Source organism: Methylophilus sp. (genome assembly GCF_035460085.1).
Lineage (GTDB): Bacteria > Pseudomonadota > Gammaproteobacteria > Burkholderiales > Methylophilaceae > Methylophilus.
Map to the genome: position 1 here is coordinate 1 of NZ_DATHWZ010000010.1, position 57,671 is coordinate 57,671.

At 49.4% G+C, this 57,671-nt stretch carries 56 protein-coding genes and 2 riboswitches (1 of these 58 running past the window's edge); of the genes, 39 read left to right on the forward strand and 17 right to left on the reverse strand.

Annotated elements, in window-relative coordinates:
• Positions 1–48: 48 nt before the first annotated feature.
• Positions 49–259, reverse strand: a riboswitch (cobalamin riboswitch).
• Positions 260–417: 158 nt separating this feature from the next.
• Together VK958_RS01035 and VK958_RS01040 are read left to right on the forward strand one after the other, a co-directional pair.
• The gene (locus tag VK958_RS01035; RefSeq protein WP_325238399.1) at positions 418–585 is read left to right on the forward strand and encodes a hypothetical protein; all 168 of its coding nucleotides are present in this window, start codon (positions 418–420) and stop codon (positions 583–585) included.
• Positions 586–588: 3 nt separating this feature from the next.
• A complete protein-coding gene (locus VK958_RS01040) occupies positions 589–891 on the forward strand; it encodes a cell division protein ZapA (RefSeq protein ID WP_325238400.1) in 303 nt (100 codons plus the stop codon).
• 333 nt (positions 892–1,224) lie between these two features.
• Here VK958_RS01040 and VK958_RS01045 read toward each other — a convergent pair whose 3' ends face one another.
• A complete protein-coding gene (locus VK958_RS01045; RefSeq protein WP_325238401.1) occupies positions 1,225–1,584 on the reverse strand; it encodes a DUF2237 family protein in 360 nt (119 codons plus the stop codon).
• A 102-nt stretch (positions 1,585–1,686) separates the two neighbouring features.
• On the opposite strand from VK958_RS01045, the gene VK958_RS01050 reads away from it, so the two are divergent.
• The 3 genes from VK958_RS01050 (at position 1,687) to VK958_RS01060 (ending at position 4,778) form a co-directional block, all read left to right on the forward strand.
• Entirely contained in the window at positions 1,687–2,151 is a 465-nt protein-coding gene (locus tag VK958_RS01050; RefSeq protein ID WP_325238402.1) for an EVE domain-containing protein, read from the forward strand.
• Between the two features lie 49 nt (positions 2,152–2,200).
• Complete coding sequence (locus tag VK958_RS01055; RefSeq protein ID WP_325238403.1) at positions 2,201–3,373, forward strand: diguanylate cyclase; 1,173 nt, start codon at positions 2,201–2,203, stop codon at positions 3,371–3,373.
• Positions 3,374–3,770: 397 nt separating this feature from the next.
• Complete coding sequence (locus VK958_RS01060; RefSeq protein WP_325238404.1) at positions 3,771–4,778, forward strand: trypsin-like peptidase domain-containing protein; 1,008 nt, start codon at positions 3,771–3,773, stop codon at positions 4,776–4,778.
• An 85-nt stretch (positions 4,779–4,863) separates the two neighbouring features.
• Here VK958_RS01060 and VK958_RS01065 read toward each other — a convergent pair whose 3' ends face one another.
• Positions 4,864–5,013, reverse strand: coding sequence for a hypothetical protein (locus tag VK958_RS01065; RefSeq protein ID WP_156376475.1), 150 nt, complete (start codon positions 5,011–5,013; stop codon positions 4,864–4,866).
• Positions 5,014–5,251: 238 nt separating this feature from the next.
• Positions 5,252–5,333, forward strand: a riboswitch (S-adenosyl-L-homocysteine riboswitch).
• A gap of 92 nt (positions 5,334–5,425) precedes the next feature.
• On the opposite strand from VK958_RS01065, the gene ahcY reads away from it, so the two are divergent.
• The 3 genes from ahcY to metF all read left to right on the forward strand — a co-directional run bounded on the left by ahcY (position 5,426) and on the right by metF (position 8,153).
• Positions 5,426–6,835, forward strand: coding sequence for an adenosylhomocysteinase (ahcY, locus tag VK958_RS01070; protein WP_325238405.1), 1,410 nt, complete (start codon positions 5,426–5,428; stop codon positions 6,833–6,835).
• Positions 6,836–6,935: 100 nt separating this feature from the next.
• On the forward strand, positions 6,936–7,286 hold the full coding sequence (locus VK958_RS01075) for a phage holin family protein (protein ID WP_325238406.1): 351 nt from the start codon (positions 6,936–6,938) through the stop codon (positions 7,284–7,286).
• Between the two features lie 39 nt (positions 7,287–7,325).
• On the forward strand, positions 7,326–8,153 hold the full coding sequence (gene metF, locus VK958_RS01080) for a methylenetetrahydrofolate reductase [NAD(P)H] (RefSeq protein WP_325238407.1): 828 nt from the start codon (positions 7,326–7,328) through the stop codon (positions 8,151–8,153).
• A gap of 76 nt (positions 8,154–8,229) precedes the next feature.
• Here the strand turns inward: metF and VK958_RS01085 are convergent, their stop codons facing one another.
• Genes VK958_RS01085 through VK958_RS01095 form a run of 3 tightly spaced genes read right to left on the reverse strand, consistent with a single transcriptional unit; the run spans position 8,230 to position 10,952 of the window.
• The gene (locus VK958_RS01085) at positions 8,230–8,697 is read right to left on the reverse strand and encodes a Smg family protein (protein WP_325238408.1); all 468 of its coding nucleotides are present in this window, start codon (positions 8,695–8,697) and stop codon (positions 8,230–8,232) included.
• Positions 8,698–8,747: 50 nt separating this feature from the next.
• Positions 8,748–9,908 (reverse strand): DNA-processing protein DprA, encoded by a 1,161-nt coding sequence (dprA, locus tag VK958_RS01090; RefSeq protein ID WP_325238409.1) that lies wholly within the window; start codon positions 9,906–9,908, stop codon positions 8,748–8,750.
• A 9-nt stretch (positions 9,909–9,917) separates the two neighbouring features.
• Positions 9,918–10,952: a LysM peptidoglycan-binding domain-containing protein gene (locus VK958_RS01095; protein WP_325238410.1), complete on the reverse strand. Its 1,035-nt coding sequence runs from the start codon at positions 10,950–10,952 to the stop codon at positions 9,918–9,920.
• A 323-nt stretch (positions 10,953–11,275) separates the two neighbouring features.
• Between VK958_RS01095 and def the strand changes: the two genes are divergently transcribed.
• The 7 genes from def (at position 11,276) to VK958_RS01130 (ending at position 19,179) form a co-directional block, all read left to right on the forward strand.
• Complete coding sequence (def, locus tag VK958_RS01100; RefSeq protein ID WP_325238411.1) at positions 11,276–11,791, forward strand: peptide deformylase; 516 nt, start codon at positions 11,276–11,278, stop codon at positions 11,789–11,791.
• Positions 11,792–11,805: 14 nt separating this feature from the next.
• Positions 11,806–12,744: a methionyl-tRNA formyltransferase gene (gene fmt / locus VK958_RS01105; protein WP_325238412.1), complete on the forward strand. Its 939-nt coding sequence runs from the start codon at positions 11,806–11,808 to the stop codon at positions 12,742–12,744.
• 134 nt (positions 12,745–12,878) lie between these two features.
• A complete protein-coding gene (htpX, locus tag VK958_RS01110; RefSeq protein WP_325238413.1) occupies positions 12,879–13,751 on the forward strand; it encodes a zinc metalloprotease HtpX in 873 nt (290 codons plus the stop codon).
• A gap of 147 nt (positions 13,752–13,898) precedes the next feature.
• Positions 13,899–15,188, forward strand: a complete 1,290-nt coding sequence (gene rsmB / locus VK958_RS01115) for a 16S rRNA (cytosine(967)-C(5))-methyltransferase RsmB (protein WP_325238414.1) — start codon at positions 13,899–13,901, stop codon at positions 15,186–15,188.
• Positions 15,166–15,738, forward strand: a complete 573-nt coding sequence (locus tag VK958_RS01120; RefSeq protein WP_325238415.1) for a DUF4390 domain-containing protein — start codon at positions 15,166–15,168, stop codon at positions 15,736–15,738. The genes rsmB and VK958_RS01120 overlap by 23 nt, the downstream gene beginning before the upstream one ends.
• A gap of 3 nt (positions 15,739–15,741) precedes the next feature.
• Complete coding sequence (locus VK958_RS01125) at positions 15,742–17,904, forward strand: sensor histidine kinase (protein ID WP_325238416.1); 2,163 nt, start codon at positions 15,742–15,744, stop codon at positions 17,902–17,904.
• A gap of 12 nt (positions 17,905–17,916) precedes the next feature.
• Positions 17,917–19,179, forward strand: a complete 1,263-nt coding sequence (locus VK958_RS01130) for a sigma-54-dependent transcriptional regulator (RefSeq protein ID WP_325238417.1) — start codon at positions 17,917–17,919, stop codon at positions 19,177–19,179.
• Positions 19,180–19,239: 60 nt separating this feature from the next.
• Here the strand turns inward: VK958_RS01130 and VK958_RS01135 are convergent, their stop codons facing one another.
• Positions 19,240–19,620 (reverse strand): DoxX family membrane protein, encoded by a 381-nt coding sequence (locus VK958_RS01135; RefSeq protein ID WP_325238418.1) that lies wholly within the window; start codon positions 19,618–19,620, stop codon positions 19,240–19,242.
• Positions 19,621–19,704: 84 nt separating this feature from the next.
• Between VK958_RS01135 and VK958_RS01140 the strand changes: the two genes are divergently transcribed.
• The 3 genes from VK958_RS01140 (at position 19,705) to VK958_RS01150 (ending at position 21,229) form a co-directional block, all read left to right on the forward strand.
• A complete protein-coding gene (locus tag VK958_RS01140; RefSeq protein ID WP_325238419.1) occupies positions 19,705–20,145 on the forward strand; it encodes a GNAT family N-acetyltransferase in 441 nt (146 codons plus the stop codon).
• 46 nt (positions 20,146–20,191) lie between these two features.
• A complete protein-coding gene (gene fae / locus VK958_RS01145; RefSeq protein WP_055830150.1) occupies positions 20,192–20,734 on the forward strand; it encodes a formaldehyde-activating enzyme in 543 nt (180 codons plus the stop codon).
• Positions 20,735–20,824: 90 nt separating this feature from the next.
• Positions 20,825–21,229, forward strand: coding sequence for an RDD family protein (locus VK958_RS01150; RefSeq protein WP_325238420.1), 405 nt, complete (start codon positions 20,825–20,827; stop codon positions 21,227–21,229).
• Positions 21,230–21,234: 5 nt separating this feature from the next.
• Here VK958_RS01150 and lptG read toward each other — a convergent pair whose 3' ends face one another.
• Positions 21,235–22,329, reverse strand: a complete 1,095-nt coding sequence (gene lptG / locus VK958_RS01155) for an LPS export ABC transporter permease LptG (protein WP_325238421.1) — start codon at positions 22,327–22,329, stop codon at positions 21,235–21,237.
• Between the two features lie 2 nt (positions 22,330–22,331).
• Positions 22,332–23,435 carry an LPS export ABC transporter permease LptF gene (gene lptF, locus VK958_RS01160; protein ID WP_325238422.1) on the reverse strand — a complete coding sequence of 368 codons (1,104 nt, stop codon included), beginning with the start codon at positions 23,433–23,435 and terminating at the stop codon, positions 22,332–22,334.
• An 89-nt stretch (positions 23,436–23,524) separates the two neighbouring features.
• Between lptF and VK958_RS01165 the strand changes: the two genes are divergently transcribed.
• From VK958_RS01165 to VK958_RS01175, 3 genes are read left to right on the forward strand one after another with little or no spacing between them, the layout of a single operon-like run.
• Positions 23,525–25,012 carry a leucyl aminopeptidase gene (locus VK958_RS01165; RefSeq protein ID WP_325238423.1) on the forward strand — a complete coding sequence of 496 codons (1,488 nt, stop codon included), beginning with the start codon at positions 23,525–23,527 and terminating at the stop codon, positions 25,010–25,012.
• 22 nt (positions 25,013–25,034) lie between these two features.
• Positions 25,035–25,451, forward strand: a complete 417-nt coding sequence (locus VK958_RS01170; protein ID WP_325238424.1) for a DNA polymerase III subunit chi — start codon at positions 25,035–25,037, stop codon at positions 25,449–25,451.
• 22 nt (positions 25,452–25,473) lie between these two features.
• Positions 25,474–26,301, forward strand: a complete 828-nt coding sequence (locus tag VK958_RS01175) for a hypothetical protein (protein ID WP_325238425.1) — start codon at positions 25,474–25,476, stop codon at positions 26,299–26,301.
• A 35-nt stretch (positions 26,302–26,336) separates the two neighbouring features.
• On the opposite strand, the gene xth is transcribed toward VK958_RS01175, so the two are convergent.
• Positions 26,337–27,107, reverse strand: coding sequence for an exodeoxyribonuclease III (gene xth, locus VK958_RS01180; RefSeq protein ID WP_325238426.1), 771 nt, complete (start codon positions 27,105–27,107; stop codon positions 26,337–26,339).
• A gap of 216 nt (positions 27,108–27,323) precedes the next feature.
• Between xth and VK958_RS01185 the strand changes: the two genes are divergently transcribed.
• Together VK958_RS01185 and VK958_RS01190 are read left to right on the forward strand one after the other, a co-directional pair.
• The gene (locus VK958_RS01185; protein ID WP_325238427.1) at positions 27,324–28,514 is read left to right on the forward strand and encodes an MFS transporter; all 1,191 of its coding nucleotides are present in this window, start codon (positions 27,324–27,326) and stop codon (positions 28,512–28,514) included.
• A gap of 205 nt (positions 28,515–28,719) precedes the next feature.
• The gene (locus tag VK958_RS01190) at positions 28,720–32,436 is read left to right on the forward strand and encodes an EAL domain-containing protein (RefSeq protein WP_325238428.1); all 3,717 of its coding nucleotides are present in this window, start codon (positions 28,720–28,722) and stop codon (positions 32,434–32,436) included.
• Positions 32,437–32,831: 395 nt separating this feature from the next.
• Here the strand turns inward: VK958_RS01190 and VK958_RS01195 are convergent, their stop codons facing one another.
• From VK958_RS01195 to dapF, 4 genes are all read right to left on the reverse strand, one after another.
• Positions 32,832–33,416 carry a superoxide dismutase gene (locus VK958_RS01195; protein WP_325238429.1) on the reverse strand — a complete coding sequence of 195 codons (585 nt, stop codon included), beginning with the start codon at positions 33,414–33,416 and terminating at the stop codon, positions 32,832–32,834.
• 195 nt (positions 33,417–33,611) lie between these two features.
• Positions 33,612–34,493, reverse strand: a complete 882-nt coding sequence (xerC, locus tag VK958_RS01200) for a tyrosine recombinase XerC (RefSeq protein ID WP_325238430.1) — start codon at positions 34,491–34,493, stop codon at positions 33,612–33,614.
• Positions 34,494–34,577: 84 nt separating this feature from the next.
• Positions 34,578–35,234, reverse strand: coding sequence for a DUF484 family protein (locus VK958_RS01205; protein WP_325238431.1), 657 nt, complete (start codon positions 35,232–35,234; stop codon positions 34,578–34,580).
• A gap of 14 nt (positions 35,235–35,248) precedes the next feature.
• Positions 35,249–36,079 (reverse strand): diaminopimelate epimerase, encoded by an 831-nt coding sequence (gene dapF / locus VK958_RS01210; RefSeq protein ID WP_325238432.1) that lies wholly within the window; start codon positions 36,077–36,079, stop codon positions 35,249–35,251.
• 162 nt (positions 36,080–36,241) lie between these two features.
• On the opposite strand from dapF, the gene metK reads away from it, so the two are divergent.
• The 3 genes from metK to VK958_RS01225 all read left to right on the forward strand — a co-directional run bounded on the left by metK (position 36,242) and on the right by VK958_RS01225 (position 40,326).
• Entirely contained in the window at positions 36,242–37,405 is a 1,164-nt protein-coding gene (gene metK / locus VK958_RS01215; protein ID WP_325238433.1) for a methionine adenosyltransferase, read from the forward strand.
• A 122-nt stretch (positions 37,406–37,527) separates the two neighbouring features.
• Positions 37,528–38,745 carry an HD-GYP domain-containing protein gene (locus VK958_RS01220; protein ID WP_325238434.1) on the forward strand — a complete coding sequence of 406 codons (1,218 nt, stop codon included), beginning with the start codon at positions 37,528–37,530 and terminating at the stop codon, positions 38,743–38,745.
• A gap of 366 nt (positions 38,746–39,111) precedes the next feature.
• Positions 39,112–40,326, forward strand: coding sequence for a cyclic di-GMP phosphodiesterase (locus tag VK958_RS01225; RefSeq protein WP_325238435.1), 1,215 nt, complete (start codon positions 39,112–39,114; stop codon positions 40,324–40,326).
• 64 nt (positions 40,327–40,390) lie between these two features.
• Here VK958_RS01225 and topA read toward each other — a convergent pair whose 3' ends face one another.
• The 3 genes from topA to VK958_RS01240 form a co-directional block, all read right to left on the reverse strand.
• Entirely contained in the window at positions 40,391–42,985 is a 2,595-nt protein-coding gene (gene topA, locus VK958_RS01230) for a type I DNA topoisomerase (RefSeq protein ID WP_325238436.1), read from the reverse strand.
• Positions 42,986–43,096: 111 nt separating this feature from the next.
• Positions 43,097–44,053 (reverse strand): tRNA 2-thiocytidine(32) synthetase TtcA, encoded by a 957-nt coding sequence (gene ttcA / locus VK958_RS01235; protein ID WP_325238437.1) that lies wholly within the window; start codon positions 44,051–44,053, stop codon positions 43,097–43,099.
• Positions 44,054–44,212: 159 nt separating this feature from the next.
• Positions 44,213–44,977, reverse strand: coding sequence for a pteridine reductase (locus VK958_RS01240; protein WP_325238438.1), 765 nt, complete (start codon positions 44,975–44,977; stop codon positions 44,213–44,215).
• Positions 44,978–45,019: 42 nt separating this feature from the next.
• Here VK958_RS01240 and VK958_RS01245 point away from each other — a divergent pair, with 42 nt between their 5' ends.
• Positions 45,020–46,189, forward strand: a complete 1,170-nt coding sequence (locus tag VK958_RS01245) for a class I SAM-dependent methyltransferase (RefSeq protein ID WP_325238439.1) — start codon at positions 45,020–45,022, stop codon at positions 46,187–46,189.
• Positions 46,190–46,486: 297 nt separating this feature from the next.
• The gene (gene trmB, locus VK958_RS01250; protein ID WP_325238440.1) at positions 46,487–47,200 is read left to right on the forward strand and encodes a tRNA (guanosine(46)-N7)-methyltransferase TrmB; all 714 of its coding nucleotides are present in this window, start codon (positions 46,487–46,489) and stop codon (positions 47,198–47,200) included.
• 31 nt (positions 47,201–47,231) lie between these two features.
• Here trmB and yihA read toward each other — a convergent pair whose 3' ends face one another.
• On the reverse strand, positions 47,232–47,867 hold the full coding sequence (gene yihA / locus VK958_RS01255) for a ribosome biogenesis GTP-binding protein YihA/YsxC (RefSeq protein WP_325238441.1): 636 nt from the start codon (positions 47,865–47,867) through the stop codon (positions 47,232–47,234).
• A 110-nt stretch (positions 47,868–47,977) separates the two neighbouring features.
• On the opposite strand from yihA, the gene VK958_RS01260 reads away from it, so the two are divergent.
• From VK958_RS01260 to VK958_RS01310, 11 genes are all read left to right on the forward strand, one after another.
• Entirely contained in the window at positions 47,978–48,619 is a 642-nt protein-coding gene (locus tag VK958_RS01260) for a c-type cytochrome (RefSeq protein WP_325238442.1), read from the forward strand.
• A gap of 236 nt (positions 48,620–48,855) precedes the next feature.
• Positions 48,856–50,778 (forward strand): cytochrome c biogenesis protein ResB, encoded by a 1,923-nt coding sequence (locus VK958_RS01265; protein WP_325238473.1) that lies wholly within the window; start codon positions 48,856–48,858, stop codon positions 50,776–50,778.
• A gap of 29 nt (positions 50,779–50,807) precedes the next feature.
• A complete protein-coding gene (gene ccsB, locus VK958_RS01270) occupies positions 50,808–51,953 on the forward strand; it encodes a c-type cytochrome biogenesis protein CcsB (protein ID WP_325238443.1) in 1,146 nt (381 codons plus the stop codon).
• 237 nt (positions 51,954–52,190) lie between these two features.
• Positions 52,191–52,832, forward strand: coding sequence for a type II secretion system protein (locus tag VK958_RS01275; protein WP_325238444.1), 642 nt, complete (start codon positions 52,191–52,193; stop codon positions 52,830–52,832).
• Positions 52,833–52,962: 130 nt separating this feature from the next.
• Positions 52,963–53,766 carry an ABC transporter ATP-binding protein gene (locus VK958_RS01280; protein ID WP_055830106.1) on the forward strand — a complete coding sequence of 268 codons (804 nt, stop codon included), beginning with the start codon at positions 52,963–52,965 and terminating at the stop codon, positions 53,764–53,766.
• Complete coding sequence (gene mlaE, locus VK958_RS01285) at positions 53,766–54,551, forward strand: lipid asymmetry maintenance ABC transporter permease subunit MlaE (RefSeq protein WP_325238445.1); 786 nt, start codon at positions 53,766–53,768, stop codon at positions 54,549–54,551. Before VK958_RS01280 ends, mlaE begins: the two co-directional genes overlap by 1 nt.
• 39 nt (positions 54,552–54,590) lie before the next feature.
• Positions 54,591–55,136: an outer membrane lipid asymmetry maintenance protein MlaD gene (mlaD, locus tag VK958_RS01290; protein ID WP_325238446.1), complete on the forward strand. Its 546-nt coding sequence runs from the start codon at positions 54,591–54,593 to the stop codon at positions 55,134–55,136.
• A gap of 26 nt (positions 55,137–55,162) precedes the next feature.
• A complete protein-coding gene (locus VK958_RS01295) occupies positions 55,163–55,765 on the forward strand; it encodes an MlaC/ttg2D family ABC transporter substrate-binding protein (protein ID WP_325238447.1) in 603 nt (200 codons plus the stop codon).
• Between the two features lie 20 nt (positions 55,766–55,785).
• Positions 55,786–56,079 carry an STAS domain-containing protein gene (locus tag VK958_RS01300; protein ID WP_325238448.1) on the forward strand — a complete coding sequence of 98 codons (294 nt, stop codon included), beginning with the start codon at positions 55,786–55,788 and terminating at the stop codon, positions 56,077–56,079.
• A gap of 63 nt (positions 56,080–56,142) precedes the next feature.
• Positions 56,143–57,072 carry an ABC transporter ATP-binding protein gene (locus VK958_RS01305; protein WP_414683821.1) on the forward strand — a complete coding sequence of 310 codons (930 nt, stop codon included), beginning with the start codon at positions 56,143–56,145 and terminating at the stop codon, positions 57,070–57,072.
• A protein-coding gene (locus tag VK958_RS01310; protein WP_325238449.1) for an ABC transporter permease crosses the window boundary here: on the forward strand, positions 57,069–57,671 show its 5' portion. Its footprint extends 216 nt past the window's final position; only the first 603 of its 819 coding nucleotides appear in the window; its start codon is at positions 57,069–57,071; the stop codon falls past the right edge of the window. The genes VK958_RS01305 and VK958_RS01310 overlap by 4 nt, the downstream gene beginning before the upstream one ends.

The following is a 57,671-nucleotide window of genomic DNA, read 5'->3' on the forward strand; positions in this document are numbered from 1 at the left end:
TTAGCAAAAGAGAAATACACTATCAGACACCGTCACCCCGCGGTATTGCAAATGGTTGGTTGTGAGGCCGGTCTCCGGGCTTGCAAGTTTTGATCTATCGCCTTCCCGGGTTTGACCCAGTGGCATGTTGATAGACCCGCACTTGCTTACCGTTGCGGGGGCAGCACAGGCATTGCGAATGTGAATTCGCGCACCTGTTTCCCAGTTTCACTCCGGCTGTAAGAACACAGCGCGCAGCACCTGACAACTGGCGTCATTTTAGTTGAAAGCATGTGTTTTTGCGAGTAAACATTCAATGAGCCATCAAGTTGAAATCTTTAATTTACTTTGAAAAACTTCGCTTACCTATTGACCACAATCATTTTTTTCATTGATAATGGCTTGATGGATGCGGATCTTAAAAGTTTGGAAGAGCGTGTGGCGAAGTTAATTGCGCTATGTCATCACTTGCGTGAAGATAATGGTCAGTTGCGCCAGGAGGTGTCGAAATTGAATCAGGAGTCGCAATCTCTCAAACTCAATATGACGCAAGCCAGCGTGCAGCTCGAAAAACTACTGTCTGCACTCCCAGAGGAAGGTCAATAAACGATGGCTAAGCAACCAATCGATATTGAGATCATGGGCCGCGCGTTCAGTGTGACCTGCACTGATGAAGAGCGCGATGTGCTCTTGCAGGCGGTCGGCTACCTGGATGGTAAAATGCGCGAAATCCGTGATGCAGGCAAAATGGTCAGCGTTGAGCGGATAGCCATCATGGCGGCATTGAATATCACGCATGAATTACTGAATACCCGCAGTGATGGTGTTGATGTGGGCGATGTGAAAAAACGCATCACGACCATGCAGCAACAAATGGATGAAGTATTGTCCAGCCAGCATAAATTATTGTAATCCCCTGAACTTCATAAAATATTCACCGTCATTGATGGTAAATGGCGTATCATTTTTTAACGATGTAGTTTTACGGTGTGCTTTAAATATGGGTGCACTTTCAATCTAGCTTGAATCTGGTGTGTTAAGGCGTTGCCTGAGTCTAAAATTCCTTGAACTAGTCTTTGTTATAGGTTTCGGCTCATCAGGTGCTGTGAGATCGCACTAAGTTGGGAGGTCTTTTAAGACTCCCTTGGCGTGTGAACCTAATGTACCTTAGGCTGTTACCACCTGAACTTTTTGGTTCAGGATTAAGGCTCAGGTAACCCCTTAGCACATCCCTTTCCAGCAATGCTATCGCAAAGCGTGGTATATCAGGTCAGCCAGACTGACCACTTCCAGGCAACTTTCAGCACAGGACTCCAATATCACCGGCGGTGCATAACCCGCTTCACTTGCCTGCAGCCAGCGGCCTGCGCACAGGCACCAGCGGTCACCAGCTTTCAAGCCGGGAAAATCATATTCAGGCACTGGTGTCGATAAATCATTGCCCTGCGCTTGGGAATACGCGAGGAACTCATCGGTCATTTCTGCGCATACCGTATGCCTGCCAGTATCTTCCGGGTGAAACCCGCAACAGCCATCGCGCATAAAGCCGGTGACTGGGTTTGTGCTACAGGGAATAAGTAAGGTGCCGAGTACGTTTTTAGCCATGATCTCTATCAATGATGTCACTTTGGGTTTGTGATGATTACGGTTTATGATGCTGGAGTTTATGATACTGGCATTTTACTGATTGGAAGAAGGTTTTAAGAGATGGCACGTTACTGGCTGATGAAATCCGAACCCTCGGATGTCTCGATTGATGATTTGGCGGGTTTCCCCAACCAGAGCGTAGACTGGTATGGCGTACGCAATTACCAGGCACGTAATTTCATGCGTGACCAGATGAAAGTCGGCGATGGGGTGTTGTTTTACCATTCTAATTGCGAGGTGCCAGGTATTGTGGGTATTTGTGAAGTGAGTACACTGGCTTACCCGGACAAGTTCCAGTTTGTGAAAGGCCACAAATATTTTGACGCTAAGTCCACCCCGGAAAACCCGCGCTGGATGAATGTGGATGTGAAACTGGTGCGGAAAACACGATTGCTGAGCCTGAAGGAGTTACGCGAAATCCCAGAGCTATCCAATATGCGGATATTGCAAAAAGGGAACCGATTGTCGATAACGCCAGTCGATCCCAGAGAATGGACATTGATCACCAAGCTGTTGAGCGCATGAAGCCTTGCCTGGAGGCGTTACGTATGTTTGTATTCCTATTGCCCAGATCATGAAACGACAGCGCAAAAAAGCGGTGTTGTATATCCTGGTTTCTGGGTTCCTCATCGCTTTTATCGGCGCCTTGTTATTCCTGTGGATTTATTTTTCCAGCATGCGCGAGATGCATCAGACCACGCGCAACCTATACGAGAAACCGTTTGCGGTTTCAAATGCAGCGCTTGAGCTCAAAGCCGCTTTGTACCAGATACGCAGTAGCTTGTTATACGCAACGCTGATCGAGGCGGATGCGAGTCATATGGGTGCAGCAATCACCTTTATCGAAGCGCATGAGCGGCTAGCGGAAGAGAAAATTGCCGTCATGCAGCACAGCTATTCCGGCGACCCGCAACAGGTCATCAATCTTCAGCAAAAATGGCAGGCACTCAATCAGGTACGCGACAAGATTCTGCAAAAACTGGAAGATGCAAAATTTCTTGAGGCCAACCGGCTGATAGAAACCGACTGGACCAGCCGTTTTGCGGAGGTGGCCCGGTTGAATGAGTCTATCCTTGCTTATGCCAATCAGCGCGCTACTCAATATGTGGATGAAAGTAATCAAAGGCTGCAACGGCATACCAAGGCAGGTTTGATTTATGCGTCATTGCTATTGTCACTATTTTTAATGGTGAGTGTGTTTGTGGTATCGCGTATTTATCGCTTGCACATTGAAGCAGACAAGTTTGCATTTACTGACTTTTTAACCGGCATCGCCAACCGTCGGCATTTTATGCACGAGCTTGAATCCGAGATCAGGCGTAGCCAGCGTTATGAAGCGCCATTTTCATTCGCAATGGTGGATATTGATCATTTCAAAAAGATCAATGACCAGCATGGCCATCATGCCGGAGACCTGATCTTGCAGAATTTTTGCCTGAGGTGCGTGAATGCCCTTCGCACCAGCGATATGGTGGGCAGGTTGGGCGGGGAAGAGTTCGGGATCCTGATGCCAATGACCGATTTAAACGAAGCCGCGCGCGTCATTGAACGCTTGCGCTCAGAAATCGACCATAGCGTGGTCATTGAGAGTGGCGAGAAGATTCACTACACCGCTTCGTTCGGCCTGGTTTCTACCTCTCAGCTGAGTGACCAGCAAGGATTGTCGCATATGATGCGCATGGCTGATGCAGCCCTTTATTCTGCCAAGCAGCAAGGCCGTAATCGCGTGTTTATTGCAAATCATTGATCACAATGAATCTATCTGCGCTAAGACGCATTTCCACTAGCACTTCAACTGCCTAAAGCCAGGCAACTGCTGTTTCTTTTTTATTCAATTCGTATCCCTTGATCACGCTTGGGCAATATGTGTGCACGCACCTATTTAGTGCACATTAATGGTGCGCAAACAAGATCAGGTTGCAGGGATATAGTGTGATTTTCTGGATAAATCCGTGATATGAATTCGCAGACCCTAAAAATAATGATTGAATTAACTATATGATTATTAATTGTTTTATTGAATAATCCTGCTGATTAAGTAGTGCTCGATTTGTGTGCGCGTTGGGTTGGAATGCATTTTGCTGAAATGCAATTAAAGGCTTTCCAACGATACACCAACTTGCGGTAACAGATTGGAGCACTACATGACAAAGTTTTTGATTGGTTTACTGGTAGGGTGCTTAACAGCGCCGTTAATGGCAGAACCCTCTGACGCGTTAATGCAGTCACTAAACAGTCGCGTATTGCGTATTCAGGTCGGGTTAACCAACGGCCAGTTTGGCTTGGGTTCTGGTGTTGTGGTTGCCGACAATCAAGTAGTGACAAACTGTCATGTAGTGGCCAATGCCAGTAGCATCAGCGTGTTAAGTGGCGGCGCGGTTTACCATGCAGTCGGCGTTAAGCCTGACTGGGAACATGACGTATGCATGCTGCAAATGGATGACCTGCCGCTGGCTCCGGTCGAAATGAAATCCAGCCGCGAATTGAAATACGAGCAACCGGTATTCACCATCGGCTATCCAAGTTTTGTGCCGGCGCCTGTCACGACCAAAGGTGTGGTTAAAGGCTTGTTCAGCATGGATGACTCAGTCATCGTGCGTGCTACCAGCACTTTTAAACAAGGTGCGAGCGGCGGTGCTTTGTTTGATGACTCCGGTACATTGGTCGGCTTAATCACGCTGAAAAGCCCAGGCAAAGATGCATATTACTATTATATGTCGACTGACTGGGTACAGGCGTTGCTCAACAAACCTGCCGGGCCAGTGCTAGTGAAAAGCGAATTGCCATTCTGGGGTAAGCCGGCTGCACAATGGCCACACTTCATGAAAGTGGTGTTTCCTTACCTGCATAAAGACTGGAATAGCTTGAAAACGGTGGCAGCACAATGGGTGAAACAAGAGCCTGCCAATACTGAAGCCTGGTTTTACCTGGCGGCGGCAGAATATGAAACACGTGACCTGACGATGGCTGAGCAGCATTTGCACCGCGTAGTGAGCATGAATGACCAGCATAGCCAGGCTTTCTATTACCTGGGCCTGATTGCTGAAGCCAATGGCAAACATAATGAGGCATTGGCAAATGTCGATGCGCTGAACCAGCTGGATGCGGAGAAAGCAGCTGAACTGACAGTAGCGATGAAAACATTGCCATAACCGAAGGCTGTTATAGGCAAAGATCAGTTAAATACAATCAAATAAAAAGCGCCTCATGGGCGCTTTTTTGTTGCCAGCTGTTTATTTAAACGACTTGCAAATCCAGTTCTTCTACATGGTAATAATGCTCATCATCCCAGACAGTGAAGTCTTGTGCGGTCACGACGGCTTCCTGGAAGTGATAAAAGGTCGCAATGCAATGATTCTCTTCGTCCATGACCTGGTACATTGACATAATTTCCCGCCTTTCCGTATGATTAAGTGACAATAAATACTGCAGTTGACACATCATGCCATGGAGACAGGTAAATGATTTTATTAAGAAAAGCGGTCTATTGGCCTCAGTTTGAAATCATGTTTATCACTAGCACCCATATCTGCTGAAATCAGTATTTAGCAGGTGATTGCACATTTATTTCGATGATGAATAAAGGTGGTCTTTTGTAAAATATAGCGGTTGGCGTATAATCACGCCTTCTGAGGAACGCTGCGAGAGTTTCACACTCCCAGGCTCAGAGTGATAGCTGCAAAGCTTCTCAACTGCGTTCACTTTTCACTGTGCGAGCACGGAAAAAAGGTGAACAAAACGTTTCCACCGGTTCTAAGAACCTTCCCTGCTCAGTTTTCATTTTTTTAGGACATCAAACATGAATACTGTAGCTGATATCAAAGATTACATTGTCGCTGACATGAACCTGGCTGGCTGGGGCCGCAAGGAAATCGCCATTGCCGAAACGGAAATGCCTGGCTTGATGGCGATTCGTGAAGAATACGCCGCTGTGCAACCGCTGCGTGGCGCACGCATTACCGGTTCTTTGCATATGACCATCCAGACCGCTGTGTTGATTGAAACACTTAAAGACCTGGGCGCTGAAGTGCGTTGGGCGTCTTGCAATATTTTCTCCACCCAAGATCACGCAGCAGCTGCCATTGCAGCCACAGGGACTGCCGTGTTTGCCGTCAAAGGCGAAACGCTGGAAGAGTACTGGGATTATACCCACCGTATTTTTGAGTGGGCAGACGGTGGTTACTCCAACATGATCCTGGATGACGGTGGCGATGCGACTTTGCTGCTGCACCTGGGTGCACGTGCAGAAAAAGATTTATCCGTGGTTGGTAACCCGACTTCTGAAGAAGAAATCTGTTTGTTCAATGCGATTAAAGCCAAATTGAAAACCGACCCCACCTGGTATTCCGTGCGCCTGAAAGAAATCAAGGGCGTGACTGAAGAAACCACCACGGGTGTGCATCGTTTATACCAGATGCATAAAGACGGCAAACTGGCTTTCCCGGCGATCAACGTCAATGACTCCGTGACCAAGTCCAAATTCGATAACCTGTACGGTTGCCGCGAATCGCTGGTAGATGGTATCAAACGCGCGACTGATGTGATGATTGCAGGCAAGATCGCTATCGTCGCTGGTTATGGTGATGTAGGTAAAGGTTCTGCACAGGCCTTGCGTGCTTTGTCAGCACAGGTTTGGGTGACTGAAATTGACCCTATCTGCGCATTGCAGGCAGCGATGGAAGGCTACCGTGTAGTGACCATGGATTATGCCGCTGAGCACGGCGATATCTTCGTGACTGCCACGGGTAACTACCATGTGATTACGCACGACCATATGGCAAAAATGAAAGACCAGGCGATTGTCTGCAACATTGGCCACTTCGATAACGAAATCGATGTTGCCGGTATTGAAAAATACCAATGGGACGAAATCAAGCCGCAAGTGGACCATGTGATTTTCCCGGACGGTAAACGCATCATCCTGCTGGCTAAAGGCCGCCTGGTGAACCTGGGTTGCGGTACTGGCCACCCAAGTTATGTGATGAGCTCCAGTTTTGCCAACCAGACCATTGCGCAAATCGAGTTGTTCACACAAACCGGCAATTATCCAGTGGGTGTGTATACCTTGCCTAAACACCTGGATGAGAAGGTTGCTGTTTTGCAGTTGAGAAAACTCAACGCACAGCTGACAGTGCTGACCGATACGCAAGCGGCCTATATTGGCGTGAGCAAAAACGGCCCGTACAAGCCAGACCATTACAGATACTAAATACAGCGCCTTACCAATAACCCCGAAACTTCCGCCAGGTGTCCTGGCTGAAGTTTCGGTGTAAACTCTTCCTCAATCTAATCACTCAAGGGAGGGTGTAATGTTTAAATTACTGGTTGTTTGGGTATTGAACGCATTGGCGTTAATGGCGGTGGCTTACCTGGTGCCTGGCATTCATGTAGCCAATTTTACGGCTGCGCTCATAGCCGCTTTGGTCATTGGCCTGGTCAATATATTGATTAAACCTTTGCTGGTGCTGCTTACCTTACCGATTACCCTGTTAACGCTGGGCTTGTTTATCCTGGTGATTAACGGGCTGTTATTCTGGGCCGTCGGCAATTATCTGCAAGGCTTTTCAGTCAGTTCAATTGTGGTTGGTGTGATTGGTGCGTTAGTCTATAGCGTTATTTCCGGGGTGCTCAGCGCTATTGTCCCCGATGGCAAAGACTGACTGGCTTAAAACAGTCTGCAATAGATAAAGATTAAAAAAGTGAATAATAAAACCTCTTTCAGTTTTGAGTTCTTTCCGCCAAAAACTGCGGAAGGCATTGCCAACTTGCGGCAGGCGCGCACCGAATTAGCTAAATTTTCCCCTGAGTTTTTCTCGGTCACATTTGGTGCCGGCGGCTCTACCCGCGACCGCACCATGGATACTGTGCTGGAAATCCAGAATGAGGGCTTCAATGCGGCACCGCATATCTCCTGCATCTCTTCAAGCAGGCAGGAAATCAGTGATCTTTTGCAAGCGTATCAGGCAAAAGGCATCAAGCGCCTGGTGACCTTGCGCGGGGATATCCCTTCCGGTGAAGTCAGTGTCGGCGATTTTAAATACGCCAATGAGCTGGTTGATTATATCCGTGCCGAAACCGGTGACTGGTTCCACCTGGAGGTAGCCGCCTACCCGGAATTTCACCCGGAAGCAGGATCGGCACAGAAGGACCTGGATAATTTCAAACGCAAAATCGACGCCGGGGCAGATTCTGCGATTACGCAGTATTTTTACAATGTGGATGCTTATTTCCGCTTTGTTGAGTTGGCGCAAAAACAGGGCATCACCGCACCTATCATTCCAGGAGTGATGCCTATCTATAATTACACACAGTTGGCGCGTTTTTCCAATGTGTGTGGCGCTGAGATTCCACGCTGGCTGCGTTTGCGTCTGGAGGCGTACGGCGATGACCTTGCTTCATTACGCGCGTTCGGCGTCGATGTTGTCGCTGATATCTGCGCTAAACTTTCACAGGCTGGTGTGGATAAAATGCATTTTTACACTTTGAACCAGGCGGGCATTATTGGGCAGATTATCCGTCAGCTATAAAATTGTATACAGGCAGTAAAATAAAAAAGCGCGGTATCAATCGCGCTTTTTTTGTGGCTAGTATTTCACCAATACGTTACTGCAATGACAAGCCTTTAGGATTGAATAAAGCATCTTCGACAAACAGGTAATCCTGTTTACGGTTTTCGTCCCACAGCACCATCATGGTGATCCAGCGGATATCTTCCATGCTCAGGGTTTCCTGTGGCAATACCATGACGCGGTCGATGATCAGGTCGCGTTCGTAAGCAGTGATGATGTCACTTTTCTCCAGCAGGCAGAGGAAGTTGAGACTCTCATCATTGATTTTATCGCGTTCCATCTCGCAGAAAATGCGCATGGCAGAAGGGTCCTGCAAATATTGCGGATGCTCAACAGAGCGGCGCAGGTCTTTCACCCAGTCAACCGCATGCAGGATGTCCTGGTGGTTAAATCCGGCCTGGGCCAATTCATAAGCCATGATGGCTTCGTCGGTTTCTTTCAACGCAAACGCATCATGTTTGTCCCAATAGTTTTGATAAATAAATATCAATACTTCCAACATGCACATCTCCTCAAACATGCTACTTCATTACGTAGTGCTACCGTGTGAGGTTAAGCCAGTCTCTGGAATTGCCCATTCGCGAGATGACTGACTACACCTTCCAATTCAAGTAGTGTAAGCATGGTGGAAACTTCTCCGGGCGTCAAGCCTGAGCGGGCGGCAATCTGGTCGGCAAAGATCGGGTCGAACCCCATGCAAGCCAATACAGGGCTGGCTTCAGAGGGTAAATTAGTCCAATCGGGTATTAGCCCATTTGGGCTATTAGCCAGGCTGGTGTTTGGCAGGCGTATATGGCGCAATTCACTGAGGATATCGTCTGTTGATTCCACCAGTTTTGCGCCTTGTTTAATCAAGGCATGGCAACCCTTAGACACCGGTGAATGGATAGAACCAGGAATCGCGAACACGTCGCGGCCCTGTTCGATCGCCAGTTTTGCGGTAATCAGTGAGCCGCTATCGACATTTGCTTCCACCACCAGGCAACCTTCAGATAAGCCACTGATGATGCGATTGCGTCTGGGGAAGTTGTAATTAATGGAAGGTGTGCCTAATGCATATTCCGACAGCAATAGGCCGTGCTGTGCTATCTGGTGCGCAAGGGCTTTGTGCTTAGCAGGGTAAACAATATCCAGGCCGGTGCCGACTACCGCAATGGTTGCTCCATCTGCTTTCAGGGCGCCGCGATGAGCCGCACCATCAATCCCCAGTGCCAGTCCGCTGACGACGGCTAGTCCCGCGCGGCATAAGCTCTCGGCAAAGTTCTCGGCAGTAGTTTCTCCCTGTGCGGTGGCATGCCGGCTACCCACAATCGCCATGGCTGGTCTTTTTAGGATCTGCAGGTTACCCTTGGCATACAGTAGTGGTGGTGGCTGGTCGGTTTCCAGTAACCGTTTTGGGTAATGCAGGTCTGCAAGCGTGATCAGGTGATTATCGGGCTGCTCGAGCCAATCCAGTGCTTTAGCAATATCCGCATGCTCCATGGCGCGCAGGATACCTTCGGCAACCTCTTTACTAACGGTATCCCGTAATGAAGCGTATGACGCTGACAGAATGGCTTCCGGCGATTTGAACAGCAGTAATAGCTGGCACAAAGTGGTATTGCCCAACCCATCTACCAGGCTAAGTGCTATCCACGGTGCATACTGTTCACGAGGAGTGCTGGTCAAGCTGGCGTCGGGCAAGCTTGCGTTTTCGATGTAAGCGTTTTCCATCACGCAATCTTACGGTGTTTGAACGATATCTTCCACATGCACAGGTTGTGAAGCTTGCATCACTAATGCGTAAGACAATTCAGGAAAGGTTTTGAACACCATCAACAATCCCACTGCTTCATTGGGTAATTGTAATGTCACCGGATGTTCAGGGTCTGACTCAGGGTCTATCATACTCGCGCCTTTGCGCAGGATAGACAGCACATGTCCACGCTCCAGGCCGTCGTTCGCGCCACGGTTTAGCACTACCACACGGCCTGAACCTGTTTCGTTGATGCCATCGCTGATGCGGGCAATCTGACCCTGCATCTGGCTTTCCGGTGCGTGTGGTATATAAGTTTGCTTTAACTCATCTTCAACGGCGATCAGCTTGTCTTTAACGGCAATTTCTTTTTTTACCTGGCTGATATTCAGCGTGGCCGGTTGACCTAAGCGTAGCAGTCTGGCTTCACCGAGATAATGCGCTTCTATACCTAGGACTTCTCCATTTTCAGGATCTTTCACCGGTTCGCCTTCACGGTAGATAGCCCAGACTGGCTGCGGGTTTTGTGGTAATCCCTGTACATAAATATGCGTACCCGGACTCAAGATTTCACGCTCTTCCTGTGCGGCGATGATTCTTGGCGCATTTTTGAGTTCATCGACAGATACCAGCATAGGCTTGGTCAAGAACGGCAGTATGGCATTAGGCTGGATGGTAGGGATGGCGTCGGCCTTGATCGGTGTCACTATCACGCCGGGTTCCAGCGAGACAGACTCCCTGATCAATCTCAATACCGGTTTACCGCTGCTGGTATCCAGTACAATCACATCACCCGGGTATATCCAGTGCGGGTTCTTGATATGGTCACGGTTAATTTGCCATATCTGTGGCCACTGCCAGGGATTCTTGAGGAATGTGGCAGAAATATCCCATAATGTATCGCCTTTGACCACCACATGGCGGTCAGGATGCTGCGAACGTAAAGTAATTTCCTCTGCAAAAACGTACAAGCTGCTACAAGCCAGTACAAGCGAGGTTATAATTTGAACAATTTTGGTCATGTGACGTCTCTGTAATATGCAGTAATAACGTAATGGCGGCAAGTATGGCGCAGGTTTACACGTAATATCGACCAATCTAGCATGGGTTTAAAGTTCTTATCAAGATGAAAAAACAGGCGTTTTGCCTTGTATTCATTTAAGGAACACGAATACCTGATTGCGCAAGATGAAGTGCAAGGCCACTGAACACAGCAGCCGGGCTAGGCGTTATGCAGCCAAGTGATGGAAGTGTATTTACAAAAGCCCACGCAACGCCGCGATTTACTTGCGCAGACATTGAATGCTTGTTCCGTAAACACTTTGGATTGAAAGATTTATACAGCATGGCACTCCTTCCGATTTTGCAATATCCGGACCCTCGCTTGCACACAGTGGCCAAGCCGGTGAAGGACTTCGACCAAGCACTGCAACAGCTGGTCGCGGATATGGCTGAAACAATGTATGACGCGCCAGGGATCGGCTTGGCTGCCACACAGGTTGACCAGCATATCCAGTTAATCGTAATTGACCTGAGCAAGGAGAAAAATGCTTTGCTGGTGCTGGTGAACCCCAAGATCATTGCTGAATCCGGCCATCAGGATTATGAAGAAGGTTGTTTGTCCGTGCCGGGTATTTATGAGAGTGTGACCCGCGCAGAATTTATTACGGTTGAAGCGCAGGATGCCACCGGCAAAACGTTCAGGCTGGATGCCGATGGTTTGCTCAGCGTGTGCATCCAGCATGAGATGGACCACCTCAAAGGCAAGGTATTTGTTGAATATCTCTCGCCACTCAAGCGCAACCGTATCCGCAGCAAAATGGTCAAGCACGCGCGCGAAATTGAGCGCAATAGTTACTAAGTCACGGGTTAATCATGCGAATCATTTATGCCGGGACACCGGAATTTGCCGTGCCTGCGTTACAAGGGCTGATTGATGCCGGTCACGAGATTGTGATGGTCCTCACGCAACCAGATCGACCCTCTGGTCGCGGCATGCAACTCAAGGCCAGCCCGGTCAAACAACTGGCCTTGCAACATGGATTGCAGGTATTCCAGCCGGAAAGTTTGAAACCATCAGAAGTTCAGGATGAGATCGCCGCGACCAATGCAGATGTGCTGATTGTCGCTGCTTATGGCCTGATAATTCCAACCACTGTGCTGAATATCCCCAAAATCGGTTGTTATAACATTCACGGTTCATTGCTACCGCGGTGGCGTGGGGCGGCGCCGATTCATCGCGCTATTCTGGCCGGTGATCATGAAACCGGTGTCACTATCATGGAAGTCGTGCCCAAGCTCGATGCCGGCAATATGATCAGCAAATGGGCTGTGCCGATCACTGGGGAAGACACTACCCAGACTTTACATGATGCGATTAGCCGTGAGGGCGCGCGCCTGATGATAGCCGCCATGCATACTCTGCAAACCACCGGCCAATTACCTTCTGAAGTACAGGATGAATCGCAGGTCACTTATGCGCACAAACTGGAAAAATCAGAAGCGGCGATCGACTGGACACAATCTGCCATACAACTCTCGCGGCAGGTGCGGGCATTCAATCCCTTCCCGGTAGCCACGGCCAAATTTAAAGAGCAAGTATGCAAACTCTGGTTTGCGCAAGTTGCCCAACATTCCGCTGGACTTGATTTAGCCCAACCAGCTGGAACCATCATCCAGATTCAACCTCTGGTTGTTGTCTGTGGTGATGGCGCATTGGAGATACATGAACTGCAAATGCCAGGAGGCAAGCGACAGGCTGCGCAGCAGTTTGTGCAAGGGCAACATGTGCATATCGGGGACAGGTTTTTATAAACATCGCTATCAATTTACTCTCTAAAATGTATGGATACCAGAGTGAGTCCAAAGCACATGAAGCTATTGAAAAAATCTTCAGCGACCCCATGTTGATGAAGAATAAGAATAAGAATGGAATGAAGGAACTTTGAATGTTAGGTAATTGGACAAAAACTTTTGTGCTGATGGCCGCGATTACAGCCCTGTTTGTCGCTGTGGGTGGTGCCTTTGGTGGCCAAAGCGGCATGTTGATGGCTTTATTGCTGGCAGGCGGAATGAACTTCTACGCTTACTGGTTCAGTGACCAGGCTGTGCTCAAGATGTATGGTGCGGTAGAAGTCAACGCTGATAATAACTACGGTAATAATCAGTTCCGAAACTACTACACTATGGTCAAAGAGCTGGCTGAGCGTGCAGAATTGCCGATGCCGCGCGTATTTGTGATCAACGAAAGCCAGCCGAATGCGTTTGCTACCGGGCGGAACCCTGAAAACGCGGCCGTGGCTGCGACGACCGGGATCATGCAGATATTGAGTGAGCGCGAATTGCGCGGCGTCATGGCACACGAACTGGCGCACGTTAAAAATCGCGATACCCTGATTTCTACCATGTCGGCAACTGTTGCCGGTGCGATTTCTGCAATAGCGCAATTTGGTATGTTGTTTGGTGGCGGCAATAGAGATGGCGAAAATAGGCCTAACCCTATGCTGGGTATTTTGATGATCATCATGGCGCCGTTGGCCGCCAGCCTGATCCAGATGGCGATTTCCCGCTCGCGAGAGTATGAAGCTGACCGGATGGGGGCAGACATCAGCCGTGATCCGAAAGCGTTGGCAAGCGCATTGGAGAAAATCCATAATTATGCCCACCAGATTCCTAACCTGACAGCCGAACAGCACCCGGAGACAGGCCAGATGATGATTATCAATCCTTTATCTGGTGCAGATTTCTCCGGCTTGTTCAGCACACATCCCAAGACTGAAGAACGTGTCCGTCGTTTATTGTCACTGGCAAATCAGTACTGACAGTGACTTCTTTATATAAATAAAGGCTTTCTCAGGGAAGCCTTTTTTATTGCGCTGGTTTTCTTTGTGTAAGCTAATGACGGTGTTTTAGCCGTGAAATCAGCATCATCAAGTAAAATAGCTTTTTTTAGCTAGAGTTCCCCCACAGTGCAAGTTGCCCAGTTAATTGCCGCATACGCCGTCGCCGAGGTCCTGGTCGGCCATAACCTGACGGTTTCAATGCCTAAAGCATTACGCAAAGTCAAGTTGGCCACCCCACAACAACAGGCGGCGGCACAGGATTACAGCTACCTGACTTTGCGTTTTTACGCGGAATCGGCTGCTTATCTGGCCGCACTAACGCCAAAGCCGGTGAGCGATACCCGGGTTGAGGCCTTGTTATTGGTGGCGCTTTCGCAGTTATTGCATGGTCAGGATGATGATTTTACCGTCGTGAACCAGGCGGTAGAGGCAGCGGGCAAAACCGGGCAGCGGTGGGCCAAAGGCTTGGTCAATGCAGTGTTGCGTAACTTCCTGCGGCAGCGTGAAGCATTGCAAACGGTGGTCACCCAAAGTGAGGAAGTCACCTGGAATTATCCGCAATGGTGGATAGCGCTGCTTAAGCAACAATACCCTGATCACTGGCAAGCCATGCTCGCTGTCGGGAATGCACATCCACCGATGACCTTGCGCGTCAATATACGCAAGACCAGTGTGGAAGCTTATTTACAGGCTTTGCAGGAAGCACAGATAGCCGTCACGCATTTGGGCACCACGGCCATTCAGCTGCATCAGCCGTTGCCAGTGCACAAACTGCCAGGGTTTGACCAGGGTTGGGTCAGCGTGCAGGACGCAGGCGCGCAATGGGCAGCGCCTTTGCTGGATGTGGCCCCAGGCATGCGTGTGCTGGATGCTTGCAGTGCCCCGGGCGGGAAAACCTGCCATATTATCGAATCTTGCGATGTGGAGTTGGTATCGCTGGATGTTGAAGCGGAGCGCTTGAAGCGTGTGAATGACAATCTGCAGCGGCTGGATTTGCAGGCCAAGGTGATTACCGGTAATGCAACAAGCACTGACTGGTTTGACGGGCAACCGTTTGACCGCATCCTTGCAGATGTCCCGTGCAGTGCTTCCGGCATTGTGCGCCGGCATGTGGACATGAAATGGTTGCGCAGACCTGAGGATTTGGCGACTTTTGCGCACACCCAGCAGCAAATTTTATCTAATCTGTGGCAAATGCTGGCAAAAGGCGGTAAATTGCTTTATGTAACGTGTTCGGTATTCCAACAAGAAAACGAAATGCAAATTCAGCGATTTTTAACTTCCCACCATGATGCGACCCGACTGACAGTGCAGTTTGATGCCGCTATTTTGCCGTGCGAGCATACAGCGCCTGGGCAATTACTGCCCGTTGCCGCCCATGACGGATTATTTTATGCGTTGTTGCAAAAGCATTAAATCCTGGCTATTGCTTGGTTTCATGCTGCTTACCGCATGGTCAGTGCTGGCCGGCGGGAATCATGCACACATTAAAGTGGCTGAACTGGTATTGCGCGATGATTTATGGACACTGGATGCCGAAATTGATATCCAGTTGGGGCGTGCGCTTGAAGAGGCGCTGAGCAAAGGGGTCACATTAACCTTTTTGTACGAATTCCAGATAGTAAAACCGCTCAAATACTGGTTTGATGATGAAGTCGTCACCGAACGCCGCCAGGTCACTTTGAATTACCACGCACTCACCAAGCAATACATCCTTAATTATCCACAACAACAAAAAGTATTTGATACGCTCGGTGATGCCAAACAAGAGTTGTCAGTCATTCACGACTGGCGTCTGGCGCCGCATGCCACGCTCGAAAAAAACCAGTCCTATCACGCGGCATTGAAAATGCATCTGGATACCAGCAAACTGCCGAAAGCCTTACAAGTGGACGCGATTGGCGAGAGCGACTGGGAACTGGTCACGCCTACGTTTAGCTGGTGGGTGAAGGAGACCGTGCGCTAAGTTATGCGTTATGTCCTGATTCTGACAATCACGCTGGCCGCAGGTCTGCTCTACCTGCTTTCCCTCGCCAGTGCCAACACGGCTATCAGTGGTGACTACTACATCATCTTGTTATACATCAATGCGGGCCTGGCGTTATTGTTACTGGGTGTGATTGGTTACCAGTTACGCCACCTGTACCGCACCACCAAAACCAAACAAGTCGGCAGTAAACTCAATTTCAGGTTGTTAGTGACTTTTGCGCTGATGGCCCTGATTCCCGGCATGATTGTGTACCTGGTTTCGGTCAATTTCCTTAGTCGTTCGATTGAGTCCTGGTTCAATGTCAAGGTCGAATCTGCGCTGGATGGCGGCTTGAACCTCGGTCAGCGTGCACTGGATATCATGTTGTCTGAGCTGAAAGATAAAGCGCAGGGCATGACCGTTTCATTGTCACTGCAGACAGCCAAATCCAACTATGCGCAATTGAATGATTTGCGCGAAAAAGCGGGCATTCAGGATGCTGCACTCCTCACACCACAAGGCGCCATTCTGGCGGTCAGTAGTGCCGACCCGAGCAGTTTCCTGCCGGAACTGCCTTCAGTTCCGCAATTGCGCCAGGCCCGGAGCGGCGTCTATGGCAAGATCGAACCTATCCAGGGTAAAGGTTTGTATATGCGGGTGCTAGTGCCGGTAGAGCCATTAGGTATCATCGGAGAGATGCGGATTCTGCAATTGATGCAGCCGGTACCCAAATCGCTATCGGACACTGCAGAAGCGGTGCAGGATGTTTACCGCGAATACCAGACACTTTCTTATAGCCGTCAGTCGCTGAAAGATATTTTCATGCTGACGCTGACTATGATTCTCTTGCTCTCAATGCTCGGGGCACTGATCATCGCATTTGCACTGAGCCGACGCATGGCGCAACCGCTGACAGTACTGGCGGAAGGCACACGGCTGATCGCCAGCGGCGATTATTCGCAGCAACTGCCTTCATTCGGCAAAGATGAACTCAGTGTGCTAGTGAAATCGTTCAACAGCATGACGCGCCAGTTACAGGAAGCGAAGATCGCTTCCGAGCAAAGCCGTCAGCATGTGGAGTCTGCGCGTGCATATCTTGAAGCGATCCTGTCACATCTGAGCTCAGGCGTAATGACGATTAATGAACGCGCTGAATTACGTGTTTATAATCTGGCGGCTACCAGTATCCTGGGTATTTCATTAGTCGGTTTCAAAAATAAGGTATTTACCGAGATCGCCAGCGAGAATGTCTATTTAAGCCCATTTGTAGAAATCGTCATGCGCCATTATGATGAGACCTTACAGCTGGATCACCATGAGCGGCACATGACCAGTCAGATCGATATCGAGCATGTGCATGGCAAACAGATTTTGATGTTGCGCGTGACACGCTTGCCGGAAGGCGCGGGACATGGCTTGGTTGTCGTATTTGACGATGTAACGGTCATGGCGCAGGCGCAGCGCGACGCGGCTTGGGCAGAGGTGGCAAGACGGCTGGCGCATGAGATCAAGAATCCGTTGACGCCGATACAGCTTTCTGCGGAGCGCTTGCAGTTGAAACTGCATGATAAGCTGGATAGTAAAGATGCCGAGATGCTGTTGAAATCGACCGATACCATCGTCAATCAGGTCCAGGCCATGAAAAACATGGTCAATGAATTTAGTGAATATGCCAGGACACCGGCAGCATTGTTGGTTAAACTGGATTTAAATGCTTTGATCCGGGATGTCAGCCGCTTGTACAATGGGTCGACAGTTAAATTGGAATTGGTATTGCACCAGCAATTACCTGAAGTACTGGCCGATGCCACCATGATGCGGCAGATACTGCATAATCTGCTGCAAAATGCACAGGATGCGATGAGCCAGGTCGAGCAGCCGCAAGTGGTCATCCTGACGGATTGCGACGGAGAGCGTGTAAAATTATCGCTGACAGACAATGGCGGTGGTTTCTCGACCGATGTGATGGCAAGGGTGTTTGAACCCTATGTCACCACTAAATCGCACGGCACCGGCCTGGGTTTGGCAATTGTGAAGAAGATGATAGAAGAACAACGTGGACAGATACGCATAGATAATCTGCCACAAGGGGGCGCCAGCGTGACCATACACCTGCCCGTAGATAAACAACAACAGCGTCGGCGCGTAGAGCGCATCGTGTAAGGAAGTACGGACATGGCATCACGGAATATATTAGTTGTTGATGACGAAGTCGGCATTCGCGAGTTGTTGAGCGACATCTTGCGCGATGAAGGTCATCAAGTCCGCCTCGCAGAAAATGCCCAATTGGCACGCGAAGAAAGACTTAAACAGCGACCGGACCTGGTATTACTGGATATCTGGATGCCGGATTGCGATGGCATCAGCCTGCTGAAAGAGTGGGCGAATGCGGGGTTGTTGACCATGCCTGTCATCATGATGTCCGGCCACGGCACCATTGATACGGCGATTGAAGCCACCCGATTGGGCGCGTTTGACTTCCTGGAAAAGCCGATTGCGCTGCAAAAGCTGCTTAAAACAGTGGGCGCTGCCATCAAGCACACCGAGCACCTTGCGCATACAGAAATCAATCTTTCCAGCTTTGGCAAAAGCGCAGTGATCCAGGAGCTCAAGCAACGCCTGGAACAACTGGCCCGCCACAAGAACGCTTTATTCCTGATTGGTAAAAAAGGCGGCAGCGTGGCGCTATGTGCCAAATTCCTGCGTCCGCAAAACACTCCGTGGATTTCATTGACTGAATATGACAAGCTGGTGTCGGCGCCTATGGAAATCCTGGAGCAGGCCCGGGAAGGCGTGGTGTTTGTCGATGAAGTCACCAGGCTGGGCAAGACCGAGCAAAAAGGCCTGGGTTTGCTGATCGCCAAGTCAGAAAAGTATGGCGTTCGGGTCATTTGTGGCAGTGAATTCGGCCTGCCGCAACTGATCGAAAAAGCCATGCTGGAGCAATCCCTGTTGCAGACACTGGCTGGTGCCGCAGTAAAAGTGCCTTGCCTGGATGAGCATAAAGAAGATATCCCGGATCTCGCCACGGCCATGGCGACCTTGATGGTCGAAGCCAGCAAGATCGATTACAAGTCGTTTGATGTGGCGGCTTTAAATGCACTCCGCAACGCAGATTGGCCCGGGGATCTGGATGAGCTGGAATCGGTAGTGCAGAATCTGCTTATGACCAGCCTGGGCGACAGTATCACGCAAGAGGACGTGCAGCGGGTATTGAAGGATTTTCAAGGCCAGATTGCTGAATCAGCTGAACAGCATATGCCCTTGAATCTCGACCAGCCATTGCGTGAAGCAAGAGATGAGTTTGAGCGTTTTTACTTTCAGTACCATATGCGGCTGGTTAAAAACAACATGAGTCGGCTCTCGGATATTTCGGGCCTGGAACGCACACATTTATACCGTAAACTCAAGCAACTGGGTATCAGGATAAAAGGTTAAGACCAGCATCCCAAAAAATAAAAAAGCCGGGGAAACCCGGCTTTTTATGATCACAAAGCACTATTTCTGACGGTTATCGAGACTGAACCCGGTTTGTGGATAAAGACTAAGCAACCACATGCCGCCGGCAATCCCCATGTAGGCAAAAAATGCATCCAGCGATGCCTGGCTAAGCACCACAGCCATGAATGCAGCCAAAACAGCCAGTACACGTGCCGACAATTTTGTTTTGTAACCAACTAACAAAGACAGACCAAACACAAGCTGGATAAGGATCAGCAACGGCGCAAAAAGGGCAGGCAATCCCAATTGACCTAGCATGAATTGATATTGCAAATAGCCATCAGGGGCAGAGGTGATAGCGATCAACTTCAAAATCACAATCCCGAAAAACACCAGCGCCAGTAAAATTCTGGCCGCGGCAGTTTGAAAACGACACATAACTTTCCTCAAATCCTGTTTTTATAAAGCGCCTATAATGCCTGTGGCTTATCACAATTGCAAACTTTCATCGGGAGCGGAAATTTGTCGATACAACGCACTCAATTAATCATTCATCGATTTGATACACAACATGCCTTATGGCCCGAATGCCGCCTGATCCGTAAGCGTGTGTTTATTGAAGAACAGCACGTGTCGGTCGCGTTGGAATGGGATGCGTCAGACGGTGCAGCGATGCATTTTTTAGCAATGGTCGGGGGGCAATCAGTCGCCTGTGCCAGAGTATTGGACGATGGGCATATCGGACGAATGGCAGTCTTGCCCGAATGGAGAGGGCAAGGTATAGGTGAAGCATTGCTATTACAGGCTATCCAGGAATGCCAGCATTTAGAAGTGAGCTATGCCCGTCTGTCAGCGCAAACACATGCGATTGAATTTTATGAGCGCGCAGGCTTTGAAGTGTGCAGTGCCCCTTATCTGGATGCCGATATCATGCATGTCGATATGCAGCTTGAACTGGTATAATTGTGGTTTAAGTTTTCTCTCACTTCCAGACATAAAAGGAATTCTCATGTCAAAGATTGTATTAAAAGCTGGTGAAGCTACCGTATTTTCTGAAGGTAAAGACGTAACTGCGGCGATGCCGGAAATCGTCATTGGTGCTGTTGATGGCCCGGTGGGTACTGCATTTGCCAACATGATGGCGCAAACCAAAGGCCATACAGCCATGTTTGCCGTGCGTGACATCAACCAGATGGTGCGCCCTGCAACCATGATGGTGCCTAAAGTCACTTTGAAAGATTCATTGAATATTGAGTTGTTCGGTGGCGTGGTGCAAGCCGGTGTGGCTGATGGCATCACTGATGCGGTCATTGAAGGTATCATCCCTAAAGAGCTGGTGAATGACCTGTGCATCGTCGCTTTATTGTGGATCGATCCGGGCTGTGCCAAAGAGGCCAATCTGGACAAAGCGGACCTGTACAAAAACAACTATGAAGCAATCAAACTGGCATTGAAACGTGCGTTGAACGACGAGCCAAGCATTGATGAGATCATCGCTAACCGTCACAAAATCAAACACTGCATGTGGGAAGATAGCTGGGATCAAAAGTAAGCCGGGATACCAAGTAAACTGGAGGCAACGTAATCCGGTTTTACCCTGCCAAGCCCCGCATCTGCGGGGTTTTTGTTATAGAAGGTGAGTATGAGATTTTTGTTTAAACGCTATTTGGCCGTGGTCTACGAATCGCTTTCGATGGTGGCGCTGGCACTCATGCTCACCGCGATTTATTACATGCTGTTTGGCGATGCCAGCCACGGCGGCAAGAGATTGGGATTGCAATTGCTGCTATGGGGAGGCATGGGCACTTACTTTGTCCGCTGCTGGACAGTGACCGGCCAAACATTAGCCAGCCAGGCCTGGAAGCTGAAAGTGGTTAATCAGCAAGGACAGTTGTTAACGTGGCAGCCAGCCGTGCTGCGTTATATCGTTGCCAGCATATTGCTTTTACCTGTGGGATTAACTTTATGGTGGGCGATCATTGATCGCGACCAGCAGTTTCTGCATGACCGCTTGCTAGGCTCGCGTGTTGTCAGGCTATCACTGTGAGCCAGCTAACGCTTTTCAACATAATGCAGCATGCCCAGGCCCGCAAATAGAAATAGTAGCGTTGGGCCTATCGCACTAAATAATGGTGACCAGTCATTGAGTACGCCAAGGTGCACGAATACACGGTTCATGATTTGATACACCACGCCAAGCAGGATACCGGAAAATATCTTTGCACTGATGCCGCCAGCACGTTGCTGCAAAAAACCAAATGGCAAGGCCAGCACGACCATGACCAGGCAGGCTAACGGATAGATCAACTTGGACCACAATGCGACCTGGTAGCGGGTACTTTTTTGGCCATTGCGGTGCAAGTGCTGGATAAAGCTGTACAGGTTCCAGGCCGACATTTTCTCCGGCAACACCAGCAAGACATTGAGCAGTTCAGGCCTGATCAACGATTCCCATTGCGCCTGTTTCACGAATTTCGAGGTGACAGAGTTATTTTGCACTGCACGCTCATTATTAAAGAGGGTCTGGGTGACGTTCAGTAACTTCCAGTGGTCGTCGGCAAAATGACCCTTTTCAGCATGGCTGATGCTACGCAGATGGAACTGGGGGTCGAAGTCATAGATATCAATATTCACCAGGCTGCTATCCGGCAGTACCGTATTCACATTCACAAAGCTACTGCCGTCTTTGATCCATAGTCCGGATTGAAAGTCTTGCGCAATCACTGAATCGGTGGCCTGGATACGAATGCGCTGTGCCATTTTTTCACTTAATGGCGCGATAATTTCACCAATCATAAAGGTGACTAAGGCAAATACCAGGCCTATGCTGAGCAAGATTTTGGCGATGACCTGTAATGAAATGCCACTGGTACGCATGACGATCAGTTCTGAATTACCCGCCATTGCCCCCAGTGTATAGACGATCCCAAGCAGCACGGCTACTGGTGCCACTTCATAGATATGCCCTGGGATACTCAGGCCGACGAAGGTGAGCATGCTATTGATGCCGTAATGGCCTTTGCCCAGGCTGTCCAGTTCCTGCAGCAAATCAAAGAATGAAAACATGGCGAGCAGGCCAAACAGCACCAGCATAATGTTAAAGCTGATTTCTCGCCAAAAGTATCGGTTGAGGATAGGCAGGCTCATGGTTACGCAGCCTTCACGCGACGCTTGAACAGGTCTGGGATCAATGGCTTAAGGTGTTTGCGGCGGTGGTATAGATACCAGCCCAGCAATACAAAACAAAGATGTACAGGCCATAAACCAACCCATGCCGAGATTCTGCCTTGCGTGATCCAGGCCTGGAAAATACTCAACACGTTGTTGTAAATAATAAATATCAGGATAGCGAACATGATATTCAGCGAGCGACCCGCCCTGGGATCTACAAAGCTCAACGGTATCGCCAGTAACACCATGACAATGGTGGAGATGGGGATCGCGAATCGCCAGTGCAGTTCTGCCTGGTCGGATAGCGAAGCATCGCTCATCAGGCCCAGCGTGGTCTTGGCTTGCGCGGTGCCAGCCTCGGGCGCGGTTTCCTTGGTTTCGATCCGGATATCGTAACGTTCAAATTCGGTGGTCGAGACGTCCAGTGTGTTGGGGATCACTTCATAGCGCCTCCCCTGATGCAAGACCAGGAAATTATCACCGTTTTTGGCTTTGTACCGGCTACCGCGATTGGCAGTGATGATGCCGGTCTTGCCATGCTGGCGTGACTGGACAAAGATGTTTTTGACTTCATAGCCAAGCTTGTCGAAACTCTCGATGAAATAAATGCGCTCGCCATTGCTTGATTCTTTGAAAGCTCCGGGGCTGATAGAGGAGAGCTCATCGCGTTTTTTCAGTTGTTCTCGATAGCCATCGGCTTTCTCGGTTGCCCAAGGCATCACAAACAGGCTAAGCAAGCTGATAATCAGCACGATAGGAGAAATAAAACGCAGGATAGGCACTACCCACTGGCGCAGGCTGAGTCCGGCATTCATCCAGATCACCATTTCTGAATCACGGTGCCAGCGCGTTAACGTCAGTAACACAGCGAGGAAAATAGCCAGAGACAGCATCATAGGCATCAGTTTCACCAGGCTGAAGGTGAGGATGGTGCCGATGGCGTCGTTTGGCAGAATACCCTTGGAAACCTGGCGCACGATATTACCGGCGCGCTGTGCGACCACGATACCCAGAATAATCAGGAAAATGGCAGAAGATGAGGACATCAACTCTGCGGACAATGCACGTTTGAATATTTTCAATTTAAATGCACCGCTTTGAAATCAGCATAAAACACTAGATAATACAATCATCGCTCAAGTCACAGGCACTCGAACATTAAAGGATAAAGATGGAATTTAGCATAAAAAGCACTGGCCCGGAAAAATTGCGTACCGATTGTTTGCTGGTCGGCGTTTATGAAGGCCGTAAGCTGACAGATCTGGGCAAGTCTTTGGACGAAGCGAGCGACAAAGCCATCACGTCTGCGCTGAAATCCGGTGATATCGAAGGTAAGTCTGGCAGTACTTTATTACTACGCCAATTATCGGGTATGGCTGCGAGCAGGGTGCTGCTGGTGGGCTTGGGTAAATCTGAAGAGTTCAGCCTGAGAACTTTGCGGAATGCTTTCCGCGCTTCCATTAAGAGCTTGCCAGCGGGTGTTGAAAGCCTGGCGACAGATTTTGCCAGTTTAACGATCAAGAAATCAGATACCCAGTCAAAAGCGGCTGCACTGGCTGAAATCGCCTTGGAGTCCATCTACCAGGTAAATGCGGTCAAAGAAAAGAAAGCTGAGCCGAAGGCGCTCAAGCAGATTACTTTACTGGTGGGTAAATCCGATATTGACGTCGCCGAAACCGGTATCAAACAGGGTCAGAGCGTGGGCAATGGTGTGGCGCTGGCTAAGGATCTTGGTAACCTGCCGCCGAATATTTGTACGCCGACTTACCTCGGCAAGCAAGCTGAAAAATTGGCTAAAGACTATGGTTTCAAAGTAGAAGTGCTGGAAGAAGCCGAAATTGAAAAACTCAAAATGGGCTCATTCCTCGGCGTTACACGCGGCAGTGACGAGCCACCTCGGTTTATTGTGCTGCAACATTTAAAAGGCAAAAAAACACAAAAACCGGTCGTGTTGGTGGGCAAAGGCATCACTTTCGACACCGGCGGCATTTCGCTCAAACCCGGTGCCGATATGGATGAAATGAAGTACGACATGTGCGGCGCAGCCAGTGTGCTCGGTGTGTTTAAAGCGATTGGTGAACTCGATCTGCCATTAAATGTGGTTGGCTTGATTCCGACCTGTGAAAATATGCCTAGTGGTCGCGCGACCAAACCGGGCGATGTGCTGACCAGCATGTCTGGCCTGACGATTGAAGTGTTGAACACTGATGCGGAAGGGCGTCTGATTCTGTGTGATGCGCTTACTTATGCCGAGCGATTTGAGCCTTCTGCCGTGATTGATATTGCCACATTGACCGGCGCGTGCGTGATCGCATTGGGCCATCATCCTAGCGGTTTGTTCGCCAATAATGATGCGCTTGCCAGAAAGCTGCTTGATGCGGGTGAAAAGGCGCAAGACCGTGCCTGGCAGATGCCGTTATGGGACGAGTACCAGGGCCAGCTGGATAGCAATTTTGCCGATATGGGTAATATCGGTGGCCGTGCCGGCGGCAGCATCACTGCCGCTTGTTTCCTGTCTCGTTTCGCCAAGAAATATGACTGGGCACATCTGGATATTGCGGGTACCGCCTGGAAATCCGGCAAGGAAAAAGGCGCGACCGGCCGTCCGGTGCCATTGCTGGTGACCTACTTGTTGCAGCAGGCTACTGAAAAAGCCTGATAGGCTCAAAGATAGAAACGCTATGACGCGGGTGCGCTTTTATACCGATATTCCTGATAGGGCCAGTTTGATTCTGCACCTGGTCGAGCAGGCTTTCGCGCGTCAGCGGCAGGTGACTATTTACCTGGAGTCACCTGAAGCAGCCGAACAGTTAAGTCATAGCTTGTGGCAGCAATCGGTATTTATCCCCAATGTATTGGCAGATGCGCCGCAGGCGAGCTTAACGCCGGTGTTGCTGGCCTGGTTGCCGGAACATATCCGTCAGGATGACATGTTGTTCAACTGCCAGACGGAGCTGCCAAAATTTTTCAGTCGTTTCCGGCATTTGTTCGAGCTGATCGGATCGGCCGAAGACGACAAAACAGCCGGTCGCCAGCGCTACGCGTTTTATCGCGACCGCGGTTACGAAATTCAGCATATGAAAATGCAGACGCAGTAAGCGCCTGTGCTAGGGAGGTCGTGTGGATAACTCAGAAATTCCGGTATTAACCAAGGTGGTACAAAAAACCACCCCGTTAGCGTTGGACATGGAGGAGCTGGTTGCCCATGTTAAACAGGCGTTGCTGCCAGAAATTACCAATGCGGTGACTAATCAGCTCGGACAACGCGCTTTTGAGCGAACCGTGGTCGAACAGCAAGCATTAGCCGAATATGCTGAATCCATTCAGCAAGGGCTATCAAAGCAGGTGCAAGCGCAGGTGGGGGAAAGCATCCAATCCATCGAACAGGCTTTCCGCGAAGCCATGGGCAATGTCGGCAAGCAACACCTGCAATCAGTGGAAGCTGAGGTTGCCAGGTTAACAGACGTGCAGCAACAGTTGCTGGCGACTACCGAGCAAACGATTCGTGAAGTGGCAGAAAACGCTGGCAAGCAGAAACTCGAAGAGAAACTGGCGCAACTGATTGAAGACCAGCAAGCGCAAATTGCGACCAAGGTGCTGCAGATGCAGGAGCAGCTTGAAAAGACCATGGCGGATCATATCCACCAGTTGCAGGAAAGCAGCAAGGAAACGCTGACAACCGGTCAGGAAGCGATGGAAGCCAGGCTGGTGGAAGAATACAAGCAGACCCTGCAAGCTGCTTTTGCCGAATTCACCGAGCAGCAAACCGCGGAGTTCAAACAAAAATTCAATACCGAATTGTCTTCGGTTGAAACAGAGTTGCAAGACAAAGTGCAAGGTATGGTCAACGCGCAAATGCAGGTGATCGAGGCTGAACTGAATAAACGCCTGAAAGCCAGTATTCTGGAAGTATTACAGGGCATCAAATTCGTGATGCCCAGTGTTTAAAATTTTTTTAACCGACAGGTTAAAGCAGGAAATCTTTAGGCATCCGCAAGCGTCAACACAACCGGTGTGTGATCGCTGGGACGCTCAAGTTTGCGCGGCAGTTTGTCTATCAGGCAGCTTTGGCATAAAGGTTTCAAAGCCTCACTGACCAGGATATGGTCGATCCGCAATCCCATATTACGGCGGAATGCCGCCATGCGGTAATCCCACCAGCTGTAATGCCCGGCTTCATCGGTGAATAAGCGGAAACTATCGGATAAGCCCAGTGCCAGCAGGTTTTGGTAGGCCTCACGTTCTTGCGGGCTGACCAGTACCTGTCCTTCCCAGGCGACCGGGTCGTGGCAGTCGCGGTCATCCGGCGCGATATTGTAATCCCCCAGCACAGCCAGTTTTTCATGCTGCTTTAACTCATCCGTTACCCAATGATGTAGTGCGTTCAGCCAGTTGAGTTTGTATTGAAACTTGTCTGAATCCAATGCCTGGCCATTCACAACATACGCGCAAATGATCCTGACACCTTGTATGGTCGTTGCAATAATGCGCTTTTGTTCATCGGCAAAATTTGGTAGGTCAACGTGCACCTCGGTCATCGCATGCGGGCTGATGATTGCCACGCCATTGTAGGTTCTTTGCCCGTTGTGGATGGCGTTGAATCCAGCTTCTTTCAAAGCGGCATAGGGGAATTTGCTGTCTTCCTGTTTGGTTTCCTGCAGGCAAAGCGCATCCGGTTGATTAGCGACCAGCCAGTCAAGCACATGCGGCAGGCGTACTGTCAGCGAGTTAACATTCCAGGTGGCCAGTTTCAACAGTGTTCTCCATAAGGTTTTATCAATGGCACATTCATATACCAATGCCTACGGCATTTTACACGACTCCTTGTCATTTTCTGGTGAAGCAAGCGGCATCGCCACTGTCTTCAAGCCTTATCAGTGATTATGTGATTTGCCATATCAGACAAATGGCGTATTTTTTTCTGAGCAGCTTCCCGTTACAGTAATGTCTCAATCATCTGGAGAATAGGCATGAACAACGGGACGAGCAAGCAAGCGCGGTTTTCACCAGGCGAATGGTGGCTGGTGCTGGCAATTGTGCTGGTGGCCATTGGCTTACGCCCCGGTATTGTTTCCATGGGGCCAGCCTTGCCAGCCATCATTGACGCATTCCGTTTAAGCCATGCCATGGCCTCAATGATGACGGCGATACCCGATGTCTTAATGGGGGCACTGGCATTGCCTACGCCTTGGCTAGTACGCAAATTCGGTGTCAATAAAGTACTGATGGTCGCTTTGGGCCTGTTGAGTATCTCAATATTCATACGTGCTTTTGCGGGCAATAGCAGCTTGTTAATAGGTGCTACGGTGGGTGTCGGCGCAGGCATCGCGGTGGCAGGGGCTATGTTCGCAGGTATCGTGAAAGCCAGTTTCGCCTCCCGTGCCGCTTTGATCATGGGCATATATGCGACAGCACTTTCACTCGGCAGTACCTTGTCTGCCGGGCTGACCGGCTGGTTGTTGCAATCCACCGGCTGGCGGGTGGCCATTGGCATATGGGCTGTGTTAGGAGTGATTGCCATGATTGCCTGGTGGTGTGTGATACGCAAGTCAGTTGTTACACATCCCACTGCTGTCAGCGCCAAGCAAGCAACCGGCACGCGATTGCCATTCCGCACCCCTGTTGCCTGGATGATTGCATTGTTCTTTGCCTGTGTGAATTTCCTGTTTTATTCTATCCTCACCTGGACAGCAGCGATGTATCAGGAAGCTGGCATGCCTGCCGGTGAAGCGGGTGCTGTGCTGGCCAGTTTCACCTTTTGTTTCATGTTGGCGAGCCCTATAACAGGTATGTTTAGCCGAAATCTAGACCGGCGTAGCTGGTTAGCAGGTTGCAGCCTCGTTTCCACCATAGGTATAGTCGGCATGGCAACGCCTGGCGCATGGCCCTGGTTATGGGTGCCGATCACTGCATTTGGGTTAGGTGGTGCGTTTACATTGGCCATGACATTGCCGCTGGACCATACCCACACACCCGATGCGGCAAATCGCTGGAATGCTTTTGTGCTGACAGTAGGCTATTTAATTGCTGCCTGCGGACCATTTATCATGGGCTTGATGCACGATAGAAGTGGTGATTTCGTTGGGGGCTATCAATTACTTGTGGTCGTTTCTGTACTCATGCTGGCATTATCGGCTATGCTAAAACCGCCACGCTACTAAGCTGTTCACTCATCTAAATGGCTGCAGCAAGAAGGCTTCTGCAGCCACTCTAACGGTGCGATGTGATCAAATGCATCGAATCCGCCATAAATCGCTGTCTGTTTGCCCAATGTGATTGCCGCGACTTGAGGTATAAATCAGGCTGGACTTAATGACCGGCAAAATGCCCAACCACATTGCAGTGATATCGTTTTTCTAAATCCGCATGGAACGCAATTCAACCCTCTATTTATTCAGATGGCTAGTGGCTATTGTCGCGCTCGCTCATTGCGCTGCCTCGATCGCATCTGAAGACATTACACTGCAACTCAAATGGCGGCACCAGTTCCAGTTCGCTGGCTATTATGCTGCGCAGCAGCAAGGCTACTACCGTGACGAAGGCTTGAACGTCAAGATCATTGAAGGTAGCAAAGACCGCCCACCATTACAACAGGTGTTATCCGGGCAAGCCGACTACAGCATCGGCGACGCAGAGGTGTTGGTGGCGCGTATTTCCGGTAAACCGCTGGTGGCATTGGCTGCCATCTTCCAACACTCTCCCGGTGTTTTACTTAGCTTGCAGAATAGCAATATTCAACACCCTAAAGACCTGGTTGGTAAGCGCATCATGATGTCTACTGATGACCAGGGTGTGTTCCAATTCAAGGCCATGTTGCTAAAGCAGCACCTGGACATCAGGCAGATGACCCTGGTCCCCCACACCTGGCGGCTGCAGGATCTGATCGAAGGTAAAGTGGACGTGATCTCGGCCTATGCCATGGATGAGCCTGAACAATTAAAGCAAATGGGTTATTCGCCTGCGATCATCACCAATCAATCGTATGGCGTTGATTTTTATGGCGATGTGCTGTTTACCAGTGAACGCGAGTTGAACACCCATCCAGAGCGCGTGGATGCTTTCTTGCGCGCGACTAAAAAGGGCTGGTTATATGCATTGAGCCACCAGGAAGAAATGTCCAGGAATATCGCAGGGATGCCCGGCGTTCTCAAACGGGGTATCAATGAACAAACCCTGCTGCGCGAAGCCAACATGATGCTGCCATATGTCCTTACAGAAGTAGTGCCCTGGGGCCATATGAATGAAGAGCGCTGGTATGCCATTGCGCAAACATTGGCAGATTATGGATTGGTGCCTCCCTATATCGACCTTAAAGGATTTGTGTACCAGGGAGATATGCGGGTCAAGCGCCCTTACATAGTATGGCTGGCGCGTGGCGTCTCCATCCTGTTGCTGATACTGGGCGTCACTTTTCTGTGGAACCTGCAAATCCGGCGGCAGGTGGTCAACCGGACCCAGGCATTACAGAATGAAATACATCGGCGAAGCCAGGCAGAGTATTTGCTTAAAGTGGCAGGTAGTGTAGCCAAAATCGGCGGCTGGATGGTCGATATCAAGAGCGGTACTTTGCATTGGTCTGACGAAGTCGCTGCTTTGCATGAAATGCCCGCAGGCTACTCGCCTACCGTAGAAGAGGGTGTGAGCATGTTCGTGCCTGAGTATCAGCCATTAATGCAAAGTGCCTTAAAGAAATGTATTGAACAAGGTATTTCTTACGACCTTGAACTGGAAAAAATAACGGCGACAGGCCGACGCTTCTGGGTGCGCGCCATGGGTCAGCCGGTGCGGGATGCTGCAGGCCATATTGTGAAACTGCAAGGCTCGTTACAGGACATTACCGACCAGAAGCAACTGGAAGCCATCAAACAAGGGCAAAACAGAATTCAGGCCATGATGCTGGCTGATGTGTCCTTGCCCGAAATCCTCAATACAGCTGCGCAATTGATAGAGCTGCAATTTCCGGGGGCCAGTTGCGCCATTTTATTATTGAATAAGGAGGGGCGTTTGCGTCATGCCGCCTTATCAAAGCTTCCCTTGCCATATACCGAGGCGATGGATGGCATATCGCTGCCAGCCAGCCAGGTCGCCACGCTTACCCAAAGCCGTGTCATCGCCAAAGATATAGACGGTTATCCGTTTGGCGATGAGAACCAGTCCCTGGCGCAGGCTTTCGGCTTGCAAGCCTGCTGGAGCGCACCGATATTGTCGCGTAGCTGGCACGCGTTAGGTGTGCTGGCAGTTTATCGCAGGCATCCGCATACACCCGCTGAAGCAGAAATCGATTTTGTCGAAAGCTATGCGCAAATTCTCGGCCTGGCGATTGAGCGCGAGCAGTCCGACGAGCAGCTCAACCTGTTACGTAGCGGTATCTCCAGGCTGAATGATATTGTCATGATCACTGAGGCGCCGGTACAGTCGCCCATGCAGCAAAAAATCGTGTTCCTTAACGAGGCATTCACCAGAATTACCGGATCCTCACTTGCGCATTTGAGCGGCAGTTCTCCTTTTGATATTTTTAACGCAGCCACGCCCAAGCGTGAACTTGAAAACATCAAGCAGGCTTTCCAGCAGATGTCACCGATCACGGCTGAAGTCGTGACCACCAATCCTGAAGGCGAAAGCGTTTCGCTCGAGATGGATGCCTTGCCCTTGCATGACAGGGGCGGGCGGCATACCCATTGGGTACTCGTATTACGTGATATCACCGAGCGTAAACATGCAGATGCGCAAATCCGCCAACTGGCCTATTACGACACCATGACCGGTTTGCCTAATCGCTTACTTCTACAGGAAAAACTGTCCGCACATTTGCGCAAGTCACTGCGGAAAAAGACCGGCGGCGCGCTGCTGTTTATTGATATTGATAACTTTAAAACGCTGAATGACACGCATGGACACGATATCGGCGATGCCTTGCTGGTAGAAGTGGCCAAACGCATCAAAGGCTCTGTACGTCGCCTGGATACCGTTAGCCGTTTGGGTGGTGATGAGTTTGTGGTCGTACTGGATGGCTTGCATCGTGAACCACAACAGGCGGAGAAACAGGCAAAAATCGTCTGTGAAAAAATTGTCGCGGCATTTGAGCAACCCTTTAATTTAAATCATTACCAGCACTACACTTCGCCTAGTATCGGGGTGGCCCTGTTTGATTGTGACCAGCCCAGTCAGTCAGAAGAGTTATTGCGGCGGGCTGATATGGCCATGTACAAAGCCAAAGAAGCCGGAAGGAATGGCTATCAGTTCTTTGACACCCTGATGGAAACCGAATTATTACAGCGCGTTGCACTGGAAGCCGATTTACACATTGCGATTGTGGAGAAACAATTCCTGCTGCATTTCCAGCCGCAATACAACCAAGAGCACGAGATTGTCGGGGCGGAGGCGCTAATCAGATGGCAACATCCTGAACGCGGCCTGATCATGCCAAACCAGTTCGTCACCATGGCTGAAAGCTCCGGCCAAATCGTCGAGATCGGGCACTGGGTATTACAAAAAGCCTGCGACATATTACTGGAGTGGTCTATCCATCCACAGTTGCGGTCATTGGTGCTGTCGGTGAATGTCAGCCCGAAACAGTATTTACAGCCAGACTTTGTGCAGCAAGTGCAGCGTATGGTGGCCGAGACCGGTATTCAACCCGGCAGGCTCAAACTTGAATTGACGGAAAGCATGCTGGTGGATAATGTTGAAGACATTATTGCCAAAATGACAGCATTGCGTGAAGTCGGGGTCTGTTTCTCCCTGGATGATTTTGGCACCGGTTATTCCTCGTTGTCTTACCTGAAACGCTTACCATTCGACCAATTGAAAATTGATCAGTCATTCGTACGTGACATGCTCAACGACAACGATAACGAAAGTATCGTTAATGCGATTATTTCCCTTGGACACAGTTTGCAACTGGAAGTATTGGCCGAAGGCGTGGAAACAGAAGCACAGCTAAGCGTGTTGAAAAACCTTGGTTGCCAGATGTTCCAGGGCTATTATTTCACCCGGCCGCTAGCGATGGAGTTGTTCAAGCAGTGGGTGATTCATAATGCGGGCAATGCTTCCCAGGATATTACAGAAGCCGAGATGCTTTAAATTGCGATCACTGTTTTGAAAAACGGGATTTTTTCCAGGTGTAGGTTCCGCAAGTAATCAAATAAAGGATCGCCGAAAAGATATTGACCACTGGCACCATACTCCTGAAGGCCAGGAAAAAAGCCTTACCCAATGCGTGTTTCAAGGTATCAAATTCACAGTTGCGGAATTCAATCAAAGATCCGATTGCTGAGATAAATAACGGTACTAAATAAAAAGCAGAAAGTATTTTGAAGTCCATCATTTTGATTCTACTCTGGTTACAAAAAATCTATTATTAATCCATAGCCACTGGCTTACTCTTCATATTCCGATGAGTCGGCAGTTATTCAATAGCGTTAACAAAAAAGCCTCTAGAAGTAATTAGAGGCTTTTAAGTTTGAGTTACTTAGCGTTTACGCGGCGAAGTTCTTAGCTGCGAATTCCCAATTGACCAGGTTGGTCAGGAAAGTTTCAACGAATTTAGGACGCGCATTGCGATGGTCAATGTAGTAAGCATGCTCCCACACATCAATGGTCAACAGTGCGGTGTCGCCTGTAGTTAATGGTGTGCCAGCAGCACCCATGTTCACGATATCCACCGAACCATCGGCTTTTTTCACTAACCAGGTCCAACCGGAACCAAAGTTACCTACGGCAGAAGTCTGGAATGCTTTTTTAAACTCTTCATAAGAACCCCATTTTGCTTTGATGGCATCTGCCAGCGCGCCGGCTGGTTCGCCGCCACCGTTCGGGGACAGGCAGTTCCAGAAAAAAGTGTGGTTCCAGATTTGTGCAGAGTTGTTGTAAATGCCGCCGGAAGATTTCTTGATGATTTCTTCCAGGCTCAGGTTTTCAAACTCGGTGCCTTTGATCAGGTTGTTCAGATTAGTCACGTAGGCTTGGTGATGCTTGCCATAGTGATATTCAAATGTTTCTTCAGACATATGTGGTGCCAATGCATCTTTGGCAAATGGTAATGGCGGTAAGGTATGTTCCATGGTGATTCCTTTTTATGGTGTTGAAATTGAAGCAGTATTGAAAAGCATTGTTGAAAGGTTGGTATTTTATATCCGTGGTCTTCAGGTGAAGGTTAGAACCCGTGACTGGCAAAAGGTTTACCGATTTCGAGCTATTTTGCCATAGTTTAAGGCCCAGCAAAACCTTGCTTTGCCATATCGTAAGGGCAGGGCGGCTTATTTTTTTCGCGCACGCGGGTGCGCTGCATCATAAATCTTGCTCAGGTGCTGAAAGTCGAGGTGGGTATATACCTGCGTGGTACTGATGTTGGCATGGCCCAACATTTCTTGCACAGCGCGCAAGTCACCACTACTTTGTAACACATGGCTGGCGAAGCTGTGGCGCAACATGTGCGGGTGTACATGATTATGCAGGCCTTGCTTGATTGCCCAGTCATTCACGCGCATCTGTATGGTCCGCCCGTTGATACGCCGGCCTTGCTGGCTGATAAACACCGCTGTTTCGGCAGGGCGTTTAATTAGCCATAGTGGCCGCACACTAAGCCACGCATGTAGAGCGGAAATAGCTTTGCTCCCCAAGGGTACCATGCGGGTTTTGCTGCCTTTACCAATCACAGTAACAACACCTTCTTGCAAATCCAGACGCTCAATATCCAGACCAACCACCTCGCTTAAGCGTAATCCGGAAGAATAAAACAACTCCAGTATGGCACGGTCGCGGACCACAATCGGGCTATCTCCCTCCAGTTCCACCAGCTTGTTGGTTTGCTCAATGGAGAGGGCATGCGGCAGCGTTTTGGGTGACTTTGGCGCGCGCAGGCCAATCACCGGATTGGATGGAAATTGATGATGTAACACGAGATAGTGGAAGAATCCGCGCCAGCTGGAGAGGGTGCGGGCGATACTGCGGCCACTCAATCCTTGACTGTGCAAACTGGCAATATTGCGCCGTATATGTTGCGGAGTCAGTGTTTTCAGGTCTTGCGCATGCTGCTTGAGTAACAGAGCGATATCTCGCTGGTAATTGTTACGGGTGTTTTCGCTCAAGCCGCGTTCAAAGTGCAGAAAGTCTAGGTAATCATCCAGTAGTTCATGCATGACAATACCTGATAGTGACTGGTTTTACGCTGACAATTGACGCCGCAGGTAGATCCCTCTTGGCGGAAACCTCAGCGGGGGCTTTCATATGATGTATCTGGCAAGCGAGGCGCTGACCAGCTCCCCGATCCTATTCAAAAACAGGGTGCCCATACCGGCATAAAAGCGGCTGCGTTGCTCGCTGGGGATTGCCAGCAAGCCAAATGTCACCTCGTTGTAGCGCATGGGAATCACTGCCAGTGAAGCCGGTGACTCGGTAAACCAGCCTGCAATGTCCATGGTCGGCAAGGTGCCGCAATAGGGCTGGCTTAAATCCTTGGCCCAGTTTTTCAGGGAGTCTTCAGCCGCGATAAAAATGTCATCAGCGCCATGACTTTCGTTTTCCCAAAGTCTGAGTCTGGCACCGGGCAGTTGGAAGTGGCTGGCCAGAAACTCTACCAGGTGCGCATGCAATGCCGGAACGTCTTTGGCAAACAACAGGCCCAGGGTTAATTCATGTACTTTGTTAGCGGTGGATTCATTTTCTTCAGCGGTCAGGATCAGCTCAGTAAAGCGTGATTCCAGCACGCGGATTTTATCGCGCTGGGCAATTTGCTGGCGTTCTGCCAGTGAAATGGTGCCTTTGCCATGCGGGCTGGGTAAAAACAACTCTGCCAGCAAGTGCGCGTGACTTTCAAAAAAGTCCGGATGCGCCTTCAGGTAATGCTTGATATCGTTTTCGTTAATACTGTCTTCCATCATGCTTCTGTCATTTCTTAAATTTCAATGTCGCCTTCAAATACGATGTTTGCCGGACCTGTCATCATGACCGGATGCTGGCCGCCATCCCATTTGATGGTCAGTATGCCGCCGCGTGTATGCACTTTTACAGGGCTTTGCAACGTGCCCAGCTGAATGCCACTGACTGCCGCTGCGCAAGCACCGGTGCCACAGGCCAAAGTTTCACCGCTGCCGCGTTCGTAGACACGCAGGTTGATCTCGTGCTCATTCAATACCTGCATAAAGCCGGCATTCACGCGTTGCGGAAAGCGCGGGTGAGATTCAATCTGTGGGCCAAGGGATGCCACTTCAGCAGTATGTACGTTATCCACCAGCATCACCGCATGCGGATTGCCCATAGAGACGGCGCTGATGGTGACTGTGTCATCCTCTAGTGGTAACTCGTAAGCAGTCGCTTGTGCGTCTGCCTCGAAAGGAATCAGTGCCGGAGCAAATCTTGGCGCGCCCATGTTCACGGTGACCTGGCCGTCATCCTGCAGGGTCAGTGTTAGATGACCACTGGCTGTTTCCACCTTGATTTCGCGTTTGTCTGTCAGACCTTTATCCACCACAAACCTGACAAAGCAACGTGCGCCATTGCCACATTGTTCCACTTCGCTGCCATCGGCATTAAAAATACGGTAGCGGAAATCAACGCCGGGCGTGTCTGTGTTTTCGACCATCAATAGTTGGTCACAACCGACCCCAAAATAGCGGTTCGCAATGTGCTGGATCTGCGTGTGGGATAAGTGTACAGGCGCTTGTGTCGCATCAATAACCACAAAGTCGTTGCCTGCGCCCTGCATTTTGGTGAATCTTAGTTTCATGGCTTGAAATGATACTCTAACAACCCCTGCAATGGCAGCTTGCGCGCAACATTTATTCCGTTTGGCGGGCAAACTCGGGTAGAATCTCCGTTCATTTTAGGTACCGGCTTCAGCCTTTAGTCGGTGTCATTAATCAACCACTTACTTTTCAAGGCGTCAAACATGAGTGAATATCTTTTTACTTCGGAATCCGTTTCCGAAGGCCATCCCGATAAACTGGCTGATCAGGTTTCTGACAGCATTCTGGATGCAATTCTTGAACAAGACCCAACCGCCCGCGTCGCGGCTGAAACATTGGCCAACACCGGCCTGATCGTGCTGGCAGGTGAAATCACCACCACCGCTAATGTGGACTACATCAAAGTAGCGCGTGATGCGGTGAAGCGTATTGGCTATGACAATACTGATTACGGCATTGACTATAAAGGGTGTGCGGTACTCGTTGCTTACGACAAACAGTCTCCTGATATTGCCCAAGGCGTAGATAACGCCAATGATTATCCACTGGATCAGGGGGCGGGCGACCAGGGCCTGATGTTTGGCTATGCCGTGAATGAAACTCCCCAACTGATGCCATTGCCGATCTGGCTCAGCCATCGCGTGATGGAACGCCAGTCACAACTGCGTAAAGATGGCCGTTTGCCATGGCTGCGTCCGGATGCCAAATCACAAGTGACCATTCAGTATGTCGATGGCAAACCACACAAAATCGATACGGTGCTGGTGTCCACACAACATGCGCCGGAGATGACGCTGGAAGCGATCCGCGAAGCGGTGATTGAGGAAATCATCAAGCCAACCTTGCCGGCCGAGCTGATCAAGGGTGAGATTAAGTACCTGGTCAACCCGACCGGACGATTTGTGATTGGTGGTCCGCAAGGCGATTGCGGCCTGACTGGCCGTAAAATTATTGTAGATACCTATGGCGGCGCAGCGCCTCACGGTGGTGGTGCTTTCTCCGGTAAAGACCCTTCCAAGGTTGACCGTTCAGCTGCATATGCAGGCCGTTACGTGGCCAAAAACATTGTCGCTGCCGGCCTGGCAGACAAATGCCTGGTGCAGGTGAGTTATGCGATTGGTGTCGCGCAGCCGACATCCATCATGGTAGAGACCTATGGTACCGGCAAAATCTCTGATGAGCGATTGACGCAACTGGTGCGTGAGCACTTCGACCTGCGTCCAAAAGGCATTGTGAAAATGCTGGATCTGTTACGTCCGATTTATAGCAAAACCGCCGCTTACGGCCACTTTGGACGTGATGAACCCGAGTTCACCTGGGAAGCCACTGATAAAGCTGCCTTACTACGGGCCGCCGCCGGGTTGTGATGCCGAAAATACATTGATACAAAAGGTAATTTCAAAGAGGGCTTTAGCCCTCTTTTTTTTCGATTTCTTGTCGATATCAAGCGTAAGATGCTGAGAAGAGTCAAGAGTCAAACGCCGACCGTATGTTAAAAACGATCACTATTAACCAGGTAAGAATCGGGATGTATATCCATGAACTGAAAGGTCCGTGGATGGAGCATCCCTTTTGGCGTACCAAGTTTGTGCTCAAGGATGAAGCTGACCTGCTGAAACTGAAAGGCAGTGCACTCAAGCAGGTGGTGATTGATATCAAGCGTGGCCTGGATGTGCTGCCCGAACCAGCACCAGTGCAACCAGTAAAAGATGAGGCTGTACTGCTGGAAGAAAACCTGGCCCTTGAGCAAGCAGCGCAGCAGGTCAGACAGGTGCCGCTGGATGTAGAGCACCGGCAGGCCGCCAAGATCATCCAGTCTTCCCGCCGCCAAATCATGTCCATGTTTAAAGATTTACGCATGGGTAAAGTGATTGAGGCTGAAGACGTGATGCCGTTAGTCGACGAAATTTCTGCCTCGGTCAATCGTAATACCCATGCACTGATCAGCCTGGTACGCCTGAAAACGGCAGATGACTATACCTACCTGCATTCCATTGCTGTCAGTGCACTGATGACTAGTCTTGCCAAAGAACTCAAATTGTCGGAAACAGAAGTGAAGCAGGCCGGGTTGGCAGGGTTAATGCATGATATGGGCAAGGCAGAAGTGCCGTTAAAGATTTTAAACAAACCCGGTTCGTTAACCGACAATGAATTCAGCGTCATCCGCCAGCATCCGCAAAATGGTTACGACCTGTTGATGAGGGCCAATATTACCGATCCGGTGACATTGGATGTCTGTCTGCATCACCATGAAAAAATGGATGGCAGTGGCTACCCTGGTCATCTATCCGGCGACGATATCAGTATTTATGCCAAGATGGGCGCTGTCTGTGATGTATATGATGCCATCACTTCTGCCCGCGCGTACAAACCCGCCTGGGAGCCCGGCATCGCCCTTAAACGCATGGCCTCCTGGAACGGGCATTTTGACCCGGTGGTGCTTGAAGCCTTTATCAAAAGCATGGGTATTTACCCGATAGGTACGCTGGTGATGCTGAAATCCGGCCGCCTCGCTGTGGTCGTACGCCAATCGACAGAAAGCTTGTTAAAACCGGTGGTCAAGGCTTTCTTCTCTACCAAGTCGCTAGTGCATATACCGGTGGAAGAAATGGATTTATCCAAACGCGGTGCTGATGAGATTATCAGCAATGAATCTGCCGTGAGCTGGGGAATAGGCAATATCGAGCATCTTTGGGCGACTCATTGATTGAGTCCGGTGAGCTTATCATTTGACTCATAACATTGGCTGGACTGAGGTATAACCTTTACTAGTCACTGTAATTCCATATAACCAAAAATCCACGGGCTGGCGATTGTCTGGGCTGCAGCGGCCGGTAGCTTGCTCTGCTAAAACATTCGTTAACTGACCTTCTCCAGGCAACTGCGTTGCTGCCACAAAGCGATTTATCCACCTGATCCAACCGCCTTCCATGATAAGTTTACGGATTGTTATTGCCGTAAAAATCATTCACGTAAAACTAAATTTCAAAAGCGCTTTTAGCCCTCTTCTTTTTGAATTTTTTCCGGTTAACAAACGTTAAGCTATCTACAATCAAAAGGGGTGGATTGTGTGATGCTTAAGACCATTTTAATGAAAGATGTACGGATGGGAATGTATATCCATGCGTTGAAAGGCGCATGGATAGATCACCCTTTCTGGCGCACACATTTTGTGCTGAAAGATCCGGCAGACCTGAAAAAACTTCAGGACAGCCCGGTGTCCGAAGTTGTCATCGACGTGAGCTTGGGGCTGGATGCAGCAGCAGAAACTAACCAGCCGCAGGTTAAATCTGCAATTCCAGGCAATAAAATTCTTGAGCGGCGGGCCTCTTCAAGCAAATTAAAACAAGTGACGTTTGAGGAAGAGAAAGCCAAGGCAGCAAAAATTATTGCGTCTTCGCGTAGTGAAATCGAATCAATGTTTTCAGACTTGCGCATGGGTAAAGCGATTGCAGTTAACGGCGTGCTGCCTATCGTTGAAGAAATTTCGGCTTCCGTTACCCGCAATATGCATGCACTGGTCAGTCTGGTGCGCCTGAAGACAATCGATGATTGTACTTACATGCATTCCATCGCTGTTTGCGCGCTGATGACCACCCTTGCCCGGGCGCTGGAGTTGTCTGAGGCTGAGGTGAAGCAGGCTGGCCTGGCGGGCTTAATGCATGATGTCGGCAAGGCCGGGATTCCCTTGGATATCCTGAATAAACCAGGCCCTTTGACTGAGCAGGAGTTTGAGGTGGTGCGCGATCATCCCAGGCTTGGATTTGATATGTTGGCACAAGCCAATATTATTGACCCGGTGACGCTGGATGTCTGCCTGCATCATCATGAAAAAGTGGATGGCAGCGGATACCCTGAAAGGCTGGTGAATGATCAAATCAGCCTGTTTGCCAAAATGGGCGCGGTGTGCGATGTGTATGATGCAGTGACTTCGACACGCCCATACAAACCTGCCTGGGAACCAGGTATCGCGCTTAAACGGATGGCCGGTTGGCAAGGCCACTTCGATATGGATATTTTCAAAGCGTTTGTTAAAAGCCTGGGTATTTACCCAGTAGGAACGGTAGTGATCTTGAAGTCGGGACATCTGGCAGTGGTCGTACGCCAGACACCAGGAAGCCTGTTGAAACCTGTCGTTAAAGCATTCTTCTCGACCAAGTCCAAACTGTATATCCCGGTCGTCGAACTGGATTTATCTAAAGGGTTAGATGAAATTGTCGGTAACGAATCTGCGGAAACCTGGGGACTGGGTAACGTAGACCACTTATGGGCGATTCCTACCAAATAAAAAAGGAGCCCAGGCTCCTTTTTTAATGATTCATAGTTCTTTATTTCACTTATCTTTTGTTGTACTAGTCAGCTGTTTTCTTCGCTCGCTTGGCAGCGGGTTTGGCTGCTGGCGCTTTCCTGGTAGCTGCTTTTTTAGCGGGTGCTTTTGCGGTTGACGTTTTCGCCGCTGGTGCTTTTTTGGCCGCTGTTTTCCTGCCCGCAGTTTTGCCACCGCCCTTGGCAGCTTTCTCCGTCAGTAATTCGAGTGCTTGTTCTATGGTCAACTCTTCCGGCGTCACGCTTTTCGGCAAGGTTGCGCGTATGCCGTCGTGCTGTACATAAGGTCCAAAGCGGCCGGAAAATACTTCTACCCTGCCTTCGCCGGAAGGGTGTGCACCCAAGTCGGCTAATACGGTAGGACCGCTGGCCGCCGCTAACAGTGTAACTGCGCCTTCAAGGTTGATGCCAAAAACGCTTTCGGTTTTAGGGATGGATTTAAACTTGCCGTCATGATTCACATACGGTCCAAAGCGGCCAATGTTAGCAATGATTTTCTTGCCAGTTTCCGGATGCGACCCCAGGTCACGCGGCAAACTTAGTAGCATGGTTGCCGTATCGATATTGACCTGGCTTAGCGGAATTTCTTTAGGAATGCTCACGCGTTTAGGTTTTTTCTTCTCGCCTTCCACTGGCAAGCCTACCTGCAGATAAGGGCCATATGGACCATTCATCAGGTAAATATCTTTGCTGGTTTCAGCATCCTGCCCTATCACCACCGGTTCGCTGGCGGCATTGGCTTCGCCATCTATACTGCGCTTGTAATCACATTTCGGTGTGGCGTTGTAGCCGGTACAGCCGATAAAACTGCCATAGCGGCTGAGTTGTTTTTGCAACTGGCGGCCGCATTTCGGGCATTGCTCATCGATTAATTCGTTACCAGGGCGTTCAACATCCGCCTTTCCCAGGATCTGCTGGTTAAAACCCTGCCAGAATTTATCCATGACCGGTATCCAGTCCAGGTTGCCTTCGGCGATTTCATCCAGCTCGTTTTCGAGTTTGGCGGTAAAGTCGTAATCGACGTATTGGGTGAAATGCTCGGTCAGGAATTTGTTGACCACGCGACCAACGTCAGTTGGCGTAAAGCGTTTTTTATCCAGGATCACGTATTCGCGGTCTTGCAAGGTCGAGATGATGCTGGCGTAAGTGGAAGGGCGGCCAATGCCATACTCTTCAAGTGCTTTCACCAGGCTGGCTTCTGAATAGCGGGGTGGTGGTTCGGTAAAGTGTTGTTCACCAAAGATTTTTTCTACGGCCAGGACTTCGCCGGTTTCCAGGTGCGGCAATTTTGCTTCTGCGTCTTCGTCGTCCTTGTCGTCATCCTTGCCTTCCATATACACCGCAATAAAGCCAGGGAAGATCAATGTCTGGCCACTGGCGCGGAACAGAGTCGCATCGCTGCCGACTGCCAGGTCAACGCTGACGGCATCATATTTGGCCTGGGTCATCTGGCATGCCAGCGTACGTTTCCAGATCATTTCATACAATTTGAATTGTTCGTCGTTCAGGTACTGACGCACACTGGCGGGGCTGCGGGTAATGTCAGTAGGGCGGATCGCCTCATGCGCCTCTTGCGCATTTTTAGCCTTGGTTTTGTACATGATAGGAGATTTTGGCAGGTAGTCTGCATCAAAATTCTTTTTAACGTACTCACGAATTTGCATCACCGCTTCAGCCGCCAGGCTGAAAGAGTCAGTACGCATATAGGTAATCAAACCAACTGTGCCGCTGCCCACATCCATACCTTCATATAGTTGCTGGGCTACGCGCATAGCGCGGCTGGTAGTAAAGCCTAATTTACGCACGGCTTCTTGTTGCAGTGTGGACGTAGTGAAAGGGGCGGCTGGACTGCGGCTGCGTTGTTTCTTCTCGACCCGCGTCACTGTTGTTTTGCCGGCAGAGGCTAACAGTAGTTTGCCTACGATATCCGCCTGCTGGTCGTGCTGGGTGACTGTGAATTGTTCAACTTTCTGACCGTTGAGTTGTACCAGTTTGGCATCAAACCCGTGCGCATGTTTGAGCGCACTCATATGGATGCTCCAGTATTCCTGGCTGGTAAAGGCCTCGATCTGCAATTCACGTTCGACAATCAGGCGCAGTGCCGGGCTTTGCACGCGGCCGGCAGACAAACCACGACGGATTTTTTTCCACAACAAAGGCGATAGATTAAAGCCGACCAAGTAATCCAGCGCACGGCGTGCCTGCTGCGCATTCACCAGGTCCATTGAAATATCACGCGGATGATCAATCGCATATTTCACGGCCGTTTGCGTGATCTCGTTAAACTCGACACGTTTGACCAGCTTGTTCTTGATCAGATTCTTTTCCGCCAGGATCTCTGCAATATGCCAGGAGATGGCCTCGCCTTCACGGTCCGGGTCGGTTGCCAGGTAAATGCTATCAGCATTTTTTACCGCTTTGGCAATCGCATCTACGTGTTTGCTGTTGCGATCAATGATGTCGTATTTCATCGCAAATTGCTGTGTGGGATCCACAGCCCCGTTTTTCGGGATCAGGTCGCGCACATGCCCGTATGAAGCCAATACTTTAAATTCGCCACCCAGATATTTTTCGAGTGTCTTGGCTTTTGACGGGGATTCAACGATAAGCAGTTTTGACATTAGGTGGTGTATATAAGAGTTGGCTAGATAATAGCAAGCGTTCCAGCGGATAGACAACCACTCCTTGTGGAAAGTCCATATTTTTTAAATCTTTCCCGGCATGTAGGGTGTTTATTCTTCAATGGCGACTGAAATGGGGAACGGTTTGCGCGCAAATTCAATACGCTTGTCATCCTGAGTCGCAATCGTAAGCGCCATCTCGCTGGCCGCAAATTTTTCCTGCTCAAACTTTTGATGATCAAACATAGGGTCTTCATCATCTTCTTTGGACTGGCTCAAATGTTTGAAATCATACAAATCAAAGTCGGCCAGATGCGAAGGTTCTACATTGCCGATCGCGCGGAAAATATTGTTGATGCGCCCAGGCTGCTCGCGTTCCCAGTTATTCAGCATGTCCTTGATTTTTTGCCGTTGCAGGTTTTCCTGGCTACCACACAAATCGCACGGAATAATCGGGAACTGCATGCCACGGGCATAGGCTGCAATATCTTTTTCGGCACAATAGGCCAGCGGACGGATCACCATAAACTCGCCGCGGTTGGTGGCGAGTTTTGGCGGCATCGCTTTCATCTTTGCGCCATAAAACATATTCAGAAACAAGGTCTGCACAATGTCATCCCTGTGATGGCCAAGCGCAATCTTGGTAGCACCCAGTTGCTGCGCAGTAGTGTAGATGATGCCACGACGCAAACGTGAGCACAGGCTGCAAGTGGTTTTACCTTCGGGGATTTTCTCTTTCACAATAGAGTAAGTGTCCGCTTCGACAATACGGAAATCCACACCCAGTTTCTCAAAATAGGCCGGTAAAATATCTGCCGGAAAACCTGGTTGCTTCTGGTCCAGGTTCATCGCAATCAATTTAAAATTGATTGGCGCACGTTCTTGCAAAGCCAGCAAAATCATCAGCATGGCATGGCTGTCTTTACCGCCACTCATGCATACCAGCACGGTGTCACCGTCTTCGATCATGTTGTAATCGCCAATGGCCTTACCGGTGGCACTGATCAACTGATTGCGCAGTTTCAGGAAGTTTTGGCTAACGCCCTCAGGATAGTGTTTGATCTTCATAGGCGCGCATTATATCGGAAAGCGTTGTAAAGTCACGCTAAGTCTTTGATTATTCTGGTTGATTTTAATCTCCCAATTCTGCATTTTGAATTTGGCTGAAGACAGGCCGAAATTTATTCGCATTCATTTGGCTGTGAAATGACTTGCGATAGTCCTGTATTAAATACTTAGGTGACGGCCACCATCCACAGCCAGCACATGGCCTGTCACGAACGGCGCATCATAAATCAGGAATTTCACTGCTTTGGCAATATCTGACGGTTCTCCGGTACGTTTAAGCAGTGTCTGGTTAATGACCTGCTGGCGATAGACTTCATCGAATTCCTGATTGTCATCCGGCCACAGCACTGGCCCCGGCGCCACCGCGTTTACCCTAACCCTGGGCGCAAGCTCCTGCGCCAGTGATTTTGTCAGGCTGACCAAGCCTGCTTTAGCGGCGCTATAAACAATGTAATTCTTTTTTGGGCGCTCGATGTGCATATCGGTAATGTTGACGATACAGCCTTCACTCGCCTGCAAGGCATCGGCCGCCGCCTGACTCAGAAATAGAGGTGCCTTGAGATTGCTGCCCATCAGGTCTTCCCATTGTTCGATACGAATACTTCCCAGCTCGGTGGGGTAGTAGCTGGATGCATTGTTGATAAGTGCATCTAATCGACCAAACTCTTGCAGTGTTTTTTCAACCAGCACAGGCAAACCGGCAGTTTCCAGCAGATCGCCTTGCTGGATGACCACACTGTCCGGGCGTTCGGCATTCAGCTCGGCTTGCAGAGCCAGCGCTTCGCTAGCGCTGGTGTGGTAGTGCAGCATAATGTTGGCGCCCTGGCGATGCAGTTCGCGCGTAATGGCAGCACCCACACGTTTAGCTCCCCCGGTAATCAATACGACCTTGCTGACTTGCTGAACTGCAGGATTTGAATTCACGTTGCACTCTTTATTCTAGACTGGCCCCATTATAATGGCTGAATGACTGCTCAAACCATTTCATCACGATTGCCTGCGCTGGATGCGTCGGCGCAAAAACATGGCGAAGCTGTGGTCGCACATATCCGGCAGCAGATACAACTTCAGGGCGGCTGGATATCATTTGCAGATTATATGCACATGGCGCTGTATACGCCCCACCTTGGCTATTACAGCGGTGACGCCAATAAGTTCGGCCATAGCGGCGATTTTGTCACGGCACCGGAGATTTCCCCGCTGTTTTCACAGGCAGTGGCAAATCAGGTTAGCCAGGTGCTCAGCCAGACGGGTGGAGATGTGCTGGAACTAGGTGCTGGTACCGGAAAACTGGCCCTTGGCATGTTGCAGCAATTAAGTGAGCTGGGGCAGTTGCCTGATCACTACTACATCCTGGATGTAAGTGCCAACTTGCGTGAGCGGCAGCAACAGCACTTGCAGACTTCATTGCCTGAATCCATATTTTCCCGCGTGCAGTGGTTGGATACGCTACCCGATAGGTTGACCGGGGTAGTCATTGGGAACGAAGTGCTGGATGCGACTCCGGTACATTTGCTTCATTGGCAGAACGGGCAATGGCTGGAGCGTGGGGTTGCATATGACCAGCGCTTTGATTGGCAAGACAGGCCGCTGCAAGACACATCGTTGATAGAAAATATTGATACGAGCCAGTTGCCGGACGACTACGTCACCGAAGTCTCTCCGGCAGGGCACGGCCTGATCGCCAGTTTGGCAGCCACCTTGAAGCAGGGCCTGATACTCATGCTTGATTATGGTTTTTCAGCACGTGAGTATTATCACCCGCAGCGTTGCCAGGGCACGGTGATGTGTCACTTTCAGCATTATGCGCATGATGATCCATTGATCTATCCCGGCTTGCAGGACATTACGGCCCATGTCAATTTCACTGCCATGGCGGAAACGGCATTGGCAAATGGGTTGAGTTGTGCAGGGTATACCTCGCAAGCAAAGTTTTTGATGAATTGTGGCATTTTGCAGATGCTGGAAGCAATTTCACCGGAAGAGAGTGCGCGCTATTTGCCGATGGTATCGGCAGTGCAAAAGTTGCTTTCTCCTGCGGAGATGGGGGAGTTGTTTAAGGTATTGGCGTTGAGTAAAGGGTTGGATCAACCATTGTTGGGATTTTTGCATGGGGATAAGCGGCATCAGTTGTGATGGGTGTTTCAGATCGCTTTAAAGCAAGACTCATCTGTTTGTCATTCCGGCGGAGGCCGGAATCCAGGCAAGGTTCATACTTAGCTTGTTTACAATAAATAACAAGTGTCGCACTTGCTGAAGGTTTTAATAGGTATTTTTTTGGATATGCGCCATTCTTTTTCGCCTAGGCGAAAAGTAACGTCCATTAAACCCGGCAAAAAATATATAACGTGTTACTAAGAATCTTCTGTAAAAAGAACTTTTCAGCCGTCCCAAATATAAGGGAATTACGTGCTCTAAAGTATAATGCGCCCCATGACTGAAATCGACCAAACCCCCGAATCTCCCGAAGCCCCTTACCAGCGCCGTATCCGTAGTTTTGTCTTACGCCAGGGGCGTCTGACCAAAGGGCAAGAGCGCGCCCTTGAAACCGGCTGGCCGCAATTTGGTATCGAATATGCCGAGCAATCATTAGATTTGGTAAATACTTTTGGGCGGAGTGAAAGCCCCAAGATTTTAGAAATCGGTTTCGGTATGGGCGATGCCACCGCAAAAATTGCGCAGACTTTACCTGGGAGCGATTTCCTTGCAGTGGAAGTGCACACGCCTGGCGTGGGTGGTTTGCTCAAGTTGATGCAGGAAGGCGAGATTTCTAATATCCGCATTCTGCAGCACGATGCGGTAGAGGTATTGCAGCACATGTTAGCTGAGGCTTCCCTCGATGGCGTACATATTTTCTTCCCTGATCCATGGCACAAAAAACGCCATCACAAACGCCGCTTGATACAAGCCGAGTTTGTGCAGCTGCTATGCTCAAAACTGAAAGCTGGCGCTTACATTCACGTAGCCACTGACTGGCAAGAATATGCTGAATGGGTCTTGGAAGTTTTACGGGCTGAACCACTATTGCAGAATACGGCGGTGGATTATGCTGAGAAACCAGCTTACAGACCACTAACCAAGTTTGAGAATCGTGGCCTGAAACTTGGCCATGGTGTGTGGGATTTGGTGTTTAAACGTATTGGTTAACATCAATAGTCAATGTTGGAAACTGCAGCTTCTAATCCGGTAAAGGTTGTTCTGCTGCGGGATCTGTTTCAGCAGTTAAAAACCATTCTCCCAGTACTTTCTCAGCTTCATCCACGCCTTGTTTTTTCAGGCTGGAAAATAATTGCACGCTGATTTCGTCACCCCAGGTGTCTTTCAGTTCCTTGCGCACTTTATTCAAGGTAATGGTTGATTCGCCGCGTGACAGTTTGTCACTCTTGGTCAGCAATACATGCACCGGTTTGCCGGTCGGGCAAAACCAGTCCAGCATTTGTTTATCCAGTGGCGTCAGTGGATGGCGGCTATCCATCACCAGTACAAGACCGGCCAGGCTTCTGCGTTCGCTCAGGTAACGGGAGAGTACATTTTGCCAGTGCGTGCGCATGGCTTCCGGCACCTTGGCATAGCCGTAGCCAGGTAAATCCACCAGGTGCTTGTCATCACCCAGCGTGAAAAAATTAATTAATTGTGTACGGCCAGGCTGTTTACTGACAAATGCCAGGCGATTGTGGTTGGCAAGTGTATTCAGCGCGCTGGATTTTCCGGCATTCGAACGTCCGGCAAAGGCGACTTCGATGCCGCTTGCAGGCGGCAGGTCGCGTAAGTGATGTGCCGAGATGTGAAAGCGGGCGTTTTGGAAAACTGGCATGGTGGGGTTGAGTTGCCTCAAGGTTTTATGGACTATTCAGCCATGAATGCTATCACGAACAGGGTTTGTTTGATAAAATGGCGCCAAATAAAATGTTGGGGCATTGAATTATGTTAAAGAGTTTTAAAGCAGGATTGTGTGCACTGTTGGCTATTGGTCTCACCATCGCCATTCAGCCCGCATTTGCTGAAGAGGCGGCTACTACCGAAGCTGCGCCTGAAGTGAATAGTCCGGATAAAGTGGTGCAGAATGTGTGTGCTGCCTGTCATGGCGCAGACGGCAATAGCGTGATTACGACCAATCCGAAACTGGCTGGTCAGCATCCCGAATATTTGTTGAAGCAATTATCTAATTTTAAAGATGGTTCGCGCGCTAACGCGGTGATGTCTGGTATGGCAAGTGCCTTGAGCCAGGAAGATATGGAAGGCATTGCGAAGTACTTCTCCAATCAAAGCATCAAGCTGGCTAAAGCGAAAGAAAACGGTAAAGGCTCTCTCGGTGAGAAAATTTACCGTGGCGGTATCGCGGCAAATAAAGTGCCAGCCTGCGCAGCCTGTCATGGGGTGACTGGTGCTGGTTTGCCTAAGCAGTTCCCTCGCCTGGCGGGGCAACATACCGATTACACTGTGCAGCAGCTACGTACTTTCCGTACCGGTGAGCGCGCCAATGCCCCGATGATGATGGCGATTGCTGCCAAAATGAGTGATGCTGAAATGCAGGCGGTAGCAGATTATATTCAAGGTCTGCGTTAATCTGTGCAAGATGGATAAAGGTGGCCACGGCCACCTTTTTTGCTAGATGTCTCCAGCTTGCGTTTTCCTGGGATTCCAGCTGCCATGCAACCTTTTATCGTGACTGTCGTCCACTAATGCGCATGCAACGTTGTACGTGTTATTTCCTCTGCTAATCATCTAAAGCCAAATCTGAAGAGAACATATTGAAAGCGCCCGTTCCTTTATCCCAGCGTATTTACGAACTGATGAGTTCGATGCGCTTTGCCGTGAGCTTGCTGACATTGCTTGGCGTGGCTTCAATCATTGGTACCGTTCTTAAGCAAAACGAACCTTACCAAAACTACATCATCAAGTTCGGCCAGTTCTGGTTTGAGCTGTTTGAGTTGCTGGGCCTGCTGGATGTTTACCATGCCGCCTGGTTTTTGCTGATTTTATTGTTTTTGGTGATCTCAACCGCGCTCTGTGTTTTCCGTAATACACCGGTAATGCTGAAAGAGTGGAAAACATACAAGGAAAACGCTACCGAGAAATCCTTGCGCTTGTTCAGCCACGAAACGAGTTTAAGTGTTGCGCAACCTGTTGCAGAGACGCAATCCAGACTAAGTGATTTTTTATCCGCTGAACGTTATACCTTCAAAATCAGGCAACAGGATAATGGCGATGTGCTGATGGCTGCCCGCCTGGGTACGCATCAGCGTCTGGGTTATATCTTTACGCATGCGGCAATTGTCGTGATTTGTTTTGGTGGCTTGCTGGATGGTAACTTGCCTTTAAAAGTGCAGGAGCTATTGGGATTCAAGAAAATTGAAACCCGTGACATAGCTTCACGAAAAGTGCCTAAAGAAAGCCGCCTTGGCACAAGTAATCTGTCATTTCGTGCCAATATGACCCTGCCGGAAGGAGAGCGCGACAATGTGGCTTTTGTGCGCGTGCGTGATGGTTACCTGGTGCAGGATCTGCCATTTACGGTAGCACTGAAGGATTTCCGCATCGAGCATTATCCTACCGGCATGCCGAAATCGTTCGAGAGCGATATAGTCATTACCGACCCGGTGTTGAACAAGCCGATTGAAGCGACTGTGCGAGTCAATCACCCGTATATCCATAAAGGTATTGCCATTTACCAGTCCGATTTCCAGGATGGCGGTTCGCAACTCAAATTCAAGCTATGGAATCTGGCGTCAGCCAATCAGGATAGTTTTGATGTGGATGGCGTGATACTGCAAAAAGGTTCGCTTGGAGAGGGGGCACAAAAGCTGAGCGTGGAATTCAACGAATTCCGCCAGTTTAATATCCTGAATTTATCCAAAGATGGTAAAGGCAAACCACATAATGTCGGGCCGAATACCACCTTAAAATTGCGTAATGCCAGCGGCCAGGCACGCGAGTATGTGAATTACATGCAACCATTGCAACTGGATGGCCGCGCTTATTTCGTGTCCGGCATGCGCGAGACGGTTCAAGATGAATTCAAGTATTTGCGCGTGCCGGCAGATGATGAACTTGAAATCACTGGCTTTATGGCTTTGCGTCAGACTATGCGTAATGAGCAGTCTATCCGTGACATCGCCAGCCAGGTGGCGAAGCAGATGCCGAGTGGCAATCCGCAGTTGAAAGTGCAGTTCGAGCAAAGCCTGCAGCAGTTATTGCTGACCTTCAAGCGCGGTGGCTACAGTGAACTTTCCAACATTATTGAAAAAGCCGTGCCGAAAGACCAGCGCGAGCAAGCTGCGCAAACTTACCTGAAATTATTGAATACCGCTGCGTTGCAGGCTTACCAGATCAGTCGTGCGCAGCGAAATCTGGCACCAGCACCGCAAGATCAGGCGACCGCCATATTTATTCAAGATAGTTTAAATGCCATGAATGACCTGTTTTTCTATGGCACACCTTATTATTTCCAGTTAAAAGATTACACGCTTAAACAGGCAAGTGGTTTCCAGCTGACACGTTCGCCAGGGCAAAATTGGGTATACCTGGGCTCTGTTATGCTGGTAGTGGGTATTTTTTCAATGTTTTATATCAGGGAACGCCGTGTCTGGTTACTAATCAAACCAGCACAGCAGGAAGTTTTGCTGGCAATGTCATCCAACCGTAAAAATATGGATCTGGACCAGGATTTTGCACGCATGCAACAGCAACTTACCAAGTTGTTGCACAACGGGCCGGCGGTTTAGCCGCTGGTTCGCACAAAAAGGGGAATGCGATGAACACATCACCATCATGGACTAAACGACCTTCGTTCTGGCAGACGCTAACTACGTATGACTGGCTTTATGCGTTATTGCTGCTGGCTGGCGGATTGTTTTCATACCAGCGTTACGCTGGCTATATGGATATTTATGAAGTTGGCTTCCTGTTTGGGGCCGTGGGCGTATTCAGCTATCTGGGCTGGCGCTGGTCGGCGATAGCCAGGCTGGTACTGGGTGTTGCGATTATCAGTTTGCTGGGTGTTTACAGTTACCAGGGTGATCTTTCTAACGGCAGTCAACGATTCCTGCTTAAGTTCTTGCTGTCCAGCCAGTCTGCAGTGATGTGGATGAATGTCTTGTTCGTTCTCGCGATGCTGACTTATTGGCTAGCACTGTTTCAGCGCTCGGAGTTTACTGCAAAAGTGGCCTCAGCTTTAACCTGGTCGGCAACCCTGTTTGGTTTTGTCGGGCTGATGGTACGTTGGTATGAGTCTTATTTGATAGCACCTGATATTGGACATATTCCGATCAGCAATCTTTATGAAGTATTTATCCTGTTTTGCCTGATCACGGCGTTGTTATACCTGCATTATGAGCAGTTATTCAAAACCAGACAGCTGGGTGGTTTTGTACTGGTAGTGATTAATGCAGCCGTTGGATTTATCCTTTGGTATACCTTTGATCGCCATGCCAATGAAATCCAGCCTTTGGTGCCGGCATTACAAAGTTACTGGATGAAAATTCATGTGCCAGCTAACTTTATCGGATACGGGGCTTTCTCGTTGGCAGCGATGGTCGCCGGCGCTTATTTGCTGGCCAAAAATGGTGTGCTGGCGAGTCGTTTGCCGGCATTGCATGTGCTCGATGACCTGATGTACAAAGCGATTGCCATCGGCTTTGCCTTCTTTACCATTGCCACTATCCTTGGTGCAATGTGGGCGGCTGAAGCCTGGGGCGGTTACTGGTCATGGGACCCGAAAGAGACTTGGGCTTTAATTGTCTGGCTCAATTATGCTGCCTGGTTGCATTTGCGCCTGATGAAAGGTTTGCGCGGTATCGCGTTAGCCTGGTGGGCACTGGTCGGTTTGCTGGTGACTACATTTGCTTTCCTTGGCGTGAATATGTTTTTAAGCGGATTGCATTCATACGGGACATTGTAAATGCGGCAATCTTCAAGGGAAGCTTCTATGCGGTAGGTTATAAAAGTAATCCTTGTATGCTTTAAAGGGCAAGCGTTTGGCGCTTGCCCTTTTGTTTGAACTCTCTAAATTCAAAAGCATTAAAATTAACTAATGTTTATTTTAATTAATAAATGTTAATATTTTGTGCGCTGGGCGGTTTATCAATACCACCACAGCGCTTAATGCTTTCAAAAATAAATATCAGGAGAATTCAAAATGAAGAGGCAACAAGGGTTTAGTTTAATTGAGTTGGCAATTGTGCTGGTAATCGCAGGCTTACTTCTTGCAGGCGTGATGCGTGGGCAGGAGTTGATCGCAAATGCAAAAGTAAAAAGTCTCGCCAGTGATTTCAGGAATATTCCCACTTACTTTTATGGTTATCAGGATAGGTTCCGGGTGTTGCCAGGTGATGATCATGCCGCAGCAACGCATTTGAATGGCGGTACCAGCGCTACAACGGCTGGTCAAACACAAAATGGATTAATTCAAGGTGCCTGGAATTCGGATACCGCCACGGATGAGTCTTTTCTACTATGGCAGCATGTGCGCTTAGGCGGATTAGCCACTGGCGCTACTGACACGGGCAGCACGCAATATATCCCGCGAAACAGCGAAGGCGGCAGATTGGGTGTGACTAGTGTAGATGCGCTAGCTGCCGTGAGCGCAAACACTTTCAACAGTGCGCATGCCATGTGTTCTGATGGGATTTTAGGCAGATATGCCACACAGCTTGATACTATGCTGGATGATGGGTCAGGCAATACAGGCGTGATGCGGATACTGGTGAATGGTACGCAGGGGACTGGGGAGGCTACGCCGCAACCGGCATCGCCATACTTAGTGTGTATGAGTTTTTAGTGTAGAATACAACACATTATTTACTGCAAAAAGCCTGTTTTACGGGCTTTTTGTTTTATACGTTTTACATACAGAATTCTCAATGGTTTCTGATTTAGAATGAGAGCCGCTTGCAAAAGAATCCAACCACATGGCCCAATCAATCGTAGAAATAAAAGATCTTTCCTTTGGTTACAAAGGTAAATTGCTGCATCACGGCATCAATATGACCTTTCCAAAAGGCAAGGTGATTGCGATCATGGGCGGCAGTGGGAGTGGCAAAACCACTTTGTTACGACTGATAGGCGGCCAGCTGAAGCCTACCAAAGGTGAGGTGCAAGTTAGTGGTGAAATAGTGCACAAACAAGACCGTGACGGTATTTACCGCTTGCGCAGAAAAATGGGCATGTTGTTCCAGCATGGCGCTCTGTTTACTGATTTATCCGTGTTTGAGAATGTCGCTTTCCCGATTCGGGAGCATACCGATTTACCAGAAAGCATGATCCGTGACCTGGTATTGATGAAGCTCAATGCGGTAGGTTTGCGCGGTGCGCATGCGCTGCGTCCGACGGAGTTGTCTGGCGGTATGGCGCGACGCGTGGCGTTGGCCAGAGCGATTGCGCTAGACCCCAGCATCATTATGTACGATGAGCCTTTTGCCGGCTTGGACCCGATTTCGATGGCAGTGATCTGCGATCTGATTCGCAGCTTGAACGATGCCCTGGGAGCTACATCAATTATTGTTACCCACGATGTGGAAGAGACCTTCCAGTTTGCGGATTATGTATATTTTGTCGCTAATGGCGTGGTGGCTGCCGAAGGCACGCCTGAAGATTTGCGAAAATCTGAAATGCCGTTTGTACACCAGTTCGTGCATGGCGAAAAAGACGGTCCGGTGCCATTCCATTATGCGGCACCTGAGTACCATGCCAGTTTGTTAAGGGGGGCACGCTGATGCGCAAGATCGAACGGCTGCTCAAGAATCTTGGCGCCGGCTTTATCAATAAAATGTGGCGGTTTGGTGCTGGTGCCCGACTATTCGGCTTAACACTGGTGTCTTCCGGAGAAAGTTTCCGCCGCTTCCGGTTGACGGTGCGTGAAGTGTATTTCACAGGCGTGTTATCGTTGATTATCATTTTAGTGTCGGCATTCTTTGTCGGCATGGTGCTGGCATTGCAGGGTTACCACACGCTGCAAAAATACGGCTCATCAGAGGCGATCGGTGTATTAGTAGCACTGGCGCTGGTACGTGAACTTGGTCCGGTGGTGACTGCACTGTTATTCGCAGGGCGTGCCGGTACTGCCATCACTGCCGAAATCGGTTTGATGAAAGCTACTGAGCAACTTTCTGCGATGGAGATGATGGCGGTCAGTCCGATTGCGCGCGTGATTGCCCCCAGATTTTGGGCGGGGGTCATCGCCATGCCCATCCTGGCAACATTATTCACCATGATGGGTATTCTTGGCGGTTATATGGTGGCCGTGCCTTTGATCGGTGTGGACGCAGGAGCTTTCTGGTCGCAAATGCAGGCTAATGTAGATTGGGAATATGACATTCTGAATGGCGTGTTCAAAAGTGTGGTATTTGGTGTGGCATGTACGATGATTGCCTTGTTTGAAGGCTATGATGCACCGCCGACGGCAGAAGGCGTCAGCCGGGCAACGACGCGTACGGTCGTCACATCGTCATTGGCAGTACTGGCACTGGATTTTATATTAACGGCGTTCATGCTCGGCTAGAAAAATATACTAGATTAAGAGCATTCGTGAGGAGTAGGTATGGAAAAAACAACAATTGATCTATGGGTAGGGATTTTTGTGGCGATGGGTTTTGCTGCATTATTGGGCCTGGCCATGAAGGTCGGCAACCTGACCACCACCAATATCGGTGAAACTTATCTGGTCACGGCGAACTTTGAGAATATTGGTGGTCTTAAACCACGTGCGCCAATTAAAAGCGCTGGCGTGGTAGTTGGTCGCGTTGAGGGAATCAAGCTTGATGCTAAAACTTACGAAGCCGTTGTGAGTCTTAACATCGACAAACGTTACAGTTTTCCTAAAGATACTTTCGCGAATATTTATACTGCAGGTTTATTAGGTGAACAGTACGTGGGTTTGGAAGCCGGTGGCGATGAAGCCAGCTTGAAAAATGGTGACAAGATTATCCAGACACAAGATGCTGTCGTTCTGGAAAAGTTGATCAGCCAGTTTTTGTATAGCAAAGCTACTGAAAGTGATGATAAACCGGCGAAAACTGCAGCGGCATCAACCGAAACAGGTGCTGATGCGTTAGATGCCAGTCCATTGGACAAAATTGGTAAGTAATTTAAATGCTTAATAAAGGGAATTCGATGAAAAAATGGTGGATGGCTTGTGCCATGTGGCTGGTAACTGGTGTTGCATTTGCAGGTTTGGCGCCCGATCAACTGGTGAAGAAAACTGCTGATGATGTGATTGATGTCATCAAGTCTGATAAGGATATTCAGGCTGGCAACCAACAGAAGATTTTTACCCTGGCTGAAGAAAAAATCCTGCCTAACTTTGACTTTGACAAAGTATCACGTTTAGTGCTGGGTAAAAACTGGACTAAAGCCACGCCTGAGCAACAAGCGAGTTTCCAGGCCGAGTTCAAAACCTTGTTATTGCGTACTTATGCAACTGCTTTGTCCAAGTATAAAAATCAAACGATTGAGTACAAACCTTTCCGGTTGGAAGCTGGTGCAGAAACCGCAACAGTGAAAACGGCAATTCAGCAACCAGGCGGTGACCCGATTTCAGTTGACTACACCCTCGGCAAAAAAGGCGATGATTGGAAAGTATTTGATATTGTGATTGAAAGTGTCAGCCTGGTGACTAACTATCGTAGCCAGTTCGCACAGGAAATCCGCCAGAACGGTTTGGACAGTTTGAATAAAAAACTGGCTGAAAAAAACAAAGCCGCTACTGGTAAATAATTATTTCTCAAAGGGTCATCGTGGCAACTATCACGCAACAAGAAAATATATTGAGCTTTAGTGGAGACTTAGTGATAAACAATATCAATGATGCTCTGGCTCAGTTGCAGACCTTGCGCCTTGACCCGCCACTAACGTTGGACTTTTCTAAAGTAGAGGAAGTGGATACGGTGGCAGTGAGTCTGATTTTTGAGATTCAGCGACAGTTTCATCATGAGCACGCTCATGCCGGCTCAGTCTCGGTGGTTGGGGTGCCTGACAATTTGCGTAGCTTGATGCAGTTATATGGTGTGGATAGTTTCTTGTTAAATTAACCAAACATTTAAGTCAGAAAACCCCAGCTCAGGACAGAGGTGGGGTTTCGTTTTTTTAGGATAGTGAAAGGCAACACCGTGGTGGCAGCCGTTAAGATTCAAGGAATAACCAAGCATTTTGGTGCTTTTGAAGCACTGCGAGGAATAGACCTGACCATACAGCCGGGAGAATTCTTCGCTTTGCTAGGCCCCAATGGTGCCGGTAAGTCGACCCTGATTAATCTTTTATCTGGCCTGATCAAGCCAACCAGTGGCCAGATCAGCATTATGGGGCATGATGTGCAAACGTCATATCAGCAGGCGCGTATGGCTTTAGGTGTTGTGCCACAAGAGCTGGTATTTGACCCGTTTTTTAATGTGCGCGAAATGATGCGCTTCCAGGCAGGATATTTTGGTTGCGGCCCTGAAAACGATGCCTGGGTAGATGAAGTCATTGAAGGTTTGGGTCTCACAGATAAAGCGCATACCAATATGCGCCAATTATCCGGTGGTATGAAACGCCGTGCCCTGATTGCGCAAGCACTTGCACATAAACCGCCTGTCATCGTGCTTGATGAGCCGACTGCCGGAGTCGATGTAGAGTTGCGCCAAATGCTCTGGGGCTTTATCCAGAAGCTCAACCAGCAGGGCCATACGATTATCCTCACCACACATTACCTGGAAGAAGCTGAAACGCTTTGCGAACGCATCGCCATGATGAAAAACGGCAAGATTGTGGCACTGGATACAACAAAACAATTATTACGCACGCATGCTGCCAAGCAGCTGGTATTGCGCCTGGAAGGCGCAGTGCCGGCGCAGCTGCATGCATTTATAAAGCAGCAGCAAGACGATTTAGTCATTTTTAATTTATTTGATATTGCGCAGGTTGAAACGATTTTATCTGCACTGCGTCAAGCGCAAGTGAAGGTGCTGGATATTCAATTGCAAGAAGTGGATCTGGAAGATGTGTTCCTGAATCTGGTGGGTAGTCGTGGAGGTCAGGCGCAATGAAACAATTTTTAAAGTGGCTGAACCCGTTCTACTGGCTGGATAACCAGATCAGTGCGCGCTGGCGTGGCGTCTATACTTTATTCAAGAAGGAATTGCTGCGATTCTGGCGCGTGGCTTTTCAGACCATTGCATCGCCTATTCTTACAGCGCTGCTGTACCTGCTCATTTTTTCACATGTGCTTGAATCACATGTGAAGGTTTACGATCAGGTGAGTTACACGGCTTTCCTGGTGCCTGGCTTGATGATGATGTCGCTGTTACAGAATGCTTTTGCCAATAGTTCATCCAGCCTTATCCAGTCGAAAGTGATGGGGAATATCATCTTCCTGATGCTGACGCCGCTCACCTATATGGAATTTTTCGTCGCGTTTCTGGCGGCATCAATGATCCGCGGCTTAGTAGTGGGTTTGAGTATTTATCTGGTGGCATTATTTTTCGTGGATGTGCCGACGGTGCATCCATGGTGGATCATCACATTCGCGTTGCTAGGTAGCGCATTACTGGGGACCTTTGGCGTGATTGCCGGTATCTGGGCCGATAAATTTGACCAAATGGCAGCCTTCCAGAATTTTGTAATTATGCCGCTGACATTTTTATCG

Coding starts and splice junctions, on each gene's coding strand:
- VK958_RS01085 (WP_325238408.1), bottom strand. CDS start 8,697: ATGTTGGAAGTATTGATATTTATTTATCAAAACTATTGGGACAAACAT.
- VK958_RS01135 (WP_325238418.1), bottom strand. CDS start 19,620: ATGTGTCGTTTTCAAACTGCCGCGGCCAGAATTTTACTGGCGCTGGTG.
- dapF (WP_325238432.1), bottom strand. CDS start 36,079: ATGAAACTAAGATTCACCAAAATGCAGGGCGCAGGCAACGACTTTGTG.
- xerC (WP_325238430.1), bottom strand. CDS start 34,493: ATGCATGAACTACTGGATGATTACCTAGACTTTCTGCACTTTGAACGC.
- VK958_RS01045 (WP_325238401.1), bottom strand. CDS start 1,584: ATGGCTAAAAACGTACTCGGCACCTTACTTATTCCCTGTAGCACAAAC.
- VK958_RS01065 (WP_156376475.1), bottom strand. CDS start 5,013: ATGTCAATGTACCAGGTCATGGACGAAGAGAATCATTGCATTGCGACC.
- VK958_RS01260 (WP_325238442.1), top strand. CDS start 47,978: ATGTTAAAGAGTTTTAAAGCAGGATTGTGTGCACTGTTGGCTATTGGT.
- VK958_RS01185 (WP_325238427.1), top strand. CDS start 27,324: ATGAACAACGGGACGAGCAAGCAAGCGCGGTTTTCACCAGGCGAATGG.
- ahcY (WP_325238405.1), top strand. CDS start 5,426: ATGAATACTGTAGCTGATATCAAAGATTACATTGTCGCTGACATGAAC.
- VK958_RS01295 (WP_325238447.1), top strand. CDS start 55,163: ATGAAAAAATGGTGGATGGCTTGTGCCATGTGGCTGGTAACTGGTGTT.
- ttcA (WP_325238437.1), bottom strand. CDS start 44,053: ATGAAGATCAAACACTATCCTGAGGGCGTTAGCCAAAACTTCCTGAAA.
- def (WP_325238411.1), top strand. CDS start 11,276: ATGGCACTCCTTCCGATTTTGCAATATCCGGACCCTCGCTTGCACACA.
- yihA (WP_325238441.1), bottom strand. CDS start 47,867: ATGCCAGTTTTCCAAAACGCCCGCTTTCACATCTCGGCACATCACTTA.
- VK958_RS01050 (WP_325238402.1), top strand. CDS start 1,687: ATGGCACGTTACTGGCTGATGAAATCCGAACCCTCGGATGTCTCGATT.
- VK958_RS01245 (WP_325238439.1), top strand. CDS start 45,020: ATGACTGCTCAAACCATTTCATCACGATTGCCTGCGCTGGATGCGTCG.
- htpX (WP_325238413.1), top strand. CDS start 12,879: ATGTTAGGTAATTGGACAAAAACTTTTGTGCTGATGGCCGCGATTACA.
- fmt (WP_325238412.1), top strand. CDS start 11,806: ATGCGAATCATTTATGCCGGGACACCGGAATTTGCCGTGCCTGCGTTA.
- VK958_RS01125 (WP_325238416.1), top strand. CDS start 15,742: ATGCGTTATGTCCTGATTCTGACAATCACGCTGGCCGCAGGTCTGCTC.
- VK958_RS01220 (WP_325238434.1), top strand. CDS start 37,528: ATGTTAAAAACGATCACTATTAACCAGGTAAGAATCGGGATGTATATC.
- VK958_RS01120 (WP_325238415.1), top strand. CDS start 15,166: ATGCGTTGTTGCAAAAGCATTAAATCCTGGCTATTGCTTGGTTTCATG.
- VK958_RS01205 (WP_325238431.1), bottom strand. CDS start 35,234: ATGATGGAAGACAGTATTAACGAAAACGATATCAAGCATTACCTGAAG.
- VK958_RS01170 (WP_325238424.1), top strand. CDS start 25,035: ATGACGCGGGTGCGCTTTTATACCGATATTCCTGATAGGGCCAGTTTG.
- VK958_RS01055 (WP_325238403.1), top strand. CDS start 2,201: ATGAAACGACAGCGCAAAAAAGCGGTGTTGTATATCCTGGTTTCTGGG.
- ccsB (WP_325238443.1), top strand. CDS start 50,808: ATGAACACATCACCATCATGGACTAAACGACCTTCGTTCTGGCAGACG.
- VK958_RS01095 (WP_325238410.1), bottom strand. CDS start 10,952: ATGACCAAAATTGTTCAAATTATAACCTCGCTTGTACTGGCTTGTAGC.
- metK (WP_325238433.1), top strand. CDS start 36,242: ATGAGTGAATATCTTTTTACTTCGGAATCCGTTTCCGAAGGCCATCCC.
- VK958_RS01130 (WP_325238417.1), top strand. CDS start 17,917: ATGGCATCACGGAATATATTAGTTGTTGATGACGAAGTCGGCATTCGC.
- VK958_RS01275 (WP_325238444.1), top strand. CDS start 52,191: ATGAAGAGGCAACAAGGGTTTAGTTTAATTGAGTTGGCAATTGTGCTG.
- VK958_RS01040 (WP_325238400.1), top strand. CDS start 589: ATGGCTAAGCAACCAATCGATATTGAGATCATGGGCCGCGCGTTCAGT.
- VK958_RS01060 (WP_325238404.1), top strand. CDS start 3,771: ATGACAAAGTTTTTGATTGGTTTACTGGTAGGGTGCTTAACAGCGCCG.
- VK958_RS01075 (WP_325238406.1), top strand. CDS start 6,936: ATGTTTAAATTACTGGTTGTTTGGGTATTGAACGCATTGGCGTTAATG.
- mlaE (WP_325238445.1), top strand. CDS start 53,766: ATGCGCAAGATCGAACGGCTGCTCAAGAATCTTGGCGCCGGCTTTATC.
- VK958_RS01195 (WP_325238429.1), bottom strand. CDS start 33,416: ATGGAACATACCTTACCGCCATTACCATTTGCCAAAGATGCATTGGCA.
- trmB (WP_325238440.1), top strand. CDS start 46,487: ATGACTGAAATCGACCAAACCCCCGAATCTCCCGAAGCCCCTTACCAG.
- fae (WP_055830150.1), top strand. CDS start 20,192: ATGTCAAAGATTGTATTAAAAGCTGGTGAAGCTACCGTATTTTCTGAA.
- topA (WP_325238436.1), bottom strand. CDS start 42,985: ATGTCAAAACTGCTTATCGTTGAATCCCCGTCAAAAGCCAAGACACTC.
- VK958_RS01225 (WP_325238435.1), top strand. CDS start 39,112: ATGCTTAAGACCATTTTAATGAAAGATGTACGGATGGGAATGTATATC.
- VK958_RS01280 (WP_055830106.1), top strand. CDS start 52,963: ATGGCCCAATCAATCGTAGAAATAAAAGATCTTTCCTTTGGTTACAAA.
- mlaD (WP_325238446.1), top strand. CDS start 54,591: ATGGAAAAAACAACAATTGATCTATGGGTAGGGATTTTTGTGGCGATG.
- VK958_RS01265 (WP_325238473.1), top strand. CDS start 48,856: ATGCGCTTTGCCGTGAGCTTGCTGACATTGCTTGGCGTGGCTTCAATC.
- VK958_RS01190 (WP_325238428.1), top strand. CDS start 28,720: ATGGAACGCAATTCAACCCTCTATTTATTCAGATGGCTAGTGGCTATT.
- VK958_RS01165 (WP_325238423.1), top strand. CDS start 23,525: ATGGAATTTAGCATAAAAAGCACTGGCCCGGAAAAATTGCGTACCGAT.
- dprA (WP_325238409.1), bottom strand. CDS start 9,908: ATGGAAAACGCTTACATCGAAAACGCAAGCTTGCCCGACGCCAGCTTG.
- VK958_RS01150 (WP_325238420.1), top strand. CDS start 20,825: ATGAGATTTTTGTTTAAACGCTATTTGGCCGTGGTCTACGAATCGCTT.
- lptG (WP_325238421.1), bottom strand. CDS start 22,329: ATGAGCCTGCCTATCCTCAACCGATACTTTTGGCGAGAAATCAGCTTT.